General features: G+C 72.9%; 51 protein-coding genes and 1 pseudogene. 17 read left to right on the top strand and 35 right to left on the bottom strand.

The window, feature by feature from the left end:
* Window positions 1-10 precede the first annotated feature (10 nt).
* Complete coding sequence (locus P3T37_RS31180; protein ID WP_280727269.1) at window positions 11-916, top strand: NAD(+)/NADH kinase; 906 nt, start codon at window positions 11-13, stop codon at window positions 914-916.
* On the opposite strand, the gene P3T37_RS31175 is transcribed toward P3T37_RS31180, so the two are convergent.
* Together P3T37_RS31175 and P3T37_RS31170 are read right to left on the bottom strand one after the other, a co-directional pair.
* Window positions 894-1,556: an NAD(P)H-dependent oxidoreductase gene (locus P3T37_RS31175; RefSeq protein WP_280727268.1), complete on the bottom strand. Its 663-nt coding sequence runs from the start codon at window positions 1,554-1,556 to the stop codon at window positions 894-896. The genes P3T37_RS31180 and P3T37_RS31175 overlap by 23 nt on opposite strands.
* 120 nt (window positions 1,557-1,676) lie before the next feature.
* On the bottom strand, window positions 1,677-2,036 hold the full coding sequence (locus tag P3T37_RS31170) for a UBP-type zinc finger domain-containing protein (RefSeq protein WP_280727267.1): 360 nt from the start codon (window positions 2,034-2,036) through the stop codon (window positions 1,677-1,679).
* A 213-nt stretch (window positions 2,037-2,249) separates the two neighbouring features.
* Between P3T37_RS31170 and P3T37_RS31165 the strand changes: the two genes are divergently transcribed.
* A complete protein-coding gene (locus P3T37_RS31165; protein ID WP_280727266.1) occupies window positions 2,250-3,416 on the top strand; it encodes an FAD-dependent oxidoreductase in 1,167 nt (388 codons plus the stop codon).
* A gap of 9 nt (window positions 3,417-3,425) precedes the next feature.
* Here the strand turns inward: P3T37_RS31165 and P3T37_RS31160 are convergent, their stop codons facing one another.
* The 12 genes from P3T37_RS31160 to P3T37_RS31105 form a co-directional block, all read right to left on the bottom strand.
* Window positions 3,426-4,541 carry a Vms1/Ankzf1 family peptidyl-tRNA hydrolase gene (locus P3T37_RS31160; protein ID WP_280727265.1) on the bottom strand — a complete coding sequence of 372 codons (1,116 nt, stop codon included), beginning with the start codon at window positions 4,539-4,541 and terminating at the stop codon, window positions 3,426-3,428.
* Window positions 4,542-4,666: 125 nt separating this feature from the next.
* On the bottom strand, window positions 4,667-5,380 hold the full coding sequence (locus P3T37_RS31155) for a CBS domain-containing protein (RefSeq protein ID WP_280727264.1): 714 nt from the start codon (window positions 5,378-5,380) through the stop codon (window positions 4,667-4,669).
* 165 nt (window positions 5,381-5,545) lie between these two features.
* A complete protein-coding gene (locus P3T37_RS31150; RefSeq protein WP_280727263.1) occupies window positions 5,546-6,721 on the bottom strand; it encodes an NAD(P) transhydrogenase subunit alpha in 1,176 nt (391 codons plus the stop codon).
* A 46-nt stretch (window positions 6,722-6,767) separates the two neighbouring features.
* Complete coding sequence (locus tag P3T37_RS31145; protein WP_280727262.1) at window positions 6,768-7,031, bottom strand: hypothetical protein; 264 nt, start codon at window positions 7,029-7,031, stop codon at window positions 6,768-6,770.
* A 98-nt stretch (window positions 7,032-7,129) separates the two neighbouring features.
* Window positions 7,130-7,792, bottom strand: coding sequence for a hypothetical protein (locus tag P3T37_RS31140; protein ID WP_280727261.1), 663 nt, complete (start codon window positions 7,790-7,792; stop codon window positions 7,130-7,132).
* Window positions 7,793-7,972: 180 nt separating this feature from the next.
* On the bottom strand, window positions 7,973-8,449 hold the full coding sequence (locus tag P3T37_RS31135; protein ID WP_280727260.1) for a hypothetical protein: 477 nt from the start codon (window positions 8,447-8,449) through the stop codon (window positions 7,973-7,975).
* A gap of 174 nt (window positions 8,450-8,623) precedes the next feature.
* Window positions 8,624-8,839, bottom strand: coding sequence for a ferredoxin (locus P3T37_RS31130; protein ID WP_280727259.1), 216 nt, complete (start codon window positions 8,837-8,839; stop codon window positions 8,624-8,626).
* Window positions 8,836-10,179, bottom strand: coding sequence for an NADH-ubiquinone oxidoreductase-F iron-sulfur binding region domain-containing protein (locus P3T37_RS31125; RefSeq protein ID WP_280727258.1), 1,344 nt, complete (start codon window positions 10,177-10,179; stop codon window positions 8,836-8,838). The genes P3T37_RS31130 and P3T37_RS31125 overlap by 4 nt, the downstream gene beginning before the upstream one ends.
* Window positions 10,176-10,898 (bottom strand): ferric reductase-like transmembrane domain-containing protein, encoded by a 723-nt coding sequence (locus tag P3T37_RS31120; RefSeq protein WP_280727257.1) that lies wholly within the window; start codon window positions 10,896-10,898, stop codon window positions 10,176-10,178. Before P3T37_RS31120 ends, P3T37_RS31125 begins: the two co-directional genes overlap by 4 nt.
* Window positions 10,895-11,857 (bottom strand): FAD:protein FMN transferase, encoded by a 963-nt coding sequence (locus P3T37_RS31115; RefSeq protein ID WP_280727256.1) that lies wholly within the window; start codon window positions 11,855-11,857, stop codon window positions 10,895-10,897. Before P3T37_RS31115 ends, P3T37_RS31120 begins: the two co-directional genes overlap by 4 nt.
* A 565-nt stretch (window positions 11,858-12,422) precedes the next feature.
* Window positions 12,423-13,856: a HAMP domain-containing sensor histidine kinase gene (locus P3T37_RS31110; RefSeq protein ID WP_280727255.1), complete on the bottom strand. Its 1,434-nt coding sequence runs from the start codon at window positions 13,854-13,856 to the stop codon at window positions 12,423-12,425.
* 6 nt (window positions 13,857-13,862) lie between these two features.
* Entirely contained in the window at window positions 13,863-14,549 is a 687-nt protein-coding gene (locus P3T37_RS31105; RefSeq protein WP_280727254.1) for a response regulator transcription factor, read from the bottom strand.
* 109 nt (window positions 14,550-14,658) lie between these two features.
* Here P3T37_RS31105 and P3T37_RS31100 point away from each other — a divergent pair, with 109 nt between their 5' ends.
* Both P3T37_RS31100 and P3T37_RS31095 read left to right on the top strand, forming a co-directional pair.
* Complete coding sequence (locus P3T37_RS31100; RefSeq protein ID WP_280727253.1) at window positions 14,659-15,600, top strand: carbohydrate kinase family protein; 942 nt, start codon at window positions 14,659-14,661, stop codon at window positions 15,598-15,600.
* 221 nt (window positions 15,601-15,821) lie between these two features.
* Window positions 15,822-17,888: a trehalose-6-phosphate synthase gene (locus P3T37_RS31095; protein ID WP_280727252.1), complete on the top strand. Its 2,067-nt coding sequence runs from the start codon at window positions 15,822-15,824 to the stop codon at window positions 17,886-17,888.
* Here P3T37_RS31095 and P3T37_RS31090 read toward each other — a convergent pair.
* Window positions 17,865-18,893 (bottom strand): annotated as a pseudogene (locus tag P3T37_RS31090) (hypothetical protein); the annotation flags it as partial. The gene P3T37_RS31095 and the pseudogene P3T37_RS31090 overlap by 24 nt on opposite strands.
* A gap of 153 nt (window positions 18,894-19,046) precedes the next feature.
* On the opposite strand from P3T37_RS31090, the gene P3T37_RS31085 reads away from it, so the two are divergent.
* The gene (locus tag P3T37_RS31085) at window positions 19,047-19,343 is read left to right on the top strand and encodes a DUF3303 family protein (protein WP_280727250.1); all 297 of its coding nucleotides are present in this window, start codon (window positions 19,047-19,049) and stop codon (window positions 19,341-19,343) included.
* A 67-nt stretch (window positions 19,344-19,410) separates the two neighbouring features.
* Here the strand turns inward: P3T37_RS31085 and P3T37_RS31080 are convergent, their stop codons facing one another.
* The 5 genes from P3T37_RS31080 to P3T37_RS31060 all read right to left on the bottom strand — a co-directional run bounded on the left by P3T37_RS31080 (window position 19,411) and on the right by P3T37_RS31060 (window position 25,490).
* The gene (locus P3T37_RS31080) at window positions 19,411-20,115 is read right to left on the bottom strand and encodes a hypothetical protein (RefSeq protein ID WP_280727249.1); all 705 of its coding nucleotides are present in this window, start codon (window positions 20,113-20,115) and stop codon (window positions 19,411-19,413) included.
* Window positions 20,112-21,266, bottom strand: a complete 1,155-nt coding sequence (locus tag P3T37_RS31075; RefSeq protein WP_280727248.1) for a methyltransferase domain-containing protein — start codon at window positions 21,264-21,266, stop codon at window positions 20,112-20,114. Before P3T37_RS31075 ends, P3T37_RS31080 begins: the two co-directional genes overlap by 4 nt.
* A gap of 249 nt (window positions 21,267-21,515) precedes the next feature.
* A complete protein-coding gene (gene bla / locus P3T37_RS31070; RefSeq protein WP_280727247.1) occupies window positions 21,516-22,442 on the bottom strand; it encodes a class A beta-lactamase in 927 nt (308 codons plus the stop codon).
* 89 nt (window positions 22,443-22,531) lie between these two features.
* Window positions 22,532-23,290 carry a methyltransferase domain-containing protein gene (locus tag P3T37_RS31065; protein WP_280727246.1) on the bottom strand — a complete coding sequence of 253 codons (759 nt, stop codon included), beginning with the start codon at window positions 23,288-23,290 and terminating at the stop codon, window positions 22,532-22,534.
* A gap of 130 nt (window positions 23,291-23,420) precedes the next feature.
* Window positions 23,421-25,490 carry a SpoIIE family protein phosphatase gene (locus tag P3T37_RS31060; RefSeq protein ID WP_280727245.1) on the bottom strand — a complete coding sequence of 690 codons (2,070 nt, stop codon included), beginning with the start codon at window positions 25,488-25,490 and terminating at the stop codon, window positions 23,421-23,423.
* Window positions 25,491-25,589: 99 nt separating this feature from the next.
* On the opposite strand from P3T37_RS31060, the gene P3T37_RS31055 reads away from it, so the two are divergent.
* The 3 genes from P3T37_RS31055 (at window position 25,590) to P3T37_RS31045 (ending at window position 30,808) form a co-directional block, all read left to right on the top strand.
* Window positions 25,590-26,354, top strand: coding sequence for a class A beta-lactamase-related serine hydrolase (locus P3T37_RS31055; protein WP_280727244.1), 765 nt, complete (start codon window positions 25,590-25,592; stop codon window positions 26,352-26,354).
* A 143-nt stretch (window positions 26,355-26,497) separates the two neighbouring features.
* Window positions 26,498-29,092 (top strand): class III lanthionine synthetase LanKC, encoded by a 2,595-nt coding sequence (gene lanKC / locus P3T37_RS31050; RefSeq protein ID WP_280727243.1) that lies wholly within the window; start codon window positions 26,498-26,500, stop codon window positions 29,090-29,092.
* A gap of 438 nt (window positions 29,093-29,530) precedes the next feature.
* Window positions 29,531-30,808, top strand: a complete 1,278-nt coding sequence (locus P3T37_RS31045; protein ID WP_280727242.1) for an MFS transporter — start codon at window positions 29,531-29,533, stop codon at window positions 30,806-30,808.
* Window positions 30,809-30,812: 4 nt separating this feature from the next.
* Here the strand turns inward: P3T37_RS31045 and P3T37_RS31040 are convergent, their stop codons facing one another.
* The 7 genes from P3T37_RS31040 to P3T37_RS31010 all read right to left on the bottom strand — a co-directional run bounded on the left by P3T37_RS31040 (window position 30,813) and on the right by P3T37_RS31010 (window position 37,198).
* Complete coding sequence (locus P3T37_RS31040; protein ID WP_280727241.1) at window positions 30,813-32,333, bottom strand: AMP-binding protein; 1,521 nt, start codon at window positions 32,331-32,333, stop codon at window positions 30,813-30,815.
* Between the two features lie 16 nt (window positions 32,334-32,349).
* The gene (locus P3T37_RS31035) at window positions 32,350-33,558 is read right to left on the bottom strand and encodes an acyl-CoA dehydrogenase (RefSeq protein WP_280727240.1); all 1,209 of its coding nucleotides are present in this window, start codon (window positions 33,556-33,558) and stop codon (window positions 32,350-32,352) included.
* Window positions 33,559-33,646: 88 nt separating this feature from the next.
* Window positions 33,647-34,480, bottom strand: a complete 834-nt coding sequence (locus P3T37_RS31030) for a 2,3,4,5-tetrahydropyridine-2,6-dicarboxylate N-succinyltransferase (protein WP_280727239.1) — start codon at window positions 34,478-34,480, stop codon at window positions 33,647-33,649.
* A 352-nt stretch (window positions 34,481-34,832) separates the two neighbouring features.
* Entirely contained in the window at window positions 34,833-35,603 is a 771-nt protein-coding gene (locus P3T37_RS31025) for a PIG-L family deacetylase (RefSeq protein WP_280727238.1), read from the bottom strand.
* Between the two features lie 134 nt (window positions 35,604-35,737).
* Complete coding sequence (locus tag P3T37_RS31020; RefSeq protein WP_280727237.1) at window positions 35,738-35,890, bottom strand: hypothetical protein; 153 nt, start codon at window positions 35,888-35,890, stop codon at window positions 35,738-35,740.
* Window positions 35,891-36,132: 242 nt separating this feature from the next.
* Complete coding sequence (locus tag P3T37_RS31015) at window positions 36,133-36,429, bottom strand: DUF4193 domain-containing protein (protein ID WP_280727236.1); 297 nt, start codon at window positions 36,427-36,429, stop codon at window positions 36,133-36,135.
* A 100-nt stretch (window positions 36,430-36,529) separates the two neighbouring features.
* Complete coding sequence (locus P3T37_RS31010) at window positions 36,530-37,198, bottom strand: TetR/AcrR family transcriptional regulator (RefSeq protein ID WP_280727235.1); 669 nt, start codon at window positions 37,196-37,198, stop codon at window positions 36,530-36,532.
* A gap of 154 nt (window positions 37,199-37,352) precedes the next feature.
* Here P3T37_RS31010 and P3T37_RS31005 point away from each other — a divergent pair, with 154 nt between their 5' ends.
* From P3T37_RS31005 to P3T37_RS30990, 4 genes are all read left to right on the top strand, one after another.
* Window positions 37,353-38,501: an NAD(P)/FAD-dependent oxidoreductase gene (locus P3T37_RS31005; protein WP_280727234.1), complete on the top strand. Its 1,149-nt coding sequence runs from the start codon at window positions 37,353-37,355 to the stop codon at window positions 38,499-38,501.
* Window positions 38,502-38,630: 129 nt separating this feature from the next.
* Complete coding sequence (locus P3T37_RS31000) at window positions 38,631-38,777, top strand: hypothetical protein (RefSeq protein ID WP_280727233.1); 147 nt, start codon at window positions 38,631-38,633, stop codon at window positions 38,775-38,777.
* Window positions 38,778-38,977: 200 nt separating this feature from the next.
* The gene (locus P3T37_RS30995) at window positions 38,978-40,012 is read left to right on the top strand and encodes a cytochrome P450 (RefSeq protein ID WP_280727232.1); all 1,035 of its coding nucleotides are present in this window, start codon (window positions 38,978-38,980) and stop codon (window positions 40,010-40,012) included.
* A gap of 41 nt (window positions 40,013-40,053) precedes the next feature.
* Window positions 40,054-41,061, top strand: coding sequence for a cupin domain-containing protein (locus P3T37_RS30990; protein WP_280727231.1), 1,008 nt, complete (start codon window positions 40,054-40,056; stop codon window positions 41,059-41,061).
* An 18-nt stretch (window positions 41,062-41,079) separates the two neighbouring features.
* Here the strand turns inward: P3T37_RS30990 and P3T37_RS30985 are convergent, their stop codons facing one another.
* Window positions 41,080-42,312: an ABC transporter substrate-binding protein gene (locus tag P3T37_RS30985; RefSeq protein WP_280727230.1), complete on the bottom strand. Its 1,233-nt coding sequence runs from the start codon at window positions 42,310-42,312 to the stop codon at window positions 41,080-41,082.
* A 310-nt stretch (window positions 42,313-42,622) separates the two neighbouring features.
* Here P3T37_RS30985 and P3T37_RS30980 point away from each other — a divergent pair, with 310 nt between their 5' ends.
* A complete protein-coding gene (locus P3T37_RS30980) occupies window positions 42,623-42,862 on the top strand; it encodes a hypothetical protein (protein ID WP_280727229.1) in 240 nt (79 codons plus the stop codon).
* A gap of 99 nt (window positions 42,863-42,961) precedes the next feature.
* Here P3T37_RS30980 and P3T37_RS30975 read toward each other — a convergent pair whose 3' ends face one another.
* The gene (locus P3T37_RS30975; protein WP_280727228.1) at window positions 42,962-43,615 is read right to left on the bottom strand and encodes a hypothetical protein; all 654 of its coding nucleotides are present in this window, start codon (window positions 43,613-43,615) and stop codon (window positions 42,962-42,964) included.
* A gap of 87 nt (window positions 43,616-43,702) precedes the next feature.
* On the bottom strand, window positions 43,703-44,473 hold the full coding sequence (locus P3T37_RS30970; RefSeq protein WP_280727227.1) for a GNAT family N-acetyltransferase: 771 nt from the start codon (window positions 44,471-44,473) through the stop codon (window positions 43,703-43,705).
* Window positions 44,474-44,645: 172 nt separating this feature from the next.
* On the opposite strand from P3T37_RS30970, the gene P3T37_RS30965 reads away from it, so the two are divergent.
* Window positions 44,646-45,086 carry a hypothetical protein gene (locus P3T37_RS30965; RefSeq protein ID WP_280727226.1) on the top strand — a complete coding sequence of 147 codons (441 nt, stop codon included), beginning with the start codon at window positions 44,646-44,648 and terminating at the stop codon, window positions 45,084-45,086.
* A 344-nt stretch (window positions 45,087-45,430) separates the two neighbouring features.
* Here the strand turns inward: P3T37_RS30965 and P3T37_RS30960 are convergent, their stop codons facing one another.
* Both P3T37_RS30960 and P3T37_RS30955 read right to left on the bottom strand, forming a co-directional pair.
* Window positions 45,431-46,744: a Tat pathway signal protein gene (locus P3T37_RS30960; RefSeq protein WP_280727225.1), complete on the bottom strand. Its 1,314-nt coding sequence runs from the start codon at window positions 46,742-46,744 to the stop codon at window positions 45,431-45,433.
* A gap of 73 nt (window positions 46,745-46,817) precedes the next feature.
* A complete protein-coding gene (locus tag P3T37_RS30955; protein ID WP_280727224.1) occupies window positions 46,818-47,645 on the bottom strand; it encodes a serine protease in 828 nt (275 codons plus the stop codon).
* Window positions 47,646-47,916: 271 nt separating this feature from the next.
* Here P3T37_RS30955 and P3T37_RS30950 point away from each other — a divergent pair, with 271 nt between their 5' ends.
* Window positions 47,917-48,747: an RNA-binding protein gene (locus P3T37_RS30950; protein ID WP_280727223.1), complete on the top strand. Its 831-nt coding sequence runs from the start codon at window positions 47,917-47,919 to the stop codon at window positions 48,745-48,747.
* 58 nt (window positions 48,748-48,805) lie between these two features.
* Here P3T37_RS30950 and P3T37_RS30945 read toward each other — a convergent pair whose 3' ends face one another.
* Both P3T37_RS30945 and P3T37_RS30940 read right to left on the bottom strand, forming a co-directional pair.
* Window positions 48,806-48,973, bottom strand: coding sequence for a hypothetical protein (locus tag P3T37_RS30945; protein ID WP_280727222.1), 168 nt, complete (start codon window positions 48,971-48,973; stop codon window positions 48,806-48,808).
* Window positions 48,974-49,090: 117 nt separating this feature from the next.
* A complete protein-coding gene (locus tag P3T37_RS30940) occupies window positions 49,091-50,713 on the bottom strand; it encodes an MFS transporter (RefSeq protein WP_280727221.1) in 1,623 nt (540 codons plus the stop codon).
* 78 nt (window positions 50,714-50,791) lie between these two features.
* Between P3T37_RS30940 and P3T37_RS30935 the strand changes: the two genes are divergently transcribed.
* Together P3T37_RS30935 and P3T37_RS30930 are read left to right on the top strand one after the other, a co-directional pair.
* The gene (locus P3T37_RS30935) at window positions 50,792-51,487 is read left to right on the top strand and encodes a TetR/AcrR family transcriptional regulator (protein ID WP_280727220.1); all 696 of its coding nucleotides are present in this window, start codon (window positions 50,792-50,794) and stop codon (window positions 51,485-51,487) included.
* A gap of 138 nt (window positions 51,488-51,625) precedes the next feature.
* On the top strand, window positions 51,626-53,818 hold the full coding sequence (locus P3T37_RS30930; RefSeq protein WP_280727219.1) for an NB-ARC domain-containing protein: 2,193 nt from the start codon (window positions 51,626-51,628) through the stop codon (window positions 53,816-53,818).
* 1 nt (window position 53,819) lies between these two features.
* Here the strand turns inward: P3T37_RS30930 and P3T37_RS30925 are convergent, their stop codons facing one another.
* The gene (locus P3T37_RS30925; protein WP_280727218.1) at window positions 53,820-55,130 is read right to left on the bottom strand and encodes a hypothetical protein; all 1,311 of its coding nucleotides are present in this window, start codon (window positions 55,128-55,130) and stop codon (window positions 53,820-53,822) included.
* Window positions 55,131-55,256 lie beyond the last annotated feature (126 nt).

Below are 55,256 nucleotides of genomic sequence, written 5' to 3'. Positions count from 1 at the left end.
GGCGTGGTCCATGGGAGCCGTCAACGCCGTGGCCGTGGTGCTGCACCCGGAACGCGACTGCGGGTACGCGATCGGGGCGGTGTCCGACTGGGCCCGCGCCCATGGCGCCACCGTGCTCGGCCGCGCGGACGAGCTGGCGCGCGCGGGCGAGCACGCGGAGGCGGTCACCGCGGAGGATCTGACGCTCCGCGCGGACCTCATCATCAGCCTGGGCGGAGACGGCACCATGCTGAGGGCGATGCGGCTGGCCGTCGGCGGCCGTGCCCCGGTGCTGGGCGTCAACCTCGGCCGTCTGGGCTTTCTCGCCGAGATCGACGTCCCCGATCTGCCGCAGGCGCTGTCGGCCATCGACGAGCACCGCTTCACGGCCGAGCCCCGATCCGCGGTGAGCGCCGTCATCGACGGCCGGGAGACGGTGGCCTTCAACGACATCGTGCTGATCCGCCGGCCCGGAGACCCCTCGGCCGCCGTCGCGCTGCGCGTCGACGGGCAGCCCTTCGTCCGCTACGCCGCCGACGCGGTGATCGCGGCGACGCCCACCGGCTCGACGGCCTACAGCTTCTCGGCCGGCGGCCCGCTCGTCTCGCCGGGGGCGGAGGGCATGCTCGTCGTGCCGGTCGCCCCGCATTCGGCCTTCAACCGGGCGCTGTTCCTGTCGGCGGGGGAGAAGCTGTCGCTCGAACTGCTGCCGCAGAGCGGGGAGCTCGGCGTCGAGGCGGACGGACGGCTGATGGGCAGCGTGCGCCCGGGGGACGTCGTCGAGGTGGTGATGGTGCCCGCCGCCGCGAAGGTGATCCGGCTCGGTGGGACCACCTTCTACCAGCGCGCTCAGCGCAAGCTCCGGCTCAGCGGCTCGGCGGAGGCCGAAACGGTCGTCTCACCGCCGACTGCGGTCAGTCCTCCGCACGCTGGGTGACGGCGGCCTCGGTGCGGTCCCCCAGGAACTCGTACCACCGGCGTTGCAGGCAGCCGTACCGCGCGTCGGCCTCGACGAGGCCGAGGAAGGCGGTGACGGTCTCGGCGAGACGCTGCTGCAACCCGGGGTCGGTGAGCAGTCCGTCGTCGGTGAACGCCTGATGGGCCTGGCCCAGGCTGAACATGTCCGGGTAGACGCGGGTGCCGAGGTGCTCCAGCGGTACCCGCAGCGCCCACAGCCCGCGGTTCCCGCCGACCAGCGACGGGGAGGCGGAGACCAGCAGCGCGTGCTTGGTCTTGAACGGCTGCGGCTGGATGCGCGAGACCCAGTCGATGGCGTTCTTCAGGGCGCCGGGCATCGAGGCGTTGTACTCGGGGGAGGAGATCACGAACGCGTCGCAGAGCTCCAGCCGGTCGCGCAGCGCGAGCGCGCCGTCCGGGAGCCCGCCCGCGGCTTCCACATCGCCGTCGTACAGCGGCATGTCGAACTCGTGCAGGCCGGCGAGGTCGGCGACGGCGCCGGCGTCGACCGCCAGACGGGCCACCAGGGCGGCGAGTCGGGCGTTGGTGGACTCGGCACGCAGGGCGGCACCGAGGACCAGGAGCCGCAGCGGGCCGGGTTGGGCGGCGGTGGTGGACATGGGTACGTCCCTTCCGGCGGATGGGGCGGAACGCCCGGCCGGGGCGGTCCGCCCACCAGTCTGGTCCCGGTGCCGACGGCGCGCGATCGGATCGGGGCCGCACGGCTCGGGCGGCCCGGGTCAGTGCAGATGGTCCTGCCAGTCCGCCGGCACCGCGCCCTGCGGGCCGGGGACCGGCTGGTCCACGGGATGCGACACCGGGGGGTGCAGCGGGGGTCCTTCGTAGAACTCCTCGGTTTCGATGCTCCAGAACCAGTCCTCGCCGGGTTCGAAGCTGGCGAGCAAGGGGTGCCCGGCTTCCCGCGCGTGCCGGGTGGCGTGCTGGGCCGGCGAGGTGTCGCAGCAGCCGATGCGGCCGCACTGCGCGCAGCGGCGCAGGTGGAACCACCAGCCGGGCCCGTCGCCGGCCAGGCACTGGGCGCAGCCCTCACCGCTCGGTGGGACGTCCGGGTCGATACCGGGGATCTGTTCGTTCGGCATGGCCGCTCCTCTGGGAGTCAGAACACCCTGTTGCGAACGTACCCAAGCGTGGCCGTCCCGGCGAGCCCGGCGCCGGCAACCCCCGCACCCGGCTGAACCCCGCCGTCCGCCTCCCCGAGCCGATGGTCCCGGAGTGATCCGCCTCACACGATGTCACAATGCCCGCTCACGCCGTGTCTTGAGGTCGAACCGCTGGAAACGAAGGAGAGACCCATGACAGTGAGCACCCAGGTGGTCGTGATCGGCGGCGGATACGCCGGCGTCATGGCGGCCAACCGCCTGACGCAGCGCGAGAACGTGGCAGTGACGCTGATCAACCCGCGCCCGACTTTCGTCGAGCGGATCCGCCTGCACCAGGTGGTCGGCGGGTCCGACGACGCGCTGGTCGCCTACCGGGACGTCCTGGGCGAGGGCGCCCGGCTGGTGGTCGACACCGTGGCGCGGATCGACGCGGCCGAGCGCAGCGTGACGCTGGCGACCGGCGACACGGTCGGCTACGACTATCTGATCTACGCAGTGGGCAGTGGCAGCGCCGACCCCCGGGTGCCGGGAGCGGCCGAGTTCGCCTACCCGATCGCCGACCTGGAGGAGGCGCAGCGGCTGCGGTCGGTGGTCGACGCCGTGCCGGCAACGGCCGCGGTGACGGTGGTCGGAGCCGGTCCGACCGGGATCGAGACCGCCGCCGAACTGGCGGAGGAGGGCCGCAGCGTGACCCTGGTCTGCGGCGGGGTGCTCGGCCCCTACCTGCACCCCCGGGGTCGACGCTCGGTCGCCGGGCGGCTGGCCGAACTCGGTGTGACCGTGCTCGAAGGCCCCGATGCGAAGGTCACGGCGGTGACTCGCGATGCCGTGCGGCTCAGCGGCGGCCGAGAGCTGCCGAGCAGGGTGACCATCTGGGCCACCGGATTCGGCGTGCCGGACCTGGCCCGCCGCAGCGGGCTCAGCACCGACGCCATGGGCCGCCTGCTCACGGACGAGACCCTGACCAGTGTGGACGACGTGCGCATCGTCGCGGCCGGGGACTCGGCGGCACCCTCGGACCTGCCGTTCCGGATGAGCTGCCAGGCCGCAGGGCCGCTGGGCGCGAAGGCCGCCGACACCGTGCTCAGCCGGATCGCGGGTGAGCAACCCGCGCCCATCGACCTGGGGTTGGCCGGCCAGTGCCTCAGCCTGGGGCGTCGCGCCGGTATCTTCCAGCTCGCCCACAAGGACGACACCGCCAGGGGGATCCACCTCGGCGGCCGCCCTGGCGCGAAGCTCAAGGAGTTCATCTGCCGGCTCACCGTCAAGCAGCTGGCGGCCGAGGCGCGCAAGCCCGGCTCGAACACCTGGGCCTGGGCCAAGGACGACAAGCGACAGCAGGTGCTGCGGGCCGGTTGACCAATTCCGTCAGGTGTAGTTGGTCAGACCGCCGATGCCCTGGGAAGGCGCGCCCGGTTCATCCGGTGCGAGGACCCGGATGTCGGCTCCGGTGAGCAGCGCGCTGCGGACCGCGACGTCCGCCAGCGGGCCCCGGACCAGCGGCTCCTGGCCGGGCGCCGGTGCCGTCCGGCGGTCGGTGATGTCGGTGGCGCGGGGGCCGAACCAGGCGCCGACGCGGGAGCTGGGATCGTCGGTGATCAGCAGCGTGCCGAGGCGTCCTTCGGCAAGGGCCCGCACGGTCGCGTGGACGCCTTCCACGGCCCGGCCGCGCGGCGAGCGGCCCTCGTCCAGCATCCGCAGCAGTGCCGCGGTCTCGTCGCGTCCGGCGCGGCAGGTCTCGGTGTCGACCTGGACCCTGCGGTCCGGCCAGGCCCCGTCGGGGCTGCGGCTGCCGCTGACCGGGCGCACCGAGACGTCGTGCCGGACCCAGGAGGGCAGGTGCTTGGTGAGGTACTGGCGGGCCCGGACGTCCCCGGCGAGCATGAGAACGCGGGCGTCGACCTCGGCCAGGGCCGTTCCGAGCGTCTCGGCGACCTTGCCGGCGTTGTGCTCCCAGGAGTCCTCGGCCCGGTGCTGGTAGCGCATCTGGGCGGTGCCGCCGGGCCGGTTGCGCTCGATCTCGTCGTCCGGCCCGGTGACCGTGCGGTGGACGGCCTCGGTGGCGCCCCGCGGGTACAGCTGGAGGTCGGCCCCGGTGCGGTCGACGACGGCGACCACGTGGGCGGGGCGGTCCTGGCGCCAGGCCAGCAGCGGCAGCAGGTGCGGCAGCGGCCCCGACAGGGCGAGGCCGCTCCGCTCGCAGCCGGGCAGGACGGTGGAGAGCCGCACCTCGCCGGCCGAGGCGAAGGCCGCCAGCGCCCCGGAGCCCGGCGGCGTGGAGAGGAAGAGCCTGGTCAGGACGGACAGGTCGTCGGCTGCGGCTCCCCGGCGTGCGAGGTCGCGGCAGAGTCCCTGCCAGCGCGCCTCGACGTCCTCGCCCATCTCCGGGCGGACCTCAAGATCGAAGTAGACCGACAGAACGGGCCCGGGCGCGGCGACAAGCTCGCGCAGGGCCTCGGTGCCGATCTCGGTTCCGGTTGTCATCTGCGCTCTCCTCGGACGGGAGTACGGCCCCTGTGTGATCGACGCTAGACCGCTTCGCCCCGCGCCGCGACGGGGCCGTCCGTCCGCCGTCCTGGGCGGGCCGGCCACCACCGCGGTCCGGCAGCTCAGTGGTGCGGTGTGAACGGCCCGACCAGGCCGCGGACCAAGGGCTTGCCGAGGTCGAGGCCGGTGTCGTCCACGGTGTAGCCGAGGGTGTGGTGGACGGCGACGACGCCGTCGACCGAGCGGCAGAGCCGTTCGACGATCGGGATCAGGCTCTTCTGCTCAACGCGGCCGGCCAGCGTGACGATGCCGTTGTGCACGCTGACCTCCACCGCGCTGGGGGTCAGCCAGAGGGTCTGGCCGAGGACGTCGTGGATGATCTCCTCACGGATCGCCGCGTCGTGGCGCAGGAAGACCTGCAGCAGATCGCTGCGGCTGACGATGCCGACCAGTCGCCCGGCCTCGTCGACCACGGGCAGCCGCTTGACCCTCTTGCGGTCCATCACCCGGGCGGTCTCGACCAGGCTCCAGTCGGGACGGGCCGTGACGGCGGGGCTGCTCATCAGCGCCCCTGCGGTCTCGGCCTCGGCGCGGGCGCGCTCGTGCGGGCTCAGCCGGTATCCGGCCAGGTGGCCTTCGGGATCGGGCTGGATGGCCTCGTTGCGCAGCAGGTCCGCCTCGGAGACCATGCCGAGCGGGTGGTCCCGGTCGTCGACGACGGGGACGGCGGTGATGTCGTTGCGGTGGAAGAGCCCGGCGACCTCCTTGAAGGGGGTGTCGATTCGGGCGGTGACGACCCCCTGGGTCATCACGTCGTGGACGGTGCGGTGCTGCATGGCCCTCACGCCTCCTGGGTGCGGATCCCTGCCGGGGGCACGATCGCCCTCCTGCTTCCAGCGTCCACCTGCGCCGCCTCCCCGACCAGGCCATGACCGGCCAGGACTTGAGCGATTCGGCGCGGCCTCATCCAGCGAGCAGGACGGCGCCGCCGGTGACCCGGTTCAGCCCGGGCCGGCGCCGGCGGTCGCGCCGAGCAGGAGCTGACCGGTCGGTCGCTTCAGCACGCTGCCGTGGTGGGTCACCACGATGGCGGCCTGCACGGGGTCGCTCAGGTCGATCGTCAGGGGGCCGCTGCGCTTGAGGTGGTGGAGCAGGGCGCTGACGTTGTGCGCGTAGGCGGTCGAGGCGGTGACGGGCGCCTGGGCGGGGAGGTTGCCGGCGCCGATCACGCTGAGCGCGTCGCCCACCAGGGTCAGGATGCCCGGCGCGGCGCACTGCACGTTGCCGCCGGACGTGCCGGACGTGCCGGACGTCAGGTCGACCACGACGGAGCCGGGGCGCATCGCCTGCACCGCCTCGGTGGTCAGCACCATCGGTGCCGGGCGACCGGGCGGGTCGAGTGCGGCGATGACGATGTCGAAGCGGGGCAGTACGTCGGCCAGCCCCTGGCGCAGTTCGGCCAGCTCGGAGTCGAGCGCCCGGGCCAGCCCGGCGGCGTCGTCCACGGGTCGCAGTCCCGGGAGGTCCAGGAGGGTGCCGCCCAGTTCGGCGACCTCCACCCGGGCCCGTCGGCGCAGCTCGTGCGCGTGGACGAGCGCGCCGAGCCGGCGGGCGGTGTCGACGGCCTGCAGACCGGCCGGCCCGGCGCCGACGACCAGCGCCCGTACCGGTTCGAAGGTCGTCTCGGTCGAGCCCCAGGGCGGTAGGCAGCGCCGCAGGCGTTCGGCCGCGATCAGTACCGCCCGGTAGCCGCTGATCCGGGCCTGGGAGGCGAGCGCGTCCATCGGGTATCCGGCGCCGAGCGTGTCCGGGACCAGGTCGAGGCCGATGGCGGTGACGCCCTGGTCGGCCCACTGCCAGAGCTGGAAGGGGGTCAGCGCCGACGCCACCATCGCGACCAGAAGCTGCCCGGGTCGGTAGCGGTGGGTGGGGCCGAGGTGGGGAGCCTGCACCCCGACCAGGAGATCCGCGTGCCGCAGGATCTCGGCGCGCGAGACGACGCCCGCGCCGGCCGCGGCGTAGGCCTCGTCGTGGAACAGTGCCCCGGCCCCGGCGCCGCGCTCCACCAGGACGGCCACACCGAGGGCGTCGAGGGTGTGGACCAGGTCGGGAACGAGGGCGACACGCCGTTCGCCCGGCGCGGTCTCCCGCAGGACACCGAGGGTCATCGCCGTCATGGCCGCCCCACCACCTTTCGGAGAGGGCCTTGCGCCCAGTATCCCGCTAGGAGCCGCCGGAGGTGACGTGGCCGCCACCGGCGCCGGAGCCGGAGCCAGGGGGCTGGGCGGGTGCCTGGAGGTGCGGCTGCGAGGGCTGCGTGCTGCCGGGCTGCGCCGTGCCGGGCGTCGCGGCCTGGCCGGGCAGGGCGTGGGCGAAGATCCCGGCCAGCGCCGCGCAGAGCACGGCCGCGCCCGCCGCGGTGCGACGGGTCCAGGACGTCGTCCTCGCCAGGCCCTCCTCCCGCAGCCGCGTGCGGCGGTTGTCCACGGCCCTCACCTCCTCCGGAGTTCAAGTCTGCGCCGGCGGAGGTAGGCGGACCGTGAGGAGAGTCTGAAAGTCTCCCAGACACAGGCTCTGAGGCCGGTCTACCAGTGCGACGAGGCCAGCGGCGTGCCGGCCAGGGCGATGGCCAGGCCGGCACCGAGGGCCGCCGCGAGCAGCGACCAGCGCACCAGGGCGCCGCCGATCCGGGGGCCGTCGCGGTGTGCGGACCGCCGCCGCAGGTCGGCCCCGATCAGTCGGGGCAGCCGCCAGACGTGCGTCAGGACGTGGGCCGTCATCGCCGTGGCCCAGCAGACGAAACTGACCTTGTGCAGGAGCAGGACCGGAACCGGTCCGGTGTCGCGTCCCAGCAGGGCCAGCGTGCTGCCGGTGGCCAGCAGGGCGACGGTGGTGGCGAGGACGAGCGGGGCGAGCAGGCGCAGCAGCAGGTGCGGTGGTCCCTGGCGGCGGTAGGCCGGGTCGCCGGTGTAGTAGCGCACGAAGCGGTAGCCGGTGACGCCGATCTTGAGGCAGACCGGGCCGATCAGCAGCATGCCGATGAAGAAGTGCCAGCTGAGGAGCTGCCCGAGGAAGAGGATCGTGACGCCCTGGGCGGCGAAGAGCACCAGCAGGAGTGCGCCGACGGCGGCCGTCAGTCGCCGGTTGCCTTCGGGGCCGCCGTGCCGATTCGGCTTCCGCGGTACGGCCGCGAGGTCAGCGCTGTCCGCGAGGTCCGCCGGTGCCGCGTCGCTGCTGGTCAGGGGCATTCGAGCCGTCCGCCTTCGGTCGGTGCCGGCCCGGTCGGCACCGACGGGAGCGGTACCGGCCGGGCCGGAAGGACGCCCTGAGCCGGTGTCGGCCGAGGGATGGTCAGCAGTGTGCCGCAGCACCGACTAAGAAGTGGTTCAGGTGGTTGGTTCGGGTCCGGACAGCTCGGTGTCGGACCGTCAGCGGCTGCGGCTGGTGACCCCGGAGGCGGTGGAGCGGACCGGCAGGCGTCGCGCGGCCTGCGCCCCGGCGAGCAGGGCCGTGACAGCGAGCGCGAGCAGGATCCCTTCCACGACGACGCTGGCGATGCCCAGTGGCTCGGTCCAGTTGCCCTTGTCGTCGCTGTAGTCGGGCAGGCCCGGGCCGCGCGACAGGACGAATCCGAGCAGCGGGCCGACGGCGACACCCGCCGCGAGCAGCCAGCCGGCCGGGCGCAGCTGCCGTCCGCCCGCACCGGCCAGCAGCAGCGCGGCCAGCACGCCGGTCGCCTCCAGCAGGTAGTAGCCGACGCCGACGTAGTGCGGGGTCTTGTCGCCGGGGAATCCTCCCTGGTCCTGGACGTGGATCCAGGACACCGCCAGGCAGAGCAGGGCGGCAGGGAATCGGGAGAGGGTCGCGCCTGTCGAACGCGCGGGCGCAGGAATGGGCCGGGGCATGGGGGTCTCCGTGATCGGGAATGGTCAGGGGGGCGACGGGCGCGCGCCGGCCGCCGGGCGTCGACCGAACGGCCGCGCCACGTCCGAACCAACTCGGTTCGTTCCTGCCATTGTTGACATTCCGTCAGGGAGACGCCAGGGCTGTCGGCTCAGAGAACGCTATGAATGAGCACGTCAATCCCGGGTGGCCCGCTCCAACCGCAGGGCCAGCACCGGGCAGGCCGCGACCGCCCGCCGGGCGTGCGTGAGCAGCGCCTCGGAGACGGCGGTGTCGTGGAGGATCGGGTAGCCCCACTCGTCGAGGGCGATCAGCTCGGGGAGCAGCTCGGCGCAGAGGCCGCGCCCGTCGCAGGCGATGCGGTCGATGCCGAGCCGGTGGGTGCGGGTCATCGCCATCCCTCGCTCTCGGGGCTTCGGGTGTCGGGCACGGGCAGGACGGCGGGCCGGCCGGCGGCCGCACACGGTCCGCCGGCCAGGTGCCGGTGGACGTCCTCGGCGAACGCGTGCAGTGCGGTGGCGGCGAGTCGGGCGGCGCCGTCGGGGTGGCGGCAGGCCCCGCGGCCGGGGAGCTGGCCCGTGCGGCGGTGCAGCCGCTCGATCAGCGCGGCGTCCGCCCGGCCCCAGGCCAGCTGGACGAAGTCCTCGGCGACGGCGGGCAGTCCGAAGGTGCAGGGTCCGCACTGGCGCGCGCTCTGGCCGGCCAGGTAGTCCAGCACACGGGCCGTCTCGGCGAGCCCGCAGGCGTCCTGCGCCAGGGCGACCAGGACCCCGGCACCCGGCCCGGCACCGGCGGCTGCGAGGTCGGGCCGGGTGAACGGCACGGCGGCGGCGCCGGCGGCGGGGAGCCAGCTGCCGAAGAAGCCGCCGACCAGGATCGCCTGGAGGGGCTCGGCGGCGCCTCCGGCGGTGTCCAGCGCGCTCCCCAACTGCGTGCCCAGCGCGATCTCGTAGACGCCCGGCGCGCGGACGGCGCCGGAGAGCGTGACCAGGGTGGTGCCCGGCGCGTCGGGCCGTCCGGCGCCGCGGAACCACTGCGGGCCGTAGCGGGCGATCAGGGCGAGGTGCGCGAGGGTCTCCACGTTGTCGACGAGGGTCGGGCGACCGTCCACGCCCTTCTCGAAGGGCCGGGGCGGGGTGGCCGTCGGACGGGCCTCGCCGCCGTTGAGCCAGTGCACCAGGGAGGTCTCCTCGCTGGAGACGTAGTGGTGCGGCAGGGCGTGCACCAGCACGGGGACGCGGTCCAGGCCGGCCCGGCTGCGCTCCTCGACCGCGGCCGCCAGCCGGTGCACCTGATCGGCCCGGGTGCGCGGCAGGCACAGGTGGACGGCCGCGGCGCCGACGGCCGAGGCGGCCAGCGCGGCGCCGTCCAGGACCAGGTGCGGGGCCAGGTCGAGCAGCACCTCGTCCTTGCGGCTGGCCGGCTCGCTCTCCATGCCGTTGGCGACGACCACGGCCGGTCCGCGGCGCGCGGCGACCGAACGCAGCTTGCGGCCGGTGGGGAAGGCGGCGCCGCCGCGTCCGGTCAGTCCGGCCTCCTCGACGGCCTGGACCAGACCGATCGCCGGACGGCGGCCGGGTGGCAGCGGGGGCGGGCCGTAGCGGCCGAGGTGCTCCGCGAGGTCGGCGCGGCCGCCCGTGCTGTACCAGCCGTGCAGCAGGCGGGTGCCGTGCGGTCCGCTGCGCCCGTCCTGGGCCTGCTCGGTCAGGACGGCGTCCGGTCGCTCGTTCACGCGCTCTCTCCCGTTCGGTCGACGGTCGCGGTGGCGACGCTCGGCTCGGCGCCGTCGGCGCGGTGCGCCCAGCCGGCCTTCAGCGGGCCGGTGGCCAGGAACACCGCCAGGACGGCCGGGACGGCGGCGACCGCGAGTGCGGCCCAGAGCCGGCCGGCCCGGTGGCCGGGCCCGGCCCGGTAGAGCCGCCACCACACGGCGGCCACCACCACGGCCAGGCAGCCGGTGGAGAGGACCAGTTGGAGCGAGAGCCGGGTGTCCGTCCCGGTGCCCGCGCCGTGGAACAGGGCCAGCGGCCAGCTCGCGTACGCCAGCCAGTGCACCGCCTTCCAGCGCCGCTGTCCGATCCGCAGCCGAAGCGCGCTGGTCGCCAGGACGGCCAGCAGCAGGTCGAACGCCAGCGTCCCCAGGCCCAGCCAGAGCGGGCGGCAGGAGGAGGCGAACGGCACGAACGCGTCCAGCCAGGTCAGGTGCACGAAGGTGTCGGCGATCGCGGTGACGATGTGCAGCGCCAGGAAGGCGAGCGTGAGGATCGAGAGGTTGCGGTGCAGGGCGCCGATCTCGAACCGGGCGATCCGTTTCGGCGCGTACCGCCCACCCGCGACGATGCCCAGCACGACGGTGGCGGTGAGCAGCAGCAGCGCGACGGTGCCGCCCGCCCGGGTGGCGTACCAGAGCGGGCTGGGCCCGGCGCTGGCGAGCTGGACGGTGCCGATCATCGGGGTCCTCCCTGGGCACGGTTCGGGCTCGGCGGGTCGGCGGGCCAGCCGCCGACCGTGACCACGGACCCGTCGACGCGTACCAGCCGGGCCGGCAGGCCGCTCTCGCGCAGCCAGCCGAGCGCCGCCTCGCCGCGGACGACGGCGGCGGTGCCGGCCGTGTTGGCGTCCACACAGGTCGCGGCGGCGACGCTGACGGTCCGCCAGAACGGCTCGGGGACGTCTCCGGTGGCGGGGTCGACGATGTGGTGGAGCGTGCGGCCGCCGCGCCGCCAGGTCCGTACGGCGGTGCCGGAGGTGGCCAGGCCGCCGCTGCGGACGGCCACCACCGGGCCGGACGCGGAGGGCGGCGCCGCGTGGTCGTCGGCGATCGCCACCTGCCAGCCGTCGGCGGGGGCCGCTCCGGCCGTGGACAGGTCGCCGCCCAGGCAGACCAGGACCCCGCACCCGGCGGCGTCGGCGGCTCCCCGGGCCGCACGGTCCGCGGCCAGCGCCTTGGCGGTGGCGCCCAGGTCGAGTGCGGTCCCGGCGGGCAGTCGCAGGCGCCGGCTCTCGGGGCGCCAGTCAATGCTGCGCCAGCCGGACGGGCGGACCGGCACGACCGGGCGGACGTCCTCGGGCCGCAGCGAGGCGAAGGTCCGGTCGTAGCCGAGCGCCACCAGCGCCGGTCCGACCGTGGGGTCGACCGCGCCGACGGTGAGCTCGGCGGCCCGCAGCGCCGCGTCGATCGCCTGCGCGAACAGCGGCCCGACGGTGACGGGACGGCCGGCGGCGGTGTTGGCGCGGGACAGCTCGGAGTCCGGGCGGAACCGGCTGCAGGCCAGGTCGATCGCGGCGAGTTCGGCGTCCAGCACCTGCCGGGCCGCCCGCGTCCGGGCGGGATCGGCGACCAGCAGCACGGCGGTCGTCCCGAGCGCGGTGAACCGGGTGACGCCGGGGCCGGCTGTGCCGCCGCTCATGACGCACCGGACTTGGTGGGCGGCGGCTGCGGAGGCTGGACGACCGGTGCGGGCGGCTGGGCGGGGGGCTGGAGGGGCTGAACGGGCTGAACGGGCTGAGAGGGCTTGGGGGCTGTGGGCGTGCTGACCGCATGGGGAGTGCCGGTGGGTGCGACGGGTGTGGGGGAGTGGGTCGGTGTCGGCACGGGTGCGGGCGCGGGCGGGGATGGTGCGGTCGTGGGTGCGGGTGCGGGTGCAGGTGCGGGTGCGGTGGGCGCCGCCGTGTGAGGCGTAGGGGTGGGTGCACTGCCCGGCAGGGACTGGGCGTACCCCGTGCCCAGGACCACCGACCCCGCCGCCGCGGCCACCAGGATGCCGACGGTGGCCACGCCGACCCGGCGATGCCCCCGGTCACGCTGCCGAAGCGCGCGCTGGCCCGAGCGTCGGTCGAGGTGCGGCATGCCGGTACTCCTGACGGTGGGCCTCGGACGCTGGTGTGGTCGTCCCGCGTCCAGCGTCCCCGACAGCTCGTCGGGATCCCGTTCGGAAAACCTTCGGATCCCGTAAAGCTCGGCGAAAGGCCTGGTCAGAGCGGGGGTGTCGGGCCAGTCGGCCGCCGGCGCGGACCGCTTGCCCGGGACTGCCCGCGCGGCACCGCCGGGAGTTCCAGGACCACTGTCAGGCCGCCCCCGGCGGTGTCCGTCAGTCGCGCGGTGCCGCCGTTGGCCGTCACCAGCCGGTGCACGATGGCCAGGCCGAGGCCGGTGCCGCCCGGCTCGTGGGTGCCGAAGCGCCGGAAGGCGCTCGCGCGGGCGGCAGGGCTCATCCCCGGACCGTCGTCCACCACCCGCAGCACGACGCCCTGCCCCGAGGAGGCCGGCGCCGCGACGCCCTCGACGTGCACCTGCCCGCCGCCCGGCACCGCATCCAGCGCGTTGGCCAGCAGATTGTCGAGCACCTGGTCCAGATCCTCGGAGCCGAGGAACGCGGTGAGCCCCTCCGGACAGCGGGCGCTGAGCCGCACCTGCCGCTCGGCCGCCACCGGTTCCCAGGCGGCCAGGCGCTCGGCGACCACCCGGTCCACCGGTACGGCGACCGGCTGCGGTACCGCGGCCTCCGCGCGCGCCGCGGCGAGCAGCCCGTCCACCAGTCGCGACAACCGGGCGGTCTCCTCCTGGGCGGCGGCCAGTTCGATCGCGTCCTCGCCCTCGGCGTCGGCAGCCAGCAGGTCCAGCCGCAGCCGCAGTGCCGTCAGCGGAGTCCGCAGCTGGTGCGAGACGTCGGCGGTGACCGTCCGATGGCCGTGCACCAGGGCCTCGGTCCGCGCGGCCATCGTGTTGAACGTGGTCGCGAGCCGCCGCACCTCCTGGGGCCCGGCGCCGGTCGGGGCGCGCACGTCCAGCGCTCCCTCGCCCAGCCGCTGGGCCGCCTCGTCCACCGCCTGCAACGGGCGGCCCACCCAGCGGGCCAGCCTGACGGAGACCAGGGTTCCCAGCAGCAGCCCGGCGATCCCGATCAGCGCCAGCCAGCCCCAGACCACCGCGATCCGGTCGTCGAGCGGGTCGGTGGACGTCACCAGCACCGCCACCCCGACCGCGTCGGCGCCGTCCCCGAGCGGAGTCGCCACCGTCAACCGGTCGTCGGAGCGCACGGTCGAGGAGCGCATGTTCGACGTCTGCGGCTGAGCGGGAGCGAGCGTGGCAGCGACCAGGCCGCGGGCGCCCGCGTCGGTGGCGGTGGTGCACGGGGCGGCGGCGACCACCGCCGCCGCCGCGTCGTACACCGCCGCGCAGCCGCCCTGCTGCTGCGCCTGGGCGAGCAGCTGCTGCATGTCGCTGTCCGCCTTGTGGTCCGAGAGGTTCTCCTCGGCCGCGGAGGCCAGCGTGCGGGCGTTCGCCTCCGCGGCACTGCGGAACGAGGTCTCCTCGCGCTGGGTCAGCAACACCCCCAGCGGCACCACGGCGAGCACCAGCAGCACGGTGACCAGCGCCAGGACGGTCAGCGCGATCCGACGGGTCATGCCCGTTCAGCCCGGCTCGCCGAGGCGGAAGCCCCGGCCGTAGACCGTCTCCACCAGCCCCGGCACGCCGAGCTTGCGGCGCAGCGCCGCCATGTGGACGTCCAGGACCTTCGTCGGGCCGTACCAGTGCTCGTCCCAGGCCCGCTCCAGGATCTCCCGGCGCGTCACCACCCGTCCCGGGTCCGCGGCCAGGCACTCCAGGATGTCGAACTCCTTGGGCGTGAGCGCGATATCGCTCCCGCCGACGCTCACCTTGCGGGTGCGCGGGTCCACGGTCAGCGTCCCGTGGCGCAGCAGCTCGGCACCGGAGGGGCGGGTGCGGCGCAGCACCGCCCGGATCCGCGCGAGCAGCTCGGCCAGACCGAACGGCTTGACCAGGTAGTCGTCGGCGCCCTCGTCCAGGGCGGACACCCGGTCGCCCTCCTCGCCGCGGGCGGTCACCACGATGATCGCCGCATCGCACCGCCGGCGCAGCAGACGGCAGACCTCCACCCCGTCCAGGTCCGGCAGCCCCAGGTCGAGCAGCACCACGTCGGGCAGCGGATCGGCACTGAGCGCCGCGTGTCCGCTCCCCACGCTCCGGGCCGCGTAGCCGGCACGGTCCAGCCCGCGCACCAGCGACCGGGCGATCCCGGCATCGTCCTCGACCACCAGAACGCGCAGTGCGGCGGTCTCCGCGCCGATCTCTTGCATGAGCACAGCCTAGGCGGCCCGGCCCGCGTCGGTTCTCGATCCGCTTCGTGCGTAACCAGTCACCAGCCGGGCAGGATCCTGCTCTCGGTGTGGGAAGGGGATCGGACGGATGAGGTCGGGCATCGATGGAGGTCAGCAGGCTCGGGGGCGGAGCGGACGCGAGGTGCTGGTCGTCGGCGCCTACTTCGCCGATCTGATCTTCCAGGACCTCGCGCGGCCCGTCCGACCCGGCACCGAGGTCTTCGCCGGCGCGCTCGACCTGCTGCCCGGCGGGGCCTTCACGCCCGCGATGGCCATGCGCCGCCTGGGACACGACGTGGTGTGGGCCACCGACTTCGGCAGCGACGTGTTCAGCTCGCTCGTCCTGTCCGCAGCCCGCGCGGAGGGGCTGGACGAGGCCGGATTCCGCCACCGCACCGCGCCGCTGCGCAGCGTCACGGTGGCGCTGTCGAACCCTGGCGACCGGGCGATGGTCAGCTACCAGGACCCGTACGCGGCGCCGCGGCTCGACGCGCTGCTGCGCGAACACCGCCCCGAGGTGCTGATGCTGCCCCAACTGGAGTACGGCGCAGCCGTGCTGGTCGCGCTGCGGGTCGCCCGGCAGCTCGGCACCCGGGTGTTCATGGACTGCCAGGACGGGCCGGCCACCCTCGACACCCCCACGGTGCGCGAGGTTCTCGCCGGCGTGGACGTCTTCGCGCCCAACGAGGCCGAGGCTCTGCGGCTGACCGGCGCCGCCACGGTCGACGGCGCCCTGGACACGCTCGGCGGGCTCGTGCGCACGGTGGTCGTCAAGCGCGGCGGGCAGGGGGCCTGCGCGGTCCGGGACGGGAAGCGGTACGACGTTCCCGCCGTCCCGGTCGAGGTCGTGGACACCACCGGGGCGGGTGACTGCTTCAACGCCGGGTTCGTGCACGCCCTCCTCGCCGGGGAGGAGCTGCCCGGCTGCCTCGCCGCCGGCGTCGCCTGCGGAGGGGCCGCCACCGCCGGCCCCGGTTCCAGCCGGGCGCTCGACGCCGCCGGGCTGCGCCAGTGGCTGGCCCTGGGATAACGCCGCGACCACGCCGCGACCCCTGCAGGTGCCGTCGTTGGCATGCCCCATTCACGTGGTGATCAGTTCGTGTTAGCGTCCCGATCCTGATCCGCGATGCACTCCGGCCCGACCGCCGGAGTGCATTTCCACGTGGCGATCGGCGAAGGGTGCGCGTGCGGCGGGCCGGGGACGAGCGGGCGCACGACGGCCTTCGCCCACCTCGCCGAAAGGGGCACCGCATGAGGATCCTGGTCACCGACCTGGACGGCACGCTGCTGGGCGGCGAGCGGGCCGACCGCCGCCGCCTGCACGCCGCGCTGGCCCGCCACCCGGAGGTGGTGGTGGTCTTCGCGACCGGCCGCGGGCCGTCCTCGGTACGCGAGGTGCTGCGGGACCCGCTGGTGCCCAGGCCCCGCTGGATCATCGCCGACGTAGGGGCGAGCGTGGTCGACGGCGCGGACCTGACCCCGGTGGAGGCCATCCAGCGCGGGTTGCGCAGCGGCTGGCCAGGGGCACGCCGGGTCCGCGAGGCCTTACGCGGCCTGCCAGGCCTGACGTACCAGCACGGCGTGAGCCAGTCCGGCCGCTGCTCGTTCCACCTGCGCCCCGAACACCTCACGCACGAGATCACCGACGCCGTACAGGCGCTGGGCTGTACCTGGCTGTACTCGGCGGACCGCTACTTCGACGTGCTGCCGCGTGGGGCGAGCAAGGGCAACGCGCTCGCGGCCCTGGCCGCCGAGCAGCACTGGCCGATGGACTCGGTCCTGGTCGCCGGTGACTCCCTGAACGACCTGTCGCTGTTCGGGCTCGGTGCCCGCGGCGTGATCGTCGGCAACGCCGAACCCGCCCTGCTCGAAGCCGTCCCCGAGGACGCCGGCGTCCACCGCCCCGACCGGCCCGGCGCTGCCGGCATCCTGTCGGCCTTGCAGGACCTGGGATGGGTGGAGCGCGAGCACCCGCTCGTCATCGGCTACCACCGACCGCCCGTGCACTGGACCCGGGACGGCTGGCGGGCACCCGCGAGCCCGAACGGCATCCTGCCCACCCTGCGCAGCCTGTTCACCGCGAACCCGCAGGCCCTGTGGGCCACCGCCGCCGTCCTCGAACCCGAGGCGCCACCGGCGGACCTGGAGCGGCACGACACCGGACTCCCGCTGTCCTTCGTCCCGTTGAGCCCCGCGCAGTGGGCCGGCTACTTCCACCAGGCCTGCAAGGAGACGCTCTGGCCGGTCCTGATGTCCCAGCCGGAGAGAGTGCGCTTCGACCCCGAGGCCTGGGGCCGCTACCGCGAGGTCAACGCCCGCTTCGCCGACCACATCAGCGCCCGGGCCGCGCCCGGCGCCACGGTCTGGCTCCACGACTACAACCTCTGGCTGGTCCCCGGCCTGCTTCGCCCCACCCGGCCCGATCTGCGGGTCGGCCTGTTCCACCACACCCCCTTCCCGCCGCCGGAGGTCTTCGCCACCCTTCCCAGCGCTCCCGAGATCCTTGCCTCGCTGAGCTGCCTGGACTGGGCCGGATTCCACACCGAGGCCTTCGCCGGACACTTCCGCCGCCTCCTCGCCGACGCCCCGCGGCCGCCCCGGGTGGGGGTGCATCCGCTGGGCATCGACCGGGCCGCCATCGAAACCCTGGCCCGCGCCCGCCGGCCCCGGGCCGAGCCGACGGACGGCCTGTTGGTGCTCTCCGTCGAGCGCCTGGACTACGCCAAGGCCCCCGTGCAGAAGGTCGAGGCCGTCGCGGCCCTGCTCGCCCGCCGCCCCGAGCTGCGCGGACGGCTGCGGTTCCGCCTGGTGTGCCCGCCTCCCGAGGCCGGCATCACCTCCCACGAGGCGACCCGCCGGCGACTGGAGCACCGCATCGGTGAGGTCAACCGCGCCTGGGGCGCCGCCGGTTGGCAGCCCATCGAGTACCTGCCCCGCAGCCTGCCGTTCGCCGAGGTGATCGACCACTACCTCGCCGCCGACGTGTTCTGGGTGACCTCCCTCCAGGACGGGATGAACCTGACCGCCAAGGAGTACATCGCCGCCCAGCACGCCGCCGGCCGCTCCGGCGTCCTGGTGCTCTCCCGCCACACCGGCGCCGCCGTCGGGCTCGGCTCCGCGGCTCTCCTCACCGACCCCCGCTCACCCGCCGACCTCGTGGACACCCTGCACCGGGCCCTGACCCTGGCCCCCGACGAACGCCGCATCCGACTGGAACGTCTCGCCGACCTCCTCGGACACCACCACCCCGCGCACTGGGCCGCCGACATCACCACCGCCATCCGCCACGGTGCATCAAAGGTTCTGCACGTTGTGTGAAAGGGCGGGCTCGCCGACGATCTCCAGCACCTCGGCCACCGAGCGGCGCGGCGCCGCGGGTCCGGGCGGCCCGTAGCCCAGGCGCAGCACCGTCTGGGCGAACCCGGGACCCTCGTTCGGATCGCGCAGCTCCCACCGGGTCTGCGGCCACTCCAGGGCCTGGTGCATCACGGAGATCCGCACGCCGTGCGCCGTCGCCAGCAGCCAGACCCGCTCCAATGCCTGGCCGGCGTGCAGCCAGTCCGAGGGGCGGTCGCTCGGGGTGGACAGCAGAGCCAGTTGCGGCATCGCCTCGAAGGGCTCAGCGGGCACGCTGACGGCCGGTGGCCGGCCGGTGTAGCTGCGCATCGGCACGTGGGCCTGGCTGTCGGGCGGCCCCAGCGCACTCAGGACGATGCCGTCGGAGGCCGGTTCCCACGGGCGCAGCCATTCCCGGGTCTCGGCCTGGCGCGCCGGGTCGTCGGCGGTACGGCGCTCGGCCTCCTTCGTCAGGTCCATCACGCGCCGCACCCCGTCCGCGTCCAGGACGGACAGCACCGCCCCCTCCTCCCGGGCGGCCGCGGTCAGCTCGCCGAGGACCGTCTCGGCCACCTCGCGCTCGGCGAACGGCAGGCGGCTGGAGTGGCGCTGCGCGATCGCGGCGTACAGGTCCGTTCCGAACGGACCCGGGGCCGGGCCCGCGGCACCCCGCGAGAGGTCGAGTTCGGCGAGCAGGAGGGGGTCGGAGGTCTCCGGCAGCAGCCGTACGGACGGCTCCCGGCCCAGGTGGCAGGCCGCGACCCGCAGATTGAACACCGCGGTGCCCACCGAGAGGTGCAGCGCCCGGCCCTCCGGATCCGTCCGGGGCAGGGCGCGCCGCGGGTCCGCGTACACCCGCAGCGTGCGGGCGCCGGAGTGCGCACAGAAGCGCCACGGCTGGGTGTTGAGCAGCGAGGGGGCGGCGGTTCCGGCGGCGGCCAGGGACTGCAGCTCCTCCGGGGTCAGGATCGGATCGTTCATGGCGGATCTCCTCGTCCTTCACCTCCCAGCATGCCCACTGTGCGCAGGCGGCGTTCGGGCGTGACCCCGATGCCCTACCCCGGCTGCCGAGTGCCCGGGGCGCGGCCACGATGGCAGGAGGCACAGGGGTGCCGGAACGCCAACCAGAGGTGGAGCGACATGAGGGTGCTGCTGACGGTCCAGATGGACACCGAGAAGGCGAACAAGGCGATCACCGCGAACACGCTGGCCGCGACCATGAAGTCGGTTTTCGACCGGATCAAGCCGGAGGCCGCGTACTTCGGAGCGCAGGACGGGCAGCGCACCGGATACATCGTCTTCGACCTCAAGGAGCCGTCCGACATCCCGACCGTCGCCGAGCCGTTCTTCCAGGACCTCGGCGCCAAGATCAGCTTCATTCCGGTGATGAACTACGACGATGTCCAGGCCGGTCTGCAGAAGTTCGGGGCCAGCTGAGCCCCCAGCGCACCGACGATTGGCCCGCACCCTGGCGACCGGGGGCGGGCCGATCGCGCGTTGCGGGTCAGCTGCCGGCGAGCCGCAGCGTGCGGCGGCCGGCCCCGAGGGAGAGCAGTGCCCAGAGCGCGGCCGTGACGCCGACGGCGGCGACGCCGTAGTCGAGTCCTGTGTAGTCCTGGTCGGTCGACGTCGGCGGCACCCAGCCGTCGCGGTCGACCAGGACCGTCGTGGTGGTGCCGACCTGGTCCGGATCCCAGCAGTCGGAGGTCGACAGCTTGGCGTGCGGCAGGGGCAGCCCGTCGGCGCGGCGGATGTCGCAGGTCCAGCTCAGGCCGCCGTTCTTCTTCTTGCTGCTGTGCATGGCGGTGATCACCACCTCGGTGGGCACGCCGCGGTAGCGCATCACCTCGGACGTGAAGACCTGCATGGGCAGGACCAGCAGGAGGATCACGAGCAGCACGCCCGGCCAGAGGAACCATCCGCTGGGGCGTATCAGCATCAGGCCGAGCACTGCGGCGATGATCACCAGGATGGCGGTGATGAAGGCGAAGGGCCCGTAGTCCGGGTTCGAGGCGAGCGTCGCGAGGCCGATCAGCGTCAGCGGGGTGAGCAGCGCGAGCAGGGCGCTGGTCCGGCGAACCGTGCGTGGGGACAGCGTCAGGGCTCGCCCGTCGCGGCGGGGGCGCGGGGACGGCGGTCCGTACGTGCCGTCCTTCAGCGGTCTCTTCTTTTTCTTCTTTCCCCCGGCCACGGCGGTTCCGTCCCTCATTCGGTGATTTTCGGGACAGTCTGCCCGGTCAGCCAGCGGGGGCCGGTGTCGGGGTCGTTCAGCCAGACGTACTGCCGGTCGGGCCGCACGGTCATGCCGTAGTCGTAGACGCCTGGGCGGCCCTCGGCCTCCCAGGCGGCCCAGGCCGCCGCCAGTTCGTCGGCGAGTCGGCGCGGGCCTCCGCCGTGGACGCGGGCGCCGCCGGACGGACGGGCCGAGAGCGTCGCCCAGGAGCCGCGGCCGTCGTGCAGCCAGGCGCTGGTGCCGTCCTGGTCGACGGCGGTGGTGATCCGCAGGTCGGGCAGCGCCACCCGCAGGGTGAACAGCAGGTCCCAGTCGGCGCGTAGCGGCTCCAGGTCGCGGTCGAGGACGCTCTCGTGCTCGGCCGGGCCGAGGCCGCGCACCTCGCGGAACTGCGGTTCGGACCGGCTGCTGTCGCGGGCCGGCATGAACTGGGCCAGCCCCTGCATCCAGCCGACGGCGTGCGACCCGTCCGGCGCCACGCCGAGCGCGACGTACCCCAGCCGCCCCCAGGGCGTGACGACCCGTCCGCCCGGCGCGCACTGCTCGATCCAGGCCCAGGGGACCCGCTCGACGGCGTAGGTCGCGATCACCCGGTCGTACGGAACGGCCGCGGGCCACCCGGCGCCGCCGTCGCCGACCTCGACGCGCACGCTCGCCGGAAGTCGCGCGCGGGCGGCGTTCGCCAGGACGGGGTCGACCTCGACGCTGGTGACCATGCCAGGGCCTGCGCGGTGCGCGGCCAGCGCGGCGTTCCAGCCGGCGCCGGTGCCCAGCTCCAGGACGCGGTGGCCGGGCTCCAGGAGCAGTGAGTCGAGCATGTCGACCACGATGCCGCTGCTGGACAGGCTCGATGTGGCCAGTCCGCCGGTCACCTGGGTCACCGCGGCGGCGTCGGCGCTGGCGTACAGCTCGCGCGCCCACAGCGCGCCGTCGACCTGCCGGTCCACCGGACGGTACGCGTGCCCGTCCCACCGCCAGAGCCGGTCGGGGGCGAAGCGGTCGCGGGGCAGCGCCCTGACGGCGTCGCGGATCCAGGGGGAGCGCTGCGGCCAGCTGCCGCGTTCCTCCATCGCCGCGTCCAGGTCGGCCCGCCACCCGGCCAGGTCGGTGGAACCGGTCGCGCTCATGATCGTCGTCCCGGGCTATTTCTTGTGCTTGCCGCCGGACGGTGGCGGAGGCGGGACCTGGCCGTCGCTGTTGCCGGGCGGCGGCGTCCCCTGCCCCGGATCCGGCGCGGGCTTCTCATGCTCACCCATGGATGCCTCCCATCGGGCCCGGCCACCATCGGCCGGACCATCTCCCGATCCTCCCCGAGCGCGTGCAGCCCCGGCAAGAGCGCGTCAGAGGGGCGTGCCAGGCGCCAAGTTGACGCGGCACTAGCTGTTCTGGCCCGTGAGGGCTGTCACCAGCAGGGCGGCGGTCCTGGCGACCAGTGGTTCGTCCGCGGGGGCGGCGGCGTCCGTCTTGGTGGACAGGACGGTCAGGACGAGGGGTGTCCGCTGCGGGGTCCAGGCGATGCCGGCGTCGTTGGTGGTGCCGTAGTCGCCGCTGCCGGTCTTGTCCGCGAGGGTCCAGTCCTTGGGGAGCGCGGCGCGGAAGCGGGCGGCGCTGGTGGTGTTGGCGAGCATCCAGTCGGTCAGCTGCCGGCGGTGCGGGGGAGTGAGCGCGCTGCCGAGCAGGAGCTCGGTCAGCGTGCGCGCCAGGGCGCGCGGGCTCGTGGTGTCCGTCACGCGTCCCGGTTCGGCCGAGTTCAGCTCGGGCTCCCAGCGGTCGAGCCGGGTCGTCCGGTCGCCGATGGACCGGCAGAAGCGGGTGATCGCGGTAGGGCCGCCGAGTTCGCGCAGCAGCAGGGTGTCGGCGGTGTTGTCGCTGAAGTCGAGGGCAGCGGCGCAGAGTTGTGCGACGGTCAGGCCGTTGGCGAGGTGCTCGGGGGTGCCGGTGACGGGGGAGTAGCCCGAGCGGGCGACGTCCTGCGCGGTGTACCGGATGCGCTTGGCGAGGAACGCGCCGTCCCGGTCGAGGTCTCGCAGGACCGCGGCGGCGGTGATCGTCTTGTGGACCGAGCAGATCGGGAAGAGCTCGTCGGCGCGGTACAGCACGCTCCTGCCGGTGGCGGTGTTCCGCGCGAACACGCCCAGTCGGGCGCCGTGTTCCCGTTCGAGCGCGCCCAGGGCCCGGGCGAGGCCCACGCCACCTGTCGCCGCGTAGGCCGGCCCGCCTGCGGAGACGGCGGTGGCCAGGGCCGTCCCGGCGCCGATGGCCAGTAGCGCGCGGCGACTCGGGCGCACGGCGAAGCTCTCCACGATCGCATCCTCCTCGGTTCGACGATCAGCCTTCGCAGAGCATGACGCCCCGGCAGCCCGATTGGTTCGCCCACTCCCGACTTCGGAGCTCAGCGGCTGACGATGAGCCGGACGGCTCCGCTGAACTCGGGCCGGGTGCGGTGCGAGCCGTAGCGGTCGTCCCAGGCGCCCGACTCCAGGTCGGCGCGGAGATCGGCGGCGATCCGCTCCTCGACTCCCGGTGGGAGGAAGCTCCACGCGGACTGGGCACGGCGTACGGCCGGATCGAGGAGGGACTCGGGGCGTGCGTAGAAGGCTTCGGAGAACCCGTCGACGCAGTCCGAGGGGATCGGCACCGGCTGGACCTCGGTTCCCGGTCCGAGCGCGGTGGTGATGGTGTCGATGGCGGGGTAGCGGCTCGCCTCGACCGCCTGCAGTTCGGGCGCGTAGTCCATCAGCCACAGCCGGCCCAACTCAGCGGGGTCGAAGGTGAGTACGAGCACCGGTCCGCGGGCGACGCGGCGCATCTCGCGGAGTCCGGCGACGGGGTCCGGCCACTGGTGGACGGTGACCATCGCCATGGCGGCGTCGACCGCGTCGTCGTCGAAGGGCAGCGCCTCGGCCACGGCGTGGATGGCCGGCGCGAGGTGGGCCGGACGCTGGCGCCGCATCTCGGGAGACGGCTCGATCGGCAGCACGTGGCGGTCGAGCGGCTCGTAGGACCCGGCGCCCGCGCCGACGTTCAGCACGGTCCGGGCCTCGCCGAGGGCGGCGTGCACCTGGGCCGCGATGCGTGGGTCGGTCCGCCGGATCCGCGCGTAACCCGCGCCGATCCGCCCGTAGTCCGCATCGCCCGCCACCTGCGTCATGGCTCTCCCCCGTCGTCGGCCAGGTGCAGCATAGTTGATCTCGACCCTGGACTTCGTGTTGATCCGCGGGCAACAGCGAATCCCGTCCGAGGCCAGAGCGGCCGTCACCGCCGTCGCGGTCGGAACCGTCTCAGCCCGCCGGCCGGTGGGGCTCGACCTGGGCGATGAGCAGGGCGACGTCGTCGTGGCCGTCCGGGTCCCGCAGGGCGGACAGCAGCCGGTCGCAGGTCGCCTCCAGGGGGAGCCCGGGGTCGGCGAGCAGGTCGAGGAGGATCCCCAGGCGGGTGTCGATGGGCTGGTCGCGGGTTTCGACCAGGCCGTCGGTGTAGAGCACCATCCGGTCCCCGAGCCCGAGGTCGAGACCGGTGGCGACGAAGGGGACGCCTCCGACGCCGAGCGGTGCGCCGGTCGGCAGCTCCAGCAGCTCGGGTGCGCGACCGCGGCGGATCAGGACGGGCGGCAGGTGGCCCGCCGTCGCGATGCGGCACCGGGCGCGGTGCGGGTCGAAGACGGCGTAGACGCAGGTGGCGATGGTCTCGTCCAGGCCCTGGGTGGTGCGGTCCAGGTGGTGCAGGACCTGGGCCGGGTCGAGGTCGAGGCCGGCCAGGGTGCGGGTGGCGGTGCGCAGTTGGCCCATGGTGGCGGCGGCGTTGATGCCGCTGCCCATCACGTCGCCGACGACCAGGGCGGTCTTGTCGCCGGACACCGGGATGGCGTCGAACCAGTCGCCGCCCACCTCGCCGACCGCCGCCGCGGGCTGGTACCGGTAGGCGACCGTGAGGCCCACGGGCTGGGGCGGCCGGTGCGGGAGGAGGTGCCGCTGGAGGGTCAGGGCGGCGTGGCGCTGGCTCTGGTACCAGCGGGCGTTGTCGATGCACACGGCGGCGCGGGCGGCCAGTTCGCCGGCCAGCACCACGTCGTCGTCGTCGAACGGCAGCGGGTGGTCGGTGCGTTTGAGGTCGAGAGCGCCGAGCACCTCGCCGCGGGCGATCAGCGGAACCGCCAGGTAGGAGTGCAGGCCGGCCTGGGCCAGCAGGGCGGCGGCCTCGTCGTCGCGGGCGATCCGCGGCAGGTCCCACGCCTCGACGTGCGCCACCAGGACCGGGCGCCCGGTGGTCACGCACCGGGTGACCAGCCGGTCGGCGTCGTACTTGGCGATCTCGCCGGTGGGGTCGGCGGCGCGGACGGCCTCGGTGGCGTGGGCCGCCGCCACCGCGAGGGCCCGGAACGTCGCGGGCGCCGTGTCGGGCGCCGCGCTGCTCGGGCGTCCGTTCAGGACCGAGTCGAGGACGTCCACCGCCGCGACGTCGGCGAAGTCGGGCACCACGAAGTCGGCGAGCTCCCGGGCGGTCCGGTCGAGGTCGAGCGTGGTGCCGATCTGCACCGAGGCACGGGCGATGAGGGCCAGCCGGCGCCGGCCCGCGGCCGCCTCGGTGGCCGCGCGGTGCTGCTCGGTGACATCCACCACCGAGGTCGCCAGCCCGATCACCCGCCCGGCGGGGTCCTCCAGCCGGAAGTACGACGCCCGCCAGGCGCGCTCGGTGTCCGGGTCCGCCCGCGTGCGGCCGACGGTGAACTCGTCCACCAGCGCGGCCCCGCTCGCCAGAACCTGGTCCATCGCGGACTCGATGGCGTCGACGTCCAGGAACGGCAGCGCCTCACGGACGGTGCGGCCCAGGTGCTCGCCGGCGGAGAGGCCGTTGATCCGCTCGAGCGCCGGGTTGACCAGGACGTACCGCAGATCGGCACCCAGCACCGCGAGCCCGATCGGGGACTGGGCCACCAGGCGCGCCGACAGCGCCAGGTCCCGCTCGACGCCGCGCAGCGTGGCCGCGTCGGCGGCGATCCCCAGCGCGTACAGGCCGCCCTGCTGATCCTGCAACCGCATGTTGCGGAACTCCATCGGCCGGATGCTGCCGTCCTTGTGCCGCACGGGGAAGACGCCCGCCCAGCTCCCGCTGCCCTCCATGACCTCGCCGAACAGCTCCAGGACCGCACCGACGTGCTCCTCGGCCACCAGGACCTGGGCGGCGGAGCGGCCCAGCACCTCCTCGGGGCTCCAGCCGAACAGCTCCTGGGCCTGCGGGCTCCAGAGCACGATCCGCCCGTCCGAGTCCAGCACCGCGGCGGCCAGGCTCAGCAGGTCCAGCAGGCCGCCGGGCTCGGAGGGGACGGACCGGGCCGCGCCTCCTGTGCTCATCGCGGGCCCTCCTTCCGCGTCGGTGTCCTCCATCGTCTCTCCGCAGGCCGAAACCAGCCCCGCGGGGCGCGAGGGCGCCGGCCTGCTAGCGTTTCCGATGTGCTGTCGGTCTACGTGGCTCCGCTGGGCGCCGGTCCCTGCTTCTACCGGGAGCCGGACCGTCCCTACTACGCGGCCAGCACGATGAAGGTCGCCGTGCTCGCGGCGCTGTACCGCAGCGGCCTGGACCTGGATGCGCCGGTGCCGGTCACCAACGCGTTCCGATCGGCGGTTACCGCGCCCTCCTACGGCATCCCGCCGGACTGGGAGACCGACGCCGAGACCTGGCACCTGCTGGGCGAGCGCGCCTCCCTGCGCTGGCTGGCGCGGCGGATGATCGCCCACTCCTCGAATCTGGCCACCAACACGATCCTGGACCACGTCGGCTTCGACGCCGTCAACGAGATCTGGCGGCTGGCCGGCGCCCGACACAGCGTCACCGCCCGCGGCATCGAGGACGCCGCCGCCCGGGCCGCCGGGGTGACCAATCTGGTGACCGCGGCCGACCTCGCGAGGCTGGTCGGCTGGCTGCCCGGCGAGCTGCTGGAGTTGCTCGCCGCGAACGTCCACAGCGTGGACCTCCCCGCCGGTCTCCCGGCCGGGACGCCGATCGCGTTCAAGAACGGCTGGGTCAGCGGCATCCGGCACAGCGTCGGGCTGGTCCGTCCCCCGGACTGCCCGGCCTATGTGATCGCCGTCTGCTACGCGGGGCCGCTCGCCAGCGGTGGCGCCGACGGCGATCCGGCCGCCCGGGTGCTGGCCCGGGTCTCCGCGGGCGTCTGGTCGCGTCGGCACGAGCTGGTGCCGGCCGACCCTGCGGTCTGACCACCCCCTTTAACTGAAACATTCCCGTTGAGGCACTGCCGGGTCCGGGAGAACTGCCCGTTTGACCCATTGCCCTGAATTCGGTCGGAGCGGATCCTCATCAGTGAACGAGGAGCCGCGGTGGACCGGAGGGGGCGACTGTTGTGAAACCCGGTACGAACGAAGGCTATTGCTGGAGTAGCCGTGAGTTCTTCGAGCCGCCCGACCGGGTGGCCGACAGCGGCACGCTTTTCGCGCTGGGCACCGCGGCGCCGCCCGCCGGCTGGCGGGTGTCGCGGTGGGGCGTCTGGGTGGGGTTCCACGCCGAGGGCAGCGAACTCCCCAGCCAGGGCTGGAAGATCCACGTCTCGGCCGGCCGGGAGGACAGCGAGGCCGCGCTGACGGTGGTTCACGACTACTGCCTCGCGAACCGGCTCGACTTCAAGTTCCTGCGCAGTGCGGATCTGTTACGGCTGACCAATACAAAATACGCTCACCGGGGCTCCTCGGGAAAGTTCATGGCGATATACCCGAAGGACGAGCGGGCACTGGAGAACGTCCTGGTCGAGCTTTCCGGAAAACTGAAGGGGATCAGCGGCCAGTACATTCTCAGCGACCTGCGCTGGGAGGACGGCCCACTGCACGTCCGCTACGGCGCATTCAGCCATGAGTGCTGTCTGGACGAGGACGGCGACTATGTCGACGCACTGCGCTCGCCCGACGGCCGGCTCGTCCCCGACCTGCGCACGCCGTACTTCCGGCTGCCGGACGGGGTGGAGTTGCCCGCAGTGCTGCACGAGCAGCTGGAGCGGATGGAGCAGGCCGGGGGAGAGGCGCACCCGTACCAGGTGGAGCGGGCCATGCACTTCTCCAACGGGGGCGGGGTGTACCTGGCCGTGGACCGGCGCAGCGGTGAGCAGGTCGTGCTGAAGGAGGCACGCCCGCATGCCGGTCTGGACAGCCGGGGAGGGGACGCCGTCGCGCGGCTCGACCGCGAGCACCGGATGATGACGCTGCTCCAGGGCGTGGACTGCGTCCCCGCGGTCCTGGACCGGTTCACCTGGTGGGAGCACCACTTCCTGGCCATCGAGAAGGTACAGGGAGCCACGCTGGACCGGCGCAGCGTCGAGCGGTACCCGCTGACCCGCCCGAACCCCGGCCCGCAGGCCCTGCGCGAGTACACCGAGTGGGCGCTGAACGTGGCCGCGCAGGTCGAGGCGGCGCTGCGGGCCCTGCACGAGCGCGGTGTCGTCTTCGGGGACCTGCATCCGCGCAACATCATGATCCAGCCGGACGGGCGGATCCGGCTGGTCGACTTCGAACTCGCCTTCCCCGTCGAGGAGCAGCGCCCGCCGGGGCTGGGGGCGGCCGGGTTCTCCGCCCCCCTGACGGCCACCGGGCCGCAGATCGACGCCTTCGCACTCGACATGCTGCGCCTGTGGCTCTTCGTACCGCTCAACTCGCTGCTCGAACTCGACCCGGGGAAGCTGCACACCCTGCTGGACCTGGCCCAGGAGCGGTTCCCGCTGCCGGAGGGCTACGTCGACCAGCTGCGCGCCCGCCTTTCTCCGCCGGGCCGAGGTGGCACGCAGCCGTCGTTCGCGGCAGTCACGACGGGGACCACCGCACCGCGCGAGGTCGCGGATCTGCGATCGCTGCGCGACTCGCTGGTCGCGGGAATCGCCGCCAGCGCCTCGCCCGAGCGCGTGGACCGGCTCTTCCCCGGGGACCCGGCGCAGTACCACTCCGGTGGGCTGAGCCTGGCGAACGGTGCCGCCGGGGTGCTCTACGCGCTCGACAGCGCCGGCGTGCCGGTGTCGGCGGAGCACCTGGACTGGCTGGAGCGCGGCGAGCGCCGAGCCCGCTGGGTGCCACCGGGTCTCTACAGCGGTCTGCACGGTGTGGCCTACACGCTCGCCCGGTTCGGCCGGACGGCAGCGGCGGTGTCGGTCCTGGACCGGGCCCAGCAGAGTGTTCCCGAGCTCACCGCCGTCGGCCTCTTCAAAGGGCTCGCCGGGGTCGGGCTGAACCTGCTGCACTTCGCCCGCACACCCGGGGCCGGCGTCTCCAGGGACGCCGTACTCCCGATCGCGGACCGGCTGGTGCAGGCGATCGAGGGAGGCTTCGACGCGCCGGGGGCTCCGCGCGGCGGCGGTCTCGACCAGGGTTTCAGTGGCGCCGCGCTGTTCTTCGTGCGCCTGTTCGAGGACAGTGGCGATGCCGCCTACCTCGACTACGCGGCGCGAGCGCTGCGCCTCGACCTGAGCCGGTGCCGCACCGACGACGACGGGGCGCTCCAGCTCTACGACGGTCAGCGCGTCCTGCCCTATCTCGCGGACGGCAGCGCGGGCATCGCTCTGGCCCTGCGCGCCCACCTGTTGCACCACCGGACCGACGAGTTCGCGGCGGCGCTCCAGCGTGTGCGGCTGGTGTGCCGACCCGAGTTCATCATCTATCCGGGGCTCTTCCGGGGTCGCGCCGGCCTGATCGCCGCTCTGAGCTGGCTGGCTGACGATCCGCACGATCCGCACGGTCGGCACGGTCCCGAGACCGGGCGAGAGCCCGAGGCGCTGATCGTCGGACACCTACGGCATCTCGCACTCCACGAGCTGCGCCACCGTGGTCACTTGGCCATGCCAGGTGACCAACTGCAGCGGCTCTCCATGGATTTGGCGACGGGTTCGGCGGGCGTTGTGCTCGCGCTGGGAGCCGCACTCGGCGAGGACCGCTCGGTCCTTCCGCTGCTCGGCCCCGGCTGACCGTCGTCATGGCAGTAACCGTTCCGGATCAGGGGAGGAGGTGATTTCACCATGTCGGTTCTTCGACTCCAGGAGCTTGCCGCGTCGCTCGACGACGGCGAGGGTGTCGCGCTGTGGAGCACCCGCAGCCAGAACTGCATCGACGCCGCCGCCGAGTAGTCCTCGCGTCGCGCTCCGAGGTTCCATCGGCCCGCCGTTCCCGGCGGACCGCCGCTCACACAACAACCCCTTCAGGAGGATGTCATGTCGGTTCTTCAGCTCCAGTCCCTGGCCGCGTCGCTCGACGAGGACGGCGAGGGTGTCGCGATGATCAGCACCCGTAGCCAGAACTGCATCGACGCTGCCGCCGAGTAGTTCTCAGCTGGTTGATCGGGCCGTCGGGGGAGCGCTTCGGTGCTCCCTCGGCGGCCCGATCTGCATCGACCCGGAGGAGCGACCGTGCCCGCCAGTCCGCTGTGGGTGAACCGCGACTACCAACTGCTTTGGTGGAGCCAGACGTTGTCGTGGACCGGCTCGAGTGCCGTCTTCGTTGCTCTGCCGCTGCTGGTGCTCCACGCCACCGGGAGCCCCGCGGACGCCGCCGTCGGCATGTTCGCCGCCTCCACGGCCCGTTCGGCCGGCCAGGTCCCGGCCGGCCTGATCGCCGACCTGTGCCCGCGCCGAACCTCCATGGTGCTCTGCGAGGTTGTATCCGTCCTGGCCTGCTGCGGGCTGCTCCTTCTCGCGCGCGGACATGGATCCCTGCTGGCGGTGGCCCTGTGCGTGGCCGCCGTCGGGTTGGCGGAGAGCGTCTTCGCCGCGTCCGCGGCAGTGGTGCTGCGCGTCCTGGTCCCGGTCGAGCAGTTGCCGACGGCCTTCGGGATGCGCCAAGTCTGCTCACAGATATCCGAGTTGGTCGGCTATCCACTCGGTGGCCTGGCGTTCGCGCTGAGCCCCGCGCTGCCGTTCGCGGTGGACGGGGTGAGCTACCTGGTCTGCCTGCTGGCCGTGTCGGCGATCCGGGTGCCGCTGGGCGGCGGTCGGCGCAGGCATGCCGCCGACCGCGACACGGGCCCGCGCGGCGGCTTGAACAGCGTCCGCGCGGGTGCGCGCGGGCTGACGAGCGGGGTCGAATTCCTGTGGCGCCAGCGCTTCCTGCGCTGGACGTCGCTGGCTTCGATGGCGGTGAACCTCGTCTTCAGCGCTCTCCTGCTGATCGTGATCACACTGGTCTCGCACAGCGGGGGCAGCACGCAGGGCGGGACCGGCGCCGGGACGATCCTGGGGTGCTCGGCAGCCGCCGGGGTCCTCGCATCGCTGCTCGCCCCGCGCCTGACGCGCCGCATGCCGCCGCGCACGGCGGTGATCGCCACGGTCTGGGTGATCGCCCTCGCCACGGCGGGGATGGCCCTGCTCCCCTCGCCCCTCGGTCTCGGGGCGATGCTCTCACTCTGCTACCTGGCCGGCCCGATCGCCACCATCTGCGTCGCAGCCGTGTCGTTGGCAGCCACCCCCGAGCACCTGGTGGGCCGGGTGGTGACGGCCCGCGCCCTGCTGGCCATGGCGGCGGAACCCCTCGGCGCACCACTCGCCAGCGTGCTGCTGGACCGGATCGGCGCGACCGGGACGCTCCTCGTCCTCGCGGCCGGGCTGGCGATCCTCGGGTGCCTGATGTCCCTCCTGATGCCCAGCCTGTCACTGCGCGAGGCCGAAGCGTCCGCGTCCCTGTCAAGCTGAGGAGCTACGCGGCGCCGGCCTGCCGGCGCAGCAGCTTCTTGTCGGGCTTGCCGGCGTCGGTCAGTGGCAGTGCCTCGGCGAAAGTGACGCGGGACGGCTCGTGGATCGGCCCGCGGCGCTCGCGCACCAGGGCGCGCAGCTCCTCCGCGTCGACCCGGCTGCCCGGGGTCGGCACGACCACGGCGTGGACGTGCTCCACGTGGTTCTCGTCCGGGACGCCGAAGACCGCGCTCTGCCGCACGCCCGGATGGGAGTTGAGCAGGTCCTCCACCTCGGAGGTGTACACGTGGCCGCCGCCGGTGTTGATCAGGTCCTTCAGCCGGTCGACGACGTAGAGGAAGCCCTCGTCGTCCAGGTATCCGACGTCACCGCTGTGCAGCCACCCGTCGCGCAGGACGGCGGCGGTCAGCTCGGGCTGCTTCCAGTAGCCCTGCATCAGGCTGTCGGAGCGCACGCAGATCTCGCCGTGTCCGCCGGCGGGCAGGTCCCGACCGGAGTCGTCGCGGATCGCCACCTGGTACCCGGGCGCGATCCGGCCGACGGACCGCAGCCGCTCCGGGCGCCGCGGATCGTGGTCCTCGGCGTCCAGGACGCTGACGATGCCGGCCTCGTGCTGCCCGTAGAGCTGGACCAGTACCGGTCCGAAGCGCCGGATCGCGTCGGTGATTCGGGCCGGTGAGGCCTGGCAGCCGCCGTAGGTGAGGCGGCGCAGGCTGCTGGTGTCGGTGCGGTCCGCCTGCGGGTGGTCCATCAGCTGGTACAGCAGCGGTGGCATCAGGAACACGTCGGTGATGCGTTCGCGCTCGATCGCGCCGAGCACGGCGGCCGGCTCGAAGTCGTCCAGCAGCACCGCGCTGCCGCCGGCCCGCAGCACCTTGTCGGTCAGCTGTCCGGCCGCGTGGGCGAGGGTGGTGCACACCAGCAGCCGCGGCGGCCGCGCCGGGTCGTCGGGCAGGTCGGGGCCGAAGCGACGGACCTGCCCGTAGCCGACGCAGATGCCCTTGGAGTGACCGGTGGTGCCGCCGGAGTGGCGGATGGTGCGCACGTCCTGCGGCCGGGCCCGGCAGGGGAACGGGTCGGCCGGCTGCTCGGCGGCCAGCGCCAGCAGGTCCGGTCCGACCGCGGCGGGACCGAGGACCAGGACGGTCGCGACCGGGGCCCCGGCGGTGATCGCCGCCGCGCGGTCCGCGTGGCGGGGGTCGACGATCAGCGCGTGGGTCTCGACGTCCCGGACCATGGTGGTCTGGGTGTCGGCCGGCAGCCTGGTGTAGAGCTGGTTGATCCGGCAGCCGATCAGGTTGGCGGCGTAGCGCGCGGCGATGGCCTCCGGCAGGTTGCCGCTCAGCAGGGTGACGGTGTGGTGGCGGTCGATGCCCTGGGCGCGCATGGCCCGCGCCAAGCGGTGGGTGAGGTCGCGCAGTTCGCCGGCGGTGACGGAACGCCCTTGGTGCGTCAGGGCGTTCTTCTCCGGCTGGGCCGCCAGGGTGTCGAGGATCTGTGCTACCTCGGTGGTGGTGGCTGTCATAGTGGGCACCTCGCTCTCAGTGGTGGGCCAGCAGCTGGACGTCGTCGGCATGCTGATGCTCCGTCAGCAGTGAGTGGGCCAGGACGCTGTAGAGCGTGTCGTTGGGGCCGTCGGCGATGCGCAGCCCGCGGATGTCGCGCAGGCGCTTCTCCATCGGGGTGTGCCGGGTGTATCCCTCGCTGCCGTGCAGTTGGAGGGCGAGATCCACGGCGCGGTAGGCGGCGTCGGTGGCCAGGGCCTTGGCGGCCGAGCAGGCGGCGACGTCGGTGTCGTCCTGGTCGATGCGCTCCAGCAGCGAGAAGCACCAGGCGGTGGCGGCCTCGACCTCGGCCGCGGCGGTGCCCAGCCGGGCGGCGACCGAGGGGATGGCGGCCAGCGGCATCCGGCCCACGCTCCGGCGGCGGGCGCGGGTCATCGACTCCTGGATCGCGGCCGCCGCGGCACCGAGGCAGAGCAGGGACATCATCAGGCGCCAGGCGGAGAAGTGCGTGTCGAAGATCAGGCGGCCGTCGCCGGGCGCACCGATCAGCAGGTCCCTGTCCAGCCGGGTGTCGACGAAGTGCAGGTGCCCGAAGCTCCAACCCCGCATACCCAGCGGGTCGGTGGTCTCGGTGAGGACGCCCTTGGCGTCCGTCGGAACCCACACCGCGGACAGCGGTACGGTGCGCAGGTCGACCACGCCGACGTCCTGTCGGTCGATCAGCTTGCAGAACACGACGAACCCGTAGGCCTCCTCGACCCTGCTGAGCAGGCCCTTCGAGCCCGACAGGACGAAGTGGTCGCCGTGGTCGACCAGGACGGTGCGAAAGCCCCGCAGATCCGACCCCGACTGCGGCTCGCTGGCCGCGACGCCCACCAACTTCCCTGCTGTGACGGCTTGTTCGTGGGTCTGTCGAGACAGCGCGGGCGATCCGTAGCGCAGCGGCATGGCGGCGTGCCCGGCACTGAAGATCTCGCGCGCGTCGCAGTCCCGCTGCCCCGCGAGGAACATGGCCATGCCCTGGGCCACCCGCCCCGCCGCACCCGGCCCGTGTGCGGCGGCGACGTCGATGCCGGTCAGCCCGGCCGCTGCGGCCAGCGCACGCAGTGCGAGCCAGTCGGGCCGGGGGTCGATCTCGCAGACCGGCGTGGGCAGGTGGGTGTCCAGAAAAGCCGTGAGCCTGGACTGCAGGTCCCGGAGCTGGGGGTGGCGGTTCAGAACCGGGTCGATACCGGTGGCAGACATGCGGAGGATTCCTCGAACTCGTCGATGGGAGAAGGGATGTGTGATGTTCGGCGCGCCAAGCGCCTCAGGGTGTCGGGGCCTCAGGGCCTCAGAGCGTCAGGGGCGGTAGCGGCGGCTGGGTGCGCACCGCGTCGTTGAGCTTGGCCTTGTCGTGCCGCTCGCCCTTCTTCAGGTGCTTGATCACCAGCAGGCAGGGCAGGCCGAACGTGCCGCCGGCGAACTCGCGCGGACGGCTGGCCGGGACGGCGACCGTCCACGGCGGGACCTCGCCCCGGCTGAGTTCCTCGCCGGTGGCGGCGTCGATGACGGGAATCGTGTCGGTCAGCAGAGCCCCGGCGCCGAGCAGCGCGCCCTCGCCGACCCGCGCGCCGCTGTAGATCATCGAGCGGGCGCCGATGAAGGCATCGTCCTCGATCACCACCGGCTTGGCCATCGGCGGCTCGATCATGCCGCCGAGCCCGACCCCGCCCGACAGGTGCACGTTCCGGCCGATCTGGGCGCAGGACCCGATGCCGACCCAGGAGTCCACGAGGGTGCCCTCGCCGACGTAGGAGCCGATGCCGATGTGACTGGGCATCACCACGGCGCCCGGCTCCTGGTAACTGCCCCGCCGGATCACCGCCCCCGGCGACACCTGGACGCCGGACGTGCTGATCCCGGTCTTCAGCGGGATCTTGTCGGCGCACTCGAACGGGCCGAAGCGCGAGTTCTCCGGCTGGGCCAGCTTGTACAGCAGCAGGATCGCGTTCTTCAGCCACTCGTGGACCACGACCTCGCCGGCCACGAGTTCGGCCACCCGCGCGCGGCCGGTGTCCAGCAGACCGATCGCCGCGTCAACGGCGGCCACGGCCTCGGCGGAGTGCAGCGAGACCTCGTCCCGCTGCTCCCAGAGATCCTCGATCTCGCTCTGCAGAGCCGCCACATCGGCAGCATGACTGCGCATCATTTCCCCACGCTTCCCACGGTGATTGGAAGGCTCTCCCGGTGACCACCGGGGCCTTGCACCGGACGGCGACGCACGAACTGCTCGTGGCGCTCTTCCCGGCGGTGGCGTGCGACGCCTGTCGCCCCCTGGGGGCGCCGGCACGCGACCGGCACGACGGGTTACCGCCTGGTAACTGCCTGCCAGGACGAGTGTGGCATACCTACGATTCGTAGATCAAACCGGAAATCTGACGACTAATGTGAAGGTTGAAAAGTGAAGTTTTGCCCTCATCGAAGGATCACTTATCAATGCCCGAAACCGGGGACGAGCGGGGACCGACGGCGACGGCTCAGGCCGTCAGGTCCGACTGGCGCGGAGCCGTGGTGGTCAGGTCGTGGCGAGCGTAGTACTCGGTGGAGAGCAGCCGTTCCCGGATGTCCGACGGGAACGCGGCGATCAGCCCCGGGGCGGATCCTCCCTCGACCTGACTGCGGTGGGCCAGCACGGCGGCCCACTTCTGGTCCAGCCAGGGACTGACGTCGACCGTGGCGGTGACCTGCTCGTCCGGGAGGGTGTACATCGCCTGGGCGGCCCGGCCCGCACGGGCCAGGTGGCCGTTCAGCGTCCGTTCCGCCGACTGCGGATGGGTGGCCTGGTAGAGGGCGCTCGGCTGCCAAGGGGCGCCGGCGTCCGGGTAGAGCCGACCGAGGCCGGATGCCTGGACGGCGAGCACGGTCACGCGGTGGGTGTGCACATGGTCGGGATGGCCGGTCACGCCGCCGTAGGCATCGTGGGTGACCACGATCTCGGGGCGGAACTCGCGCAGATGCGCGACCAGTGCCCCGACCGCCTCGTCGAGCGGTGCGTCACACCACCGCGCCCTGCCGGGCGCCGACTGCGGCACGCGGGCGTCGGCGTAGCCGAGCATCCGTGGCCGTCCGGCGCCGAGGATCCGCAGCGCCTCGGCCAGCTCCGCACCCCGCCCGGTGTCCTCGGCCCAGGTCGCCGTCACCACGGCGGTGCGAGCTCCGGCGGCCGCATGGCGGGCGAGCACCCCGCCCGACGACAGGGATTCGTCGTCCGGGTGGGCGTAGACCGCTAGCAAGCTCGGCACGGGCATTGAGGGCTCGACCTCCGACGCAGGGACCACGACCTCCGGGCTGACGAGCTGCCCAGCCCGGCGACTGTCGAAACGTCCGGAAAACGGGACGGGCCGTCACCTGGTTCTGGTGACGGCCCGTTTGGTTGCGGTGCTCACGCGGTCAGGTCGGTCAGGGCCTGGTGTGCGCGGCGGATGGTGCGTTCGGCGCGGTCCCTGAGTCGGATCGCGTGGATGATGCGGTGCTTCTCGGCTTCCCGCAGGCGCTCGTCGATCATGGCACGGGCGGTGTCGAGCTGGTACGTCATGGTGAACCCCCTGGTCACGGGGCGGTCCGTCGGCATCACCGTGATGCCGGCTCCGGAGGCCGCCCTCGTGCTTCATATTCTACACCCGAACGCATCCAACGCCTTTCATTTTCCACTCGATCCGGCGAACACCCTGCAAATCGAAGGCTCTGAGCGGTTTTCTCCGGAGTCGATGCCCGAGACGCCCGAGACGCCCCCCGCCCACCTGGTCACCAGGCGGGCGAGGGGCGTCTCGGGGTGGCTCAGGAGCAGTCGCGGCAGATGGGCTGTCCGTTCTTGTCCTGCCCCGCGAGCTGGGTGCGGTGGTGGACCAGGAAGCAGGTCATGCAGGTGAACTCGTCCTGCTGGAGCGGTAGGACCCGCACGGTCAGTTCTTCGCCGGACAGGTCGGCGCCGGGAAGCTCGATGCCTTCGACGGCCTCGGCGTCGAGGTCGACCGCGGAGCCCCCCTTGTCCTCGCGCCGGCTCTTCAGTTCTTCGATGCTGTCGTCGCTCGACTCATCGCTGGTGTTGCGCGGAGCGTCGTAGTCGGTTGCCAAGGTGGTGCCTTCTCGTCGAGGGGTGGGAGATCTGTGTCAGTACAACATCGTTTTCGGCCCGGGTCCTCCAATATGCACCTGCGGGTGACGAGGGCGCCTGCTACTGGCGCCCGGTGATTCCGGCGAGGATGAGATCGATGCCGGCGAGGAACTCTTCCCGGTCGTCATGGCTGCGCAGCTGGTCGGCGACGTTTCGGGTGAACGCGTAGTCGTCCGCGTCGAGTTCTGCCCAGGTGGCCGCCACGGCGTCGAGGAACTCGGTCCGGTCGGTGTCCGGTTGGGCCGCTCGGGTGTTGTCGGCGTTCTGGCCCGCCACCCCGAGGATGTAGTTCATCACCGTGGACGCCGAGGTGAACTGGGCGGTTTCGGGCACTCGCAGCGCCTGGATCTGGCGTCCGATGCGTTCGAAGACCCGCAGCATCGGCGTCTGCCACGACGCGCGGGCGAGCTGCGTGCCGACCCAGGGGTGGGCGTCGATCGCGTCGAACACGCCGAGGGCGAGGGCGCGGATCGCTTCCTGCGGCGTCGCGTCGGTGTCGTCGTCGGCGATGGTGGCGACGACGGCGTCGGTGGCGGCACCGAGGAGTTCGGTCTTGCCCGCGACGTGCCAGTAGATCGCCCCGGGGCCGGTCGCCAGACGTTCGGCCAGTGCGCGGAAGGTGAGTCCGCCCTCGCCGACCGCGTCGAGAAGTTCAACGGCGGCGCCGACGATGCGCTCCCGCGAGAGCGGTTCCTGTCGCCGTTCCGGACGGCCCGTCCTGGTTGCCATGCGTCCATCCTAGGGCACACCTGGAACGTCGTTCCAGCTTGACAGCACATGGAACGCCGTTCCACTCTGGATCCCGATGGAACGTCGTTCCAGGCGTTCCGGGTGTGACCGGCCGGGTGTCCGCCCAGCGGTCCGCGATCAGGAAGGAAGCACCATGACCACTCCGGTCACGATCATCGGCGCGGGGCTCGGAGGGCTGACGCTCGCCCGCGTCCTCCACCTCCACGGCATCCCGGCGACGATCTACGAGGCGGAGGCCTCGCCGACCGCCCGCACGCAGGGCGGCCTGCTCGACATCCACGACCACAACGGGCAGCTCGCCCTCAAGGCCGCAGGCCTGTTCGAGGAGTTCCTCGGCCTCGTCCACCCAGGCGGCGAGGCGTCGCGCGTGCTCGACATGGACGGAACGGTGCTGCTCGACGAGCCCGACGACGGCACCGGCGGGCGCCCGGAGGTGCACCGCGGCGCCCTGCGTCGCGTTCTGCTCGACTCGCTGCCGGCCGACACGATCAGGTGGGGACACAGGGTCACCGCGGCCCGTCCGCTCGGCTACGGCCGGCACGAAGTGGCGTTCGCCGACGGGGTGACCGTGGAGACGGCCCTCCTGGTCGGCGCGGACGGGGCGTGGTCGCGGATCCGTCCGCTGCTGTCCGACGCCGAACCCGACTACACCGGCACAGCGTTCATCGAGACCTGCCTGTTCGACGGCGACACCCGCCACCCCGCCGCCGCGAAGGCGGTCGGCGGTGGGTCGCTGTTCGCGCTCGCGCCGGGGAAGGGGATCCAGGCTCACCGGGAGAGCGGCGGGACCCTCCACGCCTACGTGGCGCTCTCCAGGCCGCAGGACTGGTTGGCCGGTGTCGATTTCACCGATCCCGCCGCGGCCAGGGCCCGGATAGCGCAGGAGTTCGACGGCTGGGTGCCGGAGCTCACCGCACTGATCACCGACGGTGACACCCCACCGGTCCCGCGCCCCATCTTCGCCCTGCCCGTCGGGCACCGGTGGGATCGGGTGCCGGGGGTGACGCTGCTCGGCGACGCCGCCCACCTCATGCCCCCGTCCGGCGAAGGCGCCAACCTGGCCATGTACGACGGCGCCGAACTCGGCAGGGCCATCGCCGCGCACCCCGGCGACGTCCAGGCCGCGCTCGGCGAGTACGAGCAGGCCCTGTTCCCGCGCGCCGCCGCGGCCGCCACCGAGGCCGCCCGCATCCACGAGCTCTGCTTCGGCGAAAACGCACCCCGCAGCCTCGTCGATTTCTTCACCAACGCCATAGCGTCACATCCGAATCACTGGACGTGAAAACGGTCGGCCTATTGCCCGAAAGTGCACATCGCATGATTGTCCGGTGAGAGGGGTGTCGGCGGCGCTCGCCCTCGGTTAGTGTCTGGCTCTCAAGAAGGCCGTTCGGCTTCCGGACCGGAATACCGAATGTCGATGATGGTGTGCGGGTGCCCTACTCGGCGTGCCCGTACTCCAGGAAATGGAGTAGTCATGAAGATGGTCAAGGCGCTGGTGAAGAAGTTCAAGAAGGACGAGGACCTCGCCAACCACGCGTGGATCCTGCACGTCATCTGACGCACTGTCGGCGGCGGAGGCGGTTGGCGCAAGGCCGCTGCCTCCGCCGGTGCTGCGGAGCGTCCGTGGCTTCCGCAGCCCTGCCCTTTCCGTGCCCGGAGCTCTCCGCCCGTCGGGGGGAACGCATTCACAGCCATTCCCATGGAGGTGGGATTCTCGTGGAAGAAATGGCGCCGGCAGCGGTCCGCGACCATTCCATCGTGTACGCCCCGCGAATTCAGGATCTGCTGTCCAGGGGCGAGAAGGTATTCCGGATCGACGCGGTCACGGTCGGCGTCTCCGACTGCGACCTGATCGCCGAAATCGTCGCGGCGCGTCCTGTGCTGTCGACGGAACGCTCGGTCTTCAAGCCCGCCGCGGGAGCCGATATCCACCACGACAGCGCGACACGGACGATCCGCGCGCTGGGACAGGACGTCATGGCGGGCATCCGGACGCCGCCGCCGGCGGCGCGCGGGCTGTCCGGCGCCTGGCCCTACGCGGCCACCACCTACATGCGCCGGTGGCTCTTCTCGTCCGACCCGCTGCCGGTCTCCCTGCTGTCGAAACGCGGCGTCACGCGCTCCGACACGCTCTCCCGGATCGTCGACCGCGCCGTCACCGTCTGGCCGGGATCCGATGCCGAGGGCAGGTCCACCGCGCTGGCCGGGCGGATCCGCGACGCCTCCGGCATCCAGGAGAGGCGGCAGGCCATCGCGCTGTACCGGCGGGCGACGGCCACCCTCTGCGACGGTGTGGCCGCCCTGGCCGGCAACGCCCTGTGGCTCATGGGCCCGGCACGCGAACAGGAGGCAGCCCGCGCCGACCTCACCGCGGTCCTGTGGGAGACGCTGCGGCTGCTCCCACCCGCGTGGATGCTGTTCCGCAAGGGCGGGGACGCGTACACCGGACTGCACCCCGAGATCCGTCCCGAGGACCGCGTCGCGCTCTTTCCACTCCTGATGCACCGTCACCTGGACTACTGGGCCGACCCGTTGGACTTCCGGCCCGAGCGGTGGGCCGGGGTGGCGGATCCGGAGAGCACGCCCGCGTTCATGCCGTTCGGGTTCGAGGGCGCCCGCTGCTGGGCCAAGCACCTGGTCGTGCCCCTGGCCGAGCGCCTGCTGACCGTCGCCTTCGACAACCGCCTCGTGATTCGCAGCCCGCGGCAGGAGACGCACATCCCCCTGCGCTCGCTGCTCTCCGTGCGCTTCGACGCGGAAGTCGGAGCCTGCCCCGACCGCCGAACACCCTGACCCTGACTGACACCACGGGAAACACCACCACGGGAAACACCATGGAATCGCCCACGCTGGCCACCTGGGTCGGCGACGTCAAGAGCTTCGCCGACCGTCAGTGGCAGTGCAAGCCCGCGGTCTTCGCGCCGGAGGCACTCGCCTCGCCGTTCGACCTCGACGAGCTGGACGCCGCCTTCGAGGCCGGGCTGCTGCGCACGCCCTACCTGGAGATGGTCCGCTCCACCAAGGTCACCGTCCCGCCCGACGCCTACACCACCCCGCGCGTGGTCAACGGCACGACGCACCACGGCTTCGCCGACCGCGCGAAGGTCGTCGAGCTGCTGCGCGCCGGGGCGACGCTGCTGCTGCGCTGCGTCGACCAGTGGCACAGCCCGACCGGCGACCTGGTGGCGCGGTTGTCCGAGGAGCTCGACCGGCGCGTGGAGGCGTTCTTCTTCGTCACGCCCGCAGGCGGTCAGGGTCTCGCGGTGCACCGTGACGACGCCGACGTGTTCGTCCTCCAGGTCGCCGGACGTAAGACCTGGTACGTCCACGACGCCCCGGCGGCGGCGGACTGGTCGCCGGGCGAGCTGCCGGACGACGAACGCTCCCCGCGGCTGCTGCGCAGCGTCCTCGAGCCCGGCAGCGTGCTCTACGTCCCGCGCGGCTTCGCACACCGCGCCGTGGGCGCCGCCGGGCTGTCCGCCCACCTGTCCCTGACGATCCGCGACATCACCCTGGGGGATCTGCAAACGGCCCTGGAGCAGCGGTTGTCCGAGGGGCTGGACCTCCCGGCGCGCCCGCTCGGCGAGGCCGCGATCGCCGACGCCTGCGCCACCCTGCTCAGCCACGTCCGGGCGAGGCTCTCCACGATCCAACCGGAGGACCTGCGGCTCACCGCACGGGCCGCGCAGTCGCAGCGCCCGGTCGCGACGACGCCGACGGAGACGTTCGCTGATACGGCCCGGAACTGGGAGAGCGGTGGACCCGGCGCCACGCACACCGGGCCGACGTCCGTCAGCCGCACGTGGCGCCGCCTGCGCGACGCGGCCCGCACCGCGCGCTGACGCACAGGGGCCTCATACTCACTGCGGCGGCTTGCCCCCGGTCAGCACCCAGCGCATGTCCAGGAAGCCGCTCTGCTGCTCCGTCAACTGCCCTGCCTTCACCTGCTGGTAGGTGACCCAGGTGTTCACCGACCGCGGCGAGTCACTGCTGGGCAGCATCTCGCCCCAGCTGAGCCGGGGCGTCACGCCCCCGGTGTCGAGGGAGTCCCCGCTGTCCAGCTCGTCGCGCAGGGACTTGCTCGCAAGCGGCGTGCCGGCAGCTTGCAGGCGTTGGACGGCCTGCAGGAAGACCTGGTAGGCGACCCAGGTGGTCTGCACCGCGAGGTCCGAGGGGTCGATCCGGTTGTCGCCACCCGCCATGGCGCGTAGCGCGTCCCAGGCGTGCGAGGAGGTGGGCGGGTACCAGCCGGTCACGTACGCGTTGTTCAACGGGCCGTCGGTGCTGCTCTGCGGGCCGATCACGGACTGCGGGACGCTGCCGATCAGCGCGCCCAGCAGCGCGTGCTTGGGGGTCAACTTCCGGTACGCGTCGAGGAATTTGGCGCTCTCCACGGGGGCGAGCGCGTCGCTCGCACAGCTGCCCGGCCGGTCGTCGCCGAGCGCCCTGCGGGCCGCATCGTCGTAGTCGGGGGACTGCTCGCTGACCCGGACGTCCACCAGCTGGACCCCGTCCGGTTGCAACGCGCGGCCGAGGTATCCCGTGAGCGTGTCGCCGGCCGCGGTGTCCGGGCGGACCAGCGCGATCGTCCGGCACCCGGCCGCGACCAGCTGGCGGCCGTTTCCGGCGATCAGCGTCGGGGTGCCGCCGGCCACGGGGTACGAGAGCGGGCTGCTGAACTCGGCTGCGGAGAGGCCGTATCCGCCGAGGTAGGGGATCCTGGCCGCTTCCAGGCCGGGCAGCAGGCTTTCGCTGTTCAGGCTGTAGGAGCCGATGACGGCGATCACCTTGTCGTCCACGGCCTGCTTCACGCAGGCGGTGCCGCCGTCCACGGTGTTGTGCTCGTTGCAGGTGACCACCCGCAGGTGGTGCCCGTTGAGCCCGCCCTTGGCGTTGACGTCCCGTCCGATGGCCTCCGCCAGCGCGGTCACCCCGGGCCGGTCGAAGGCGCCGGTGCCGGACGGGGCCCAGGTCATCACCGTGTAGTCGGTACTGGTGGCATTCGCCGAGTCACCGCAACCGGCGGAGGCGAGCAGCGCGGGGAGGAGGGCGATCGCCGCGATCGCGCTTCGCGGCCGGGTCCAGCTGGTCATGCGTGTGCCTTCCTCGAACTGCCGCGCAGATGATCGGCTCAGCAAATCCGGTACAGCACAAGGAGGGAGATACAGCGGTTGAACGCCAGGAGGACGACCCGGTAACAGCGCACGCGAGTGCCGTTGCTCGGTTTGAGGCTACGATCAGCGCTTTCGACCAGCGATCAGGAGTTCGCCGATGCGTATGGACGGACGTCGTGGGCGGCTGCGGTCGCGGCCGTGGCTGCGGGGATCGCGGGTCCCGGCGGTGGCAGCGGCGGTAGCCGTGGCATGCGCTGCGGCCGGCTGCGGGCCGAACACCGACGCCTATGTGGCTCTGCAGAACACGATGAAGTCCCACATCACCACGAAGGACCACCGCCCGGTCGCCTCGGTGTCGTGCACCCCCCACGTCCACGACACGGTGCGCGAGGAGACCGCACACCTGCGCTGCCTGGTCGTCTTCGACGACAAGACGTCGTACACCGCTGCCGCGACCATCAAGAACGAGAACTCCGGCGGAGCCCACAACCTGCCCGACTCCTACTCCTGGGACAGCCCGCCCCGGTAGCTGACCCGCACTGCCTCAGAGGGCCTGCTGCTCCCACCGCCCGGCGGCCCCGCGCTGCTGTCCGTCAACGGCGCCCGGGACGAGTTCGCGCCCCTCGCCTCAGCGGGCGGAGTGTCGGGGCCGTCCCGGGACCCACAGCGGTGCGGGGCCGTCGAGCGGCATGTGTCGGGAGGCGTGTTCCTCGAGCCGTTCGCCTGTCCGGCCCGGATCCTGGTGGCTGAGCTCCGTCAGGGCGGTGGCATTGAGTCGGGCGCAGGCCAGGATCAGCGCGAGGGTGTCCTGGCGGTGGTGGCGCTCACGGACGTACGCCTCGCACCTGTCGTCGATGCGCCGATCGTGGCCGTGCCCGCCCTCTGCGGTGACGGCCTGGACGCCGTGCCAGACCAGGGCGAGGGCGGTGGGTTCGGCCGGGTGCGCCGTCTGCCCCCAGCGGGCCTGTTCGCCGGCCTCGGCCGCGCGCAGGCCCAGCCATTCCAGTACGGCCGGACCGTGCCCGTCGTGGACCTGCAGAAGCAGCTGCGCGGCCCTGTGCACGAGTGACCGTAGGACAGCTCCGGCCGGTACCCGCAGCTCCGGCCCGGGCGGGTCGCCGAAGTCCAGCCACGCGTGCGCGAACGAGCTGGCGCGGATCCGCCACGCAGTCGCCCCGGCCTCCTTGTCCCCGCACCGCTGCACACCCAGCCGCACCAGGCCCGCGGCGGCAAGCTGCACCGCGTCCTCGTCCAGCGCGAGCAGCCGTCCACTCCTGAGCACATCGCACCCCCACCAGCGACCATGACCGTGAGCGCACATCTCACCACATCGGGACGTGAGCGAACCAGAGGGGTCCGCGAGGCCCGCTCAGCTCCCGGCTTCCGTGCGGGTGAAGACGTGCGAGCGGCCGATCGGGCTGAAGCCGCGGCGGGCGTACCAGCTGCGCGGCCAGTCGTCGGGGTCGGCCATGAGGAAGACCAGGCCGTAGCCCCATGCGTGGTGCAGCGCGGTGGCGAGGACGGTGTCCGCGTGGCCGTGCCGCACATGGGCGTCAGCGGTGACGACGTCCTCGATCTGGGCGATCCCGTGGGCCGCGTCGAGGTAGACGTCGGCCCAGGCGCAGACCGTGCCGTTCTCGTCGCGGACGGCGAGGAAGCAGACCTGGTCGGCGCCGCCGAGCCGGGCCGTCCTGCGGTCGGCGAGCTGGTGGACCGCGGCGTCCTCGGCCTGGGGCATCCAGATGCGGAGCTGGCGGACCAGGGCAGGTCGCAGGTCGGCGAGAGCGACCGTCTGCGCGGGCGAGCCGGGGAGGGCGGCAGAGCCGGAGTGGGTCATGACGAGTTCGGTCTCGTGGGCGTAGCCGGCTGCGGTGAGGGCCGGCGCGCAGAGGGTACCGACGGCGTCGTCGAGGATCGTGATCCGGCGGTGGCGCAGGTGGCCGAGAACGCTGTCGGCCAGAGCGGGGAGGCCGGACGGAGCCGTCGGCCTCTCGATGACGAGCTGGTTGTGTTCGTGCGAGGCCGCGTACTTCTGGTCGAGGACCCCTACGCCGCCGGGAATCTCGGTCACCGCAGCGGCCTGACGCCGGGCGAAGGACGCGCGGAAGGCCGCGATGCGCTGGAGATCTGTGGCTGACATGTGGTCAGTCTATGGATCGATGCCACCCGGAGTGATCATCGTTGAGAATCGCGTCCAGCACGTGTACCGCAGTCATGATCCGCAGGACATGTCCACCCAGGAGCTGTCCTGACCGCCCGTAGGGCCTCGATGGTACGTTGACGGAAGATCGGGGGAGGGGAGGGCAAGGCAGGTGGACAACGATCTGCGGCGTGCCTGTGTTGTGGCGCTCAGCGAGCTTGGGCGAAGCCGTGACTACCATGACCGGGCGGATGCAGGTCGCGGCCTGGCGGGCTTCGCCGAGATGCAGGAGGCTGTCGGGCCGCTGCTGGAGCTCGTGCTCGACCCGGCTGACACCTTCGTCACCTGGGCGACTGCGGAAGCCGTGCTTCGGCGAAAGGACAGGGCCGGGCTGGCGGTAGTCGCCTCCGCGCTGGCAGTCGCCGACTCGAAGCACATCGATTGGATCCACACGGCAGTAGTCGATGTATTCGGCATCTTCTCCTCCGACCGGGACATCGCAGTGCAGCTCGTGGGGGAGCTGGTGCAGGACACCGATGACCGCATTTCCCGCGGGGCTCGTCAGCTACTCGAAAGCCTGGCCGAGCTCGATCCCGTACTCGGCCCCGCATAGCGCGGCTCGAACGCCGCCGTGGGCAGCCAAGTGCTCGGTGCCCTGCTCATCCTGTTCGAACCCGGCTGGCAATGGGCCCGGCTTTCCCGCCAGCTCTCCCGCATGGCCGACCGGGGGCTCCTGCTGCGCGAGGCCGCTCCCGCCGGTCGTCGCCTCGTCACCGTCACCGAAGCCGGCCGCAGCGCCCTGGCCGCCGCCAGGCCGGCCCACGCCCGGGCCGTTCGGCGAGCTCTGCTGAGCCACGCGGCGGCACCGGAGCACGACGCCTTCTGGCGTGTCATCCAGCACATCACCGCCGGTCCGGTGCCAGCTGATGACTCGGCAGAGGACAGCTGGGCAAGAGCTCAGTTCACGAACTCCATGTCGGGGTACTGCGCGGACGGCCCGTCCAGCAGCTGCCCGCGGCCGCCGCGCAGCCAGTGGTCGAAGTAGGCGGCGAGGTAGGCCTCGTTGGTGCGGATCGCGGTCTGCGGGTCGATGGTGCCGATGTCGTCGGTGCGGTCGGCGGTCGTCAGGCCCAGCTGCGGGATGAGGGCCTCCGCGTCGGTGAACGAGGCGTGCTGGGCGCCGCGCAGCTTCAACTCGCGTGACCAGCCGGGGGTGTTGGCGCGGAAGGCCTGCCAGCCGGGGCCGGTGTCGATGGTGCCGAGGTCCTTGCCGAGGAGCAGGAAGGGGCGGTCCAGGCCGTGCTGGGCCACCGGCATCAGCGAGTTGTCGTAGTTGGTCAGGTTGCCGTCCATGTCGATGCCGGCGCGGATGCGGTGGTCGGCGTCCATGGTGACGGCGGCGGCGCTGCCGCCCAGCGAGTGGCCGAACATGCCCACCGCGGACAGGTCCAGGGCGCCGGCCAGGCCGGCGGGCAGCGGCTGCCCGTCGGCGTCGGGGTTGTGACCGCCGTCGAGTACGGCGAGTTGGTCCAGCACGAAGCTGGTGTCGGTGGCGCGCACGGCCAGCGCCTTGCGGAGGAAGGCGTCCGGATCGCCCGGCGCGACCATGGTGGCCAGCGAGCCGCCCGGGAACTGCACCTCGGGCGCCTCATAGGTGCTGTCGACGGTCACGACCACGTAGCCGCGGCTGGCCAGGTCGGTGACCAGGGTGGTGCCCCAGGTCCGCGGCTCGCCGAGGCCGGGGGAGTAGATCAGGACCGGGTGCCCGCCGTCCTGGTCGGCGACCGGCGCGCCCTGCTGCACGTGCGTCGCCGTACCGGCCCAGTCCTGGCCGGCGGGCACGTGCAGCCCGAGGTAGTCGTCGGCGGTGACGCTGTCGAAGTGCGCGGCTGCGGCGGGCAGCATGTAGGGGGCGGGCCGGCCGGTCGGGCGGCTCGCGGGGTAGAAGACGCTGACCATCAGCTCGCGCTGCTGCTGCGCGGGCTGCCACGGGTCGGGACGCGTGTGGTCGATCAGGTGCAGTGCGACCTCGCCCACGGCGTGGCGCCCGGTGGGGTCCGGCAGGTGCAGCCGGCCGCCGCTCTGCGCGGCCGGCGCCGGTGAGGACGGCGCGGCCTGGGGGGAGGCGGCGGACGGTGCGGCGCTCGCCGGCCCGACGGCGCTGACCGCGCTCAGTGCGAGGACGGCGGCGGCGGTGGCCAGGCGAAGGGCGGTGGAGCGGCGGCGGGAGGTGGACGGGCCGCGGGTGGGGTTCGGTCGATGCGTCGTCATGATCACTATGCTGCACGCCGATCCACCTGTCCCACCATCAGGCGTGTCCCCCATCTGTAGCTCAGGGGGTTCCCTAGGGACCGCTCGGCTGTTCGCGTCCGACGGGGCTCTGTTGATGATCGTGGCGTGGCGGACGAGGTTGCCGAGGGCCGTCGCCACCGTAAGGTCTGCGCTTCGTACTGCTCCAGTCCGCGCTGGCCTGGCCGGTCGCCCGCAGATAGAGATCCGCCATCGTCCGGTCGAAGTAGGCGCTGTACGAGATGTCGGCGGTGTCGCCGCCCAGTTGGTAACCGCCGATGACGCCGACGACCGCATGGCTGGCGGTGTCGATCCAAGGGCCTCCGCTGGTGCCGATCCAGTAGGACGGGCAGTGGATCCGTCGCTGGTGCGCGGTGAGACGGGTGGTGACGTTGGTACAGAGCACGGGGGAGTCCTGCGTGCTGTTGTAGCCGTACAGCCGGACCTGGTCGGTGAACGCGGCGTAGATGCCGAGCGGGTTGGCACCGACCACATCCTGGATCCGCCGTCCGGCGTTGTCCGGTCCGACCTCCAGGAAGGCGAAGTCCTGGTCGGGGTCGTGTTGGCGATCCCGGCTCCAGCCGTCGGTGGTGAAGACCCGGGTGACCGGCCAACTGCCGTATGGTGCAGCACCGTTGCGATAGCCCGGGGCGAACGTGACACCGTCGGCGTCACTGATGCAGTGGGCAGCGGTGAGCAGCAGGTTGCCGGTCGGGCTGGGCACCACGACGGCCGTGCAGAAGTGCCTGACCGGCCCGAGGGCTCCGCCATCGCCGAGGAAGAGCGCGCCCACCCGGTCCGACTCGGCGTCGGCGGGCGCGGTCGCGGTGGTGTCGAGCGCCGGAGCGCCGTCGGCGGCTGCCGGAACACCGGAACCGACCACTGCCGCGACGGTCAGCAGGGCCGCAGCCAGCGCCCCGGCCGGGCGGGACGCCTCAGGTCTGAATGGACGGCACTGTCGCCATCGACTGCTCGTCAGGTCGCTCACTCCTGTCGGTGATCGGTGCTGCGCCTGCCCGGCCCGGCGGCTGCTGGAGCACCCGGAGCGGTGTCGTCGTCCTGGGGTCGTGGGGTGACTGCTCCCTGTGGATCGTACAAGTAGAGGTTCGGCTCGAGATCATGAGCACACCGAGCTTCGACAGCCTTTCTCGGGCATGATCCGTCGCCCGTCGCCCCGGCGCGCTGCGGTACCGGCCGGACCCGGACAGCTCGCGGGTGCCGGTTTCCACGACGGCGCGGTGCTGCCGCTGGCGGTCGGTCTGGAGCTGCTCCGGCTCATGCTGCGCGGGGAGGGCGGCTGGTGCCGGCTGGAGGCGGCGGGGAGGTTCAGCGTCGACGTCGGCTGGGACCTGTACGTCTACGTCGGCTCCGCCGAGCCCTGCGCACCAGCGCTGGAGCGAACCCGCGAGCTCGGACTGTTCCCGGAGCGGCTGGACCGCTCCCCGTACGCCTCGGGCTACGACGAGCCCGGCACGCAGCGGCCCGCCGACGCGGAGTTCTGGGCCCTGGTGGAGCTGACCATCCCACCCGGCGGCGCGCTCCTGCTGGAGGAGGGCTACGTCCACAACGCCTGCCGCTGGTACCGCGTCACCCGGGCCGGCCTCTCGGCGGTCCGCGCCGGGCTCGCTCCGCGGGCCCGGCTGACGGTGTGGCCGGACTTCCTCTCCGGTGACGTCGAGGCGGTGCTGCGCGCCGTGCTGGCGCAGGAGGACACCACGGATGAGCTGGTCCGGGAGGACAGCTGTGACGGCCGGATCAGCAGCTTCGACCCCGGCGGGTTGCCCGAGGCGCAGCTGCGGGAGCTCCTCACCGGCGTCCGGGCGGCCGCCCTGCTGCCCGTCACCGTGGATGACCGGCACCCGCTGTTCACCGCCGTCCGGCCCGACCCGGACGGCGTCCTGCGGGCCCGCTGGCGCACCGATCCGACACCGAGCGACCTCGAATGGTCCGCCGCGCACGATGCCCGCACCCGGGCGCCGCGATAGCGCGCCACGCGCCGCAGCCGCGTGGTCACGGCACCCGGGCCCACCGCGCCGTGCAACCTCATGAATGCTTCAGGAACCTCAAACCGAACGCCGCGAACACCAGGACGATTCCGACGTTCACCATCAGCCGCTCCCAGAACTGGTGCCTGAAGAACAGAACGTCCACGCCAACCACGACCGCTACGAGAGCGAGCACGTAGAGCACCACGACTGCCTGTCTTCCCATGCTTCCTTTCTACTACGTGCGGTCGCGGCGGGAGTGGAGCAGGAGCGACACAAGTGGGCCAGGTTCCGCCGGTGCGTTCGGTACTGCGGGCAGAGCTGGGCTCCTGCTCGCCGTGGTTCATCGCATCGACTCTTGCGGGCCGGTCAGCCGGCGGTCCGCTGGATCTGGTGGCACGCCGCCGAGACCGTCGCCGGCTGGCCCGGCCTGCGCCCCGCCGTCCCCGGCCGCGGAGCGGCTCGGGAGCGGGCGGCCCGGCAGGGCCAGTGCGGCGCCTGCGCCCAGTACGCAGATGCCGGCGGCGACCACGCAGGCCAGGTGGAAGCCGGACATGAACGAGCTCTGCACGGCTGCCAGCAGGCCGGCCTGGTCGACGGCGGGGGCGGTGGCCGCGGTGTGCAGGGCGGCGCCGACCGACTCCTGCGCGGTGGCGGTCACCGGGTGGGGCAGGGCGGCGAAGGCGCCGGCGGCCAGGCGGTGGGCGTAGAGCGAGGTGAAGACGCTGCCGAGCACCGCGACGCCCAGCGATCCGCCGGCCTCCCGGGTGGCGTCGTTGACCGCCGACCCGACGCCCGCCTTGGCAGGCGGCAGCACGCTGAGGATCGACTCGGTGGCGGGTGCGGTGGTCAGGCCCAGGCCGCCACCGATCAGCACCATCTGCCCGACGATCTGCCCGTAGGAGCCGAACGCCGGCGAGAGGGCGATCCAGCCGAACGCGGCCGCCAGCGCGAGCAGTCCGGCCGTCACCACGCTGCGGGTGCCGATCCGGGTGGCGAGCGCGACCCCGGCGACCGAGCCCAGCGCAAGGGTGAACGCGACCGGCAGGATCCGCACGCCGGTCGACAGCGTGCCGTAGCCCCGGATGAACTGGAAGTACTGGGTGACCAGGAAGATGAAGCCGAACAGCGCGAAGAACGCCACCGCGACCGACCCGCTGGCGGCGGAGAACGCCGGGGTGCGGAAGAGCGAGACGTCGATCATCGGGTGCGGCCGGCGGCGCTCGACCAGCACGAAGACCACCGCCAGCGCGGCGGCCGCGGCGAAGCCCGCGGTGCTCGCCGGGGCGGTCCAACCGCGCCGCGGCGCCTCGATGATCGTGTAGACCAGCAGGCCGATCGCCGCGGAGGAGGCGGCCAGGCCGAGCGGGTCCAGCCGGGCCTGCTCGGGGGCGCTGGACTCCGGCACCCAGCGCCAGGCGGCGGCCAGCGCGAGCAGCGCGACCGGCACCAGCGCGGCGAAGACCGACGGCCAGCCGAAGTGCGCGAGCAGCAGACCGCCGCAGACCGGGCCGACCGCGACGCCGAGCCCGGTCACCGCGCCCCAGATGCCCACCGCCTTGGCCCGTTCGCGCCGCTGGGGGAAGGCGTTGGTGATCACCGAGAGGGTGGTCGGGAAGATCACCGCCGCGCAGCCGCCCATCGCGAAGCGCAGCAGGACCAGCGCACCCGGCGAGTGGACGGTGGCGCCCGCCCCGGCGGCGAGCGCGAATCCGGCCAGCCCGGCGAGGAGGGCCGGACGGCGGCCGAAGCGGTCGCCCAGGGAGCCGGCGGTCAGCACCAGGGCGGCGAAGGCGAGGTTGTAGCCATCCACGATCCATTGCAGGTCACGGGTGCCGGCGTGCAGCTGACTGCTGAGGTCGGGCAGGGCGACGTTGACGATCGTCGTGTCCAGGTTGATCGTGAACGCGGCCAGGCAGGCGGCGGTCAGAACCGCGTACCGTCCTGCGGATGTCTGGGGTGACATGGGTGCCTCCCGCGGGTGTGCGGAATGTTGACAGTGGGCACATCTGCAACGCTTGCACCAGAGGTGGACACTGTCAACATGTCGCCCGAAATCCCAGAAGAAGGTACAAAGCACGCAAAGCGCTCGTACCACCACGGCAGCCTGCACCCCGCGCTGATCGACGCCGGACTGGCGCTCGCCCGCACCGGTGGCCCCTCGGCGGTGGTCCTGCGAGCAGTCAGCCGCGAGGCCGGCGTCTCGCACAACGCCGCCTACCGCCACTTCGCCAACCACGAGGACCTGCTCGCCGCGGTCGGCGAGCGCGCGATGGCCGAACTGGGACGGCTGATGCTGCACCGGATGGCCGGGATCACCGCGCCCGACGAGGCCCGGTTGGCCCAGGCCCGGCTGGCCGCGATCGGACGCGCGTACGTGGACTTCGCGCTCGCCGAGCCCGGCTGGTTCCGCACCGCCTTCTCCGGCGCCACCGCACACCCGCACCCGCCGGCCGCCGGCGCGCACCCGCCGCTCCCCGAGCCACCCCCGGATCCGCTCCCCGAGCCGCCCCCGGATCCGGGTACCGACCCCTTCCTGATCCTCGGCGCCGCCCTCGACCACCTGGTCACCGCCGGCACCCTGCCCGCCACGCGCCGCCCAGGCGCCGAGTACGCAGCCTGGTCGGCCGTGCACGGCCTCTCCGCCCTCCTGGTCGACGGCCCGCTGCGCACCCTGCCCGAGGCCGAGGCGCGCCGGGCCGTGGAGAGTGTGCTCGCGGTGGTCGCGCGCGGCCTCTGAGACGGCGAACTGCCGGCCGCCGGACCCCTCACGCCCTTCGGCACGGAAAGCGTGTCAGGCTACCCGGGTCACCACGATCCCTGGGATACTGCCGCCAACGGCCGGGGAGGCCGGGCGAGGGGCGGGGGCGTTGTGGGGATGACCGAGAACTCCATCAGCGGCGGACAGTTCGAGGGGACGGTGGTCATGGCGCACACCGTCCACCTGCAGCAGAACGCACCCGCGCACCATCGCGTTCGGATGCTCGCCCAGCCGGTCTCCCGGTTCGTCAACCGGACCGCGGTGCTGGAGCGGCTGGACGCCGTGCATCGCGAGCGCGCCGACAGCGGCACGCCCACGATCTTCGTGATGAGCGGCGTCGGCGGGATCGGCAAGACAGAGACCGCGCTGCACTGGATCCACCGCCACCGCAAGCACTTCACCGGGCACCAGTTCTACGCGAACCTCAGCCCCCAGGGCCTGGGAGCCCCACGCGAGCCGGCCGCCGTACTGGAGCAGTTCCTGGCCGAACTCGGAGTCGCCAAGGAGGACCGGCCGCACGGACTGGAAGCACTCGCCGCCCGCTTCCGCTCCCTCACCAGCCAGGGCCCCGTGGTCGTCCTGCTGGACAATGCCGTCAGCGCGGCCCAGACCAGGATGCTGATGCCAGGCTCCGAGCAGGGCGTGCTGCTGGTCACCAGCCGTCTTCGTCTGGCCGGCCTGCGGGGCACGCACAATGCGGAACTCGTCCTGTTGCGCCCGCTCACCGATTACGACAGCGAGGACCTGCTGGGCCCTGCCGGAGCCGCCGCGGACGTTCACGAACACCGCAAGGCGGTCCTACGCGCGTGCGCCGGCCTGCCGCTCGCGGTTCGGATCGCCGCAGCCCGGATCGACGACGCGATCCCCGGCAGCCTTTCCGAGTTCGCGGCCCAACTCGCCGACCGGCAAACCCGCTTGAACGCCCTCGCGGTACCGGATGATGTGTCCGTGAAGGACATCTTCGACGTGTCGTACCAGGGCCTCGCGGCCGACCACGCGCGCCTCTACCGCCTGCTGGGCCTGCACCCGACCAGCACGCTCGACCTCGCCGCCGCCCAGGCGCTGGCAGGCGGCCTCGAAACCGACCAACTCAAGGCAGGCATGCGCGCGCTGGTGGACGCGAGCCTGCTCACCAAGCCGGGCCCCGACCGGTTCGTCATGCACGACCTCGTCCATGACCACGCCCTGGCCTGTGCAGACCAGTCGGAACCAGCAGCAGAGCGCGAGGGCGCACTCGACCGACTCCTCGACCACTACCTCACGATCGCGATCGCCGCCGACTCGGCCATCTCCGGACGCTGGCGCTACGAACCCGAGCCCCACCCGACGGCGCTCACCCCGACGGCGCTCACCCCGACAGCGTTCGACAACGCGGAGCAAGCGGTTCAGGCGATCGCCGGGCGGCGCGAGACCTTCCAAGCCCTCGTACACCTGGCCGTCCGCGAAGGCCGCAACAACCAAGGATGGCAGCTGGGCCAGGCCCTGTGGGGCTACTACCTGCGCACCGGTTCCCACAACGACTGGGTCGACAACCACACCGCAGCACTGGAATGCGCCATGCGCAGCGACGACCTGCTCGCCGTGGCACGCATGCAGTACCAGCTCGGGTTCGCGCACCTCCAGCGGGCAGCCGCCCAGGACGACGACGCGCAGGCGCTGGACCACCTGACACAGGCACTGTCCCTCGCCCGGGAACTGAACCACCACCGCACCCAGTCCACCGCTCTGGAGTGCCTGGGCCTGCTGGCCCTGCGCCAGGGCGACGCCCGCACGGCGCTCGACCGGTTCACCAGTGCGCTGGAGGCCCTGGCGGACGTGGACCACCCCAGGGGGCGCGCCATCCTGGCGAGCCACCGCGGTCGGGCCCTGACGGCCGTGGGCGACCACGCCACCGCCGCCCGACAGCTCCTCGACGCCCACGATCTCTTCGCCGCGCTGACCGACCCCCACAACCCCGAGCTGAAGCGCCCCGATCTCTACAACCAAGCCCGGTGCCTGAGGCACTACGCGGACAACCAGCGCCGTGCAGGCCTGGCGGCCGATGCCTGCCAGGCGCTCCAGACGGCAGCGGACCTGATGCGCGGCCAGGGCGCGGACCCCCAGCTCGCCGACATCCACCTCCTGCACGGGACCGTCCGCACCGAGATGGGAGACCACCCCGGTGCCGTACGGCAGTACCGGACGGCACTGGAACTCCTCGAAGCCATCGGCGACCCGCGCGTCCCCGAGGTCCAGGGGAGGCTCGCCGAGTCGCAGGCCCACGTCGAGCGCGAACACCGGAGCGAGGAAGCCCAGCAGGAGGAGCGGTAGATCAGGCCGGGCCGATGTCGAGGACGCCGTCCTCCATGTCCTCCCCGGCGACGACGCGGGCTCTCGACCAGCCCTCGCCCGACCCCTCCACCGCCCACGTGTACAGCACGGATGCGGCGATGGCGAAGCCCGCCCACTGCGGCCGGCTGACCCAGCGCGCCACGACGCTGCGCCCGTCGCGCAGATGACCGAGGCAGCCGCCGTCGAGCTCTTCCTCGGCCACCAGCCAGGAGCCCGCGTACGGCCCCGCCAGCTCGCTCCAGCCCGCGGGAACACCGCGGCGCGCCCGCCCGGACGCCACCAGCAGGACATCCGCCGAACTCGGCCAGGACGGGTCCGGGTCGTGGCGGTCCGCGACCAGGTGCGCGTCCCCGAGGTGTTCGAGCCGGCTGCCCTGGAGCCTCGCCGGATACCGCCGGACCAGGACGGTGACGGACGGTCCGTCTGCCGCGGCCGTGTCGGCGACGGTTGCCGTGACGTACATCGCCGGCGTCACGGGGGACAACGGGGCTGCGCCGAGCGCTTCCACGCCAGGCAGCGCAATCGGCTTGGTCCGGGCAGGCGCCGCCGGCTCAGCCAGTCCGATCCGCTCGTAGAACACGCGCCGCAGCAGCTGCGCAGCCGCACCGGGACGGGACGTCACCAACTCCCCGACGGCGGCGAGTTCTTCGTTGCCGCGGCTCTCGGAGAGGCACTTCACCACCTGATCGAGCACGCCCCGCCCCGGCGAGAGCCGCGGGGCGATGCGGCCCAGCCGTTCCATCGGCGAACCAGGCGCGACCTTCGCCTCATCGAAAGCTCCCAGCAGGCAGGGAACACCCAGAGCGACCCCGTAGAGGGTCACAGAGCCGTGATCGCCGACCACGACATCCGCGGCCACCAAGGCGGCCTTCCACACATCGCTGTCCGGCGCCGGAAGGCAGAGCCCCGCCTCGGTAAGCTCGGCCAACCAGTGGCGGATCTGCCACGCCCCATGGCTGAACCAGGCATTGGGGTGCACTGCCGCCACGATCCTGTACTCGTCCGCCGGCAGCTCCGCGAGCACCCGGCGCATCACCTGCAACTCGACCGCACCCAGGATCGAACCCGCTCCCCAGGTCGAGGACAGCACGACCAGCTTCTGCCCGGACAGGACCCCGAAGGCCTGCCGATAGGCATCCCGGAACGCCAGCCCGGCCCGCAACTGGTCGATGCAGGGATCACCGGCCACCACTGCGACAGGAACCGCTGGCGGACAGCCCTCCTCGAGGCGTACGAGCTGCTCCTCGTGCGAGAGGATGATCGCGGACGGCACGACCTGCCCGTCGTACATCAGCCACTCGGACGTCAGGCCGAAGGCTCCCGGCTCCCGGCTCCCGGCTCCCGGCTCCCGGCTCCCGGCTCCCGGCTCCCGGCTCCCGGCTCCCGGCTCCCGGCTCCCGGCTCCCGGCTCCCGGCT

Source organism: Kitasatospora sp. MAA4 (genome assembly GCF_029893355.1).
Classification (GTDB): Bacteria; Actinomycetota; Actinomycetes; order Streptomycetales; family Streptomycetaceae; genus Kitasatospora.
Note: the sequence above shows the minus strand (reverse complement) of the source record. Positions and strands in the feature narration are given on the sequence as shown.

What these genes read in the sequence shown, in the direction of transcription:
- P3T37_RS31180 (WP_280727269.1), top strand. Translation starts at nt 11, where the DNA reads ATGGGAGCCGTCAACGCCGTGGCCGTGGTGCTGCACCCGGAACGCGAC.
- P3T37_RS31175 (WP_280727268.1), bottom strand. Translation starts at nt 1,556, where the DNA reads ATGTCCACCACCGCCGCCCAACCCGGCCCGCTGCGGCTCCTGGTCCTC.
- P3T37_RS31170 (WP_280727267.1), bottom strand. Translation starts at nt 2,036, where the DNA reads ATGCCGAACGAACAGATCCCCGGTATCGACCCGGACGTCCCACCGAGC.
- P3T37_RS31165 (WP_280727266.1), top strand. Translation starts at nt 2,250, where the DNA reads ATGACAGTGAGCACCCAGGTGGTCGTGATCGGCGGCGGATACGCCGGC.
- P3T37_RS31160 (WP_280727265.1), bottom strand. Translation starts at nt 4,541, where the DNA reads ATGACAACCGGAACCGAGATCGGCACCGAGGCCCTGCGCGAGCTTGTC.
- P3T37_RS31155 (WP_280727264.1), bottom strand. Translation starts at nt 5,380, where the DNA reads ATGCAGCACCGCACCGTCCACGACGTGATGACCCAGGGGGTCGTCACC.
- P3T37_RS31150 (WP_280727263.1), bottom strand. Translation starts at nt 6,721, where the DNA reads ATGACGGCGATGACCCTCGGTGTCCTGCGGGAGACCGCGCCGGGCGAA.
- P3T37_RS31140 (WP_280727261.1), bottom strand. Translation starts at nt 7,792, where the DNA reads ATGCCCCTGACCAGCAGCGACGCGGCACCGGCGGACCTCGCGGACAGC.
- P3T37_RS31135 (WP_280727260.1), bottom strand. Translation starts at nt 8,449, where the DNA reads ATGCCCCGGCCCATTCCTGCGCCCGCGCGTTCGACAGGCGCGACCCTC.
- P3T37_RS31130 (WP_280727259.1), bottom strand. Translation starts at nt 8,839, where the DNA reads ATGACCCGCACCCACCGGCTCGGCATCGACCGCATCGCCTGCGACGGG.
- P3T37_RS31120 (WP_280727257.1), bottom strand. Translation starts at nt 10,898, where the DNA reads ATGATCGGCACCGTCCAGCTCGCCAGCGCCGGGCCCAGCCCGCTCTGG.
- P3T37_RS31115 (WP_280727256.1), bottom strand. Translation starts at nt 11,857, where the DNA reads ATGAGCGGCGGCACAGCCGGCCCCGGCGTCACCCGGTTCACCGCGCTC.
- P3T37_RS31110 (WP_280727255.1), bottom strand. Translation starts at nt 13,856, where the DNA reads ATGACCCGTCGGATCGCGCTGACCGTCCTGGCGCTGGTCACCGTGCTG.
- P3T37_RS31105 (WP_280727254.1), bottom strand. Translation starts at nt 14,549, where the DNA reads ATGCAAGAGATCGGCGCGGAGACCGCCGCACTGCGCGTTCTGGTGGTC.
- P3T37_RS31100 (WP_280727253.1), top strand. Translation starts at nt 14,659, where the DNA reads ATGAGGTCGGGCATCGATGGAGGTCAGCAGGCTCGGGGGCGGAGCGGA.
- P3T37_RS31095 (WP_280727252.1), top strand. Translation starts at nt 15,822, where the DNA reads ATGAGGATCCTGGTCACCGACCTGGACGGCACGCTGCTGGGCGGCGAG.
- P3T37_RS31085 (WP_280727250.1), top strand. Translation starts at nt 19,047, where the DNA reads ATGAGGGTGCTGCTGACGGTCCAGATGGACACCGAGAAGGCGAACAAG.
- P3T37_RS31080 (WP_280727249.1), bottom strand. Translation starts at nt 20,115, where the DNA reads ATGAGGGACGGAACCGCCGTGGCCGGGGGAAAGAAGAAAAAGAAGAGA.
- P3T37_RS31075 (WP_280727248.1), bottom strand. Translation starts at nt 21,266, where the DNA reads ATGAGCGCGACCGGTTCCACCGACCTGGCCGGGTGGCGGGCCGACCTG.
- P3T37_RS31065 (WP_280727246.1), bottom strand. Translation starts at nt 23,290, where the DNA reads ATGACGCAGGTGGCGGGCGATGCGGACTACGGGCGGATCGGCGCGGGT.
- P3T37_RS31060 (WP_280727245.1), bottom strand. Translation starts at nt 25,490, where the DNA reads ATGAGCACAGGAGGCGCGGCCCGGTCCGTCCCCTCCGAGCCCGGCGGC.
- P3T37_RS31040 (WP_280727241.1), bottom strand. Translation starts at nt 32,333, where the DNA reads ATGACAGCCACCACCACCGAGGTAGCACAGATCCTCGACACCCTGGCG.
- P3T37_RS31035 (WP_280727240.1), bottom strand. Translation starts at nt 33,558, where the DNA reads ATGTCTGCCACCGGTATCGACCCGGTTCTGAACCGCCACCCCCAGCTC.
- P3T37_RS31025 (WP_280727238.1), bottom strand. Translation starts at nt 35,603, where the DNA reads ATGCCCGTGCCGAGCTTGCTAGCGGTCTACGCCCACCCGGACGACGAA.
- P3T37_RS31020 (WP_280727237.1), bottom strand. Translation starts at nt 35,890, where the DNA reads ATGACGTACCAGCTCGACACCGCCCGTGCCATGATCGACGAGCGCCTG.
- P3T37_RS31010 (WP_280727235.1), bottom strand. Translation starts at nt 37,198, where the DNA reads ATGGCAACCAGGACGGGCCGTCCGGAACGGCGACAGGAACCGCTCTCG.
- P3T37_RS31005 (WP_280727234.1), top strand. Translation starts at nt 37,353, where the DNA reads ATGACCACTCCGGTCACGATCATCGGCGCGGGGCTCGGAGGGCTGACG.
- P3T37_RS31000 (WP_280727233.1), top strand. Translation starts at nt 38,631, where the DNA reads ATGTCGATGATGGTGTGCGGGTGCCCTACTCGGCGTGCCCGTACTCCA.
- P3T37_RS30990 (WP_280727231.1), top strand. Translation starts at nt 40,054, where the DNA reads ATGGAATCGCCCACGCTGGCCACCTGGGTCGGCGACGTCAAGAGCTTC.
- P3T37_RS30985 (WP_280727230.1), bottom strand. Translation starts at nt 42,312, where the DNA reads ATGACCAGCTGGACCCGGCCGCGAAGCGCGATCGCGGCGATCGCCCTC.
- P3T37_RS30970 (WP_280727227.1), bottom strand. Translation starts at nt 44,473, where the DNA reads ATGTCAGCCACAGATCTCCAGCGCATCGCGGCCTTCCGCGCGTCCTTC.
- P3T37_RS30960 (WP_280727225.1), bottom strand. Translation starts at nt 46,744, where the DNA reads ATGACGACGCATCGACCGAACCCCACCCGCGGCCCGTCCACCTCCCGC.
- P3T37_RS30950 (WP_280727223.1), top strand. Translation starts at nt 47,917, where the DNA reads ATGATCCGTCGCCCGTCGCCCCGGCGCGCTGCGGTACCGGCCGGACCC.
- P3T37_RS30945 (WP_280727222.1), bottom strand. Translation starts at nt 48,973, where the DNA reads ATGGGAAGACAGGCAGTCGTGGTGCTCTACGTGCTCGCTCTCGTAGCG.
- P3T37_RS30940 (WP_280727221.1), bottom strand. Translation starts at nt 50,713, where the DNA reads ATGTCACCCCAGACATCCGCAGGACGGTACGCGGTTCTGACCGCCGCC.
- P3T37_RS30935 (WP_280727220.1), top strand. Translation starts at nt 50,792, where the DNA reads ATGTCGCCCGAAATCCCAGAAGAAGGTACAAAGCACGCAAAGCGCTCG.
- P3T37_RS30930 (WP_280727219.1), top strand. Translation starts at nt 51,626, where the DNA reads ATGACCGAGAACTCCATCAGCGGCGGACAGTTCGAGGGGACGGTGGTC.
- P3T37_RS30925 (WP_280727218.1), bottom strand. Translation starts at nt 55,130, where the DNA reads ATGTACGACGGGCAGGTCGTGCCGTCCGCGATCATCCTCTCGCACGAG.